Source organism: Fontibacter flavus, assembly GCF_042432905.1.
GTDB lineage: Bacteria > Bacteroidota > Bacteroidia > Cytophagales > Cyclobacteriaceae > Fontibacter > Fontibacter flavus.
Map to the genome: position 1 here is coordinate 1 of NZ_JBHLWI010000035.1, position 46581 is coordinate 46581.

Consider the following 46581-nt stretch of genomic DNA (forward strand, 5'->3'; position numbering starts at 1 on the left):
GGGGAAGGGCACAAAGCAGCTGGCGCTGGGGTGTTGATTCCTCAAAGCAATTGTTTATCAAAGAGCCCTGAAGGGGCGGGATGTAACAGCCCAGGGTGTCGGGAGGAACGACCAAAACCCTGGGTTGATTGAGGGTTGCCCGTTTCCAGAGCCTGCCTTTGCCGGTCAGGCAGGCCGGCGACGTTGTCTAAAACGGAGAATGGTCTGAATACGCCGGCGATATGGAACCGCGGATAGGATAGAAAAGATAACCACAAATTTCACGCCTGTCTGCTGCCAGGCAGGAATTACACAAATTAAGTAGATTTTAAACTGGTTAAGGATTTTGGTATTTTTTTGTCATCATAGCAGCAAGGGTAAGAAAATTAGGCGCGGAGCTTGCGAATTTTCGCGAATTCTTGTGCTACTTGAGAATAAGGGAGTCCAGCTTCTGGAGAGGGCTGGCCGTAAAGAAAATACTCAGTGGGTCCCCGAATCCCGATAATATCGGGACGGGGTAGGCCAGAGCCAGGTTGTAGGGAGGGAAAAAAAAACTTAGCTTGGTCCAAGTCTCCCTCTTGGGAGATAAATCTGAAGACTTGAACCAGAAGGGCTTCTGGAGAAGCAGGACAACTGGTTTCAATATAGGGGTCCAAGTCTCCCTCTTGGGAGATAGATCCGAAGATTTGAACCTGAAGGATTTGCAATTTCGTGATGCGATAAAGCGGATTTAGAATCCGCAAAGTTGAAAGTATATGAAAGAAGGAATTCAACTACCGTACAAATAGAGAACAAGATCCTGATACATGACCACAAGGCTTAAAGACTGTTTTCTGATTCCTTTCTTTCACCAAAATTCTGAAAAGGGGGATTTTGTATCCGCCCACAGCTTTCAGGAAATTCCATTCGAAGTGCAGCGGGTGTACTATCTCTATGATGTGAAGGCAGATAGGAAAAGTGGGCAACATGCTAATATCCAAAACCAACAGGTGATGGTAGCGGTCAAGGGGAGTTTTAAGGTCAGGTTGCATGATGGACAAGAAACCCAGACCTTCAACTTGGATCAGGCGAATGAGGGACTCTTGGTGCGGGAAGGAATCTGGAGGGAGGTTTTCGATTTTTCCAAAGATGCCATTTGCTTGGTCCTATGTTCAGAGAAGTTTGAGGAGGGGGATTATTTGAAGGATTGGGAGGTATTTATGGACTGGAAATTGAAAAACATATATCCAGCGTGATCCAAAACAGGTTTCTCCAAAATCTTTTGTATAAAAATGCTTTCAGCAGGGCAATTTTTACCCTTTATGGTCTTGTATGGAAAGAAATCAGGGTCTGCTTTCGTCAATTTTATACATTCCGGTTTCCAATCTCCAGTTTGTTCAGGACCTTGGGTATTTTTATTTCCAGTCTCAATAGACTGATGCTGGGAAGGAGCCTTAAATATTCTTTTGCATTCACAGGAGAGGATAGAATTATTGAATCCTTACTCAAGACTAAGATTACATATAACGGGTTTTATGTAGATGTAGGGGCCAATCATCCCAAATTTCTCTCGAATACATACAGCTTGTATAGAAAAGGGTGGAGGGGAATATGCATTGATGCCAATAAGGAATTAATAAAAAAATATGCATTCTTTAGGCCTAAAGACCATGCCGTCCACGCCTTGGTTTCAGATATTCCTGCGGCCAGAACATTTTATCAGGTTCAGAATGATGTTTTATCTACCACAGATTCCCGTTTTTTAAACGATTTTGAAAAAGAAGGATTAGAAATTAAGGAAGTGAAGATGCAAAGTGCCACCCTAACAGATATTTTGGATAGGTACGAAACACCCAATGACTTTGATTTATTGACTGTGGATGCAGAGGAACATGATTTGGAAATTTTGAAAGGATTGGATTGGAAGCGGTACCGCCCCAAATTGGTGGTAGTGGAAGATGAGACTTTTGATTTTCAGAATGGAGCAACAAATCCTTTGGTATTTTTTATGCGTCAAAACGGTTACAGTTTGAATGGATTTGTGTTGAAGAACTTGTACTTTTTGAATGGAGATTCATGTTAGCACTATCAGAATTTATTTTGTCAAAGGACTTGCAATACTCCATAAAACCGTATCAGTCTGATTTAAAAAAGGATTGGGATATGGTACTGGATAACAGTATCAATGGCACCTTTCTTCACCGCAGAGAATTTATAGAATACCACGGGGATAGGTTTGAGGATGCTTCTCTCGTGATTTATCATGAAGATATTCCTGTGGCTATTTTTCCTGCTGAGAAAGAGGGAAATTCTATATTTTCCCACAGGGGCTTGACTTATGCTGGATGGATTTTGATTGATGGCTTGAGTTTAAAGGATATACAGGAAGTTATTGAAAACACGCAAGCATTCTATCAACATCTGGGAATAGAGCGCTTGGAAGTCAGAATGGTGCCGGATTTTTTCGCAAAGGAATCGCAAAAAGATTTAAAGATAGCGCTTCAAAACGCCGGAGGGGAATCCGTTTTTACTGCTGTCCATCATTGTACCTCTCTTCCTTTTGGGGTAAAAGATAGGGGGAAAAAATGGGGAAGAAAAAAAGCAATAGCAAATGGGCTTGAAATAAGAGCATCTTCAGATCTGAAATCATTTTGGGAAGAGATATTAGTACCGAATCTTGAAAAACGTCATGGGGTAAAGCCAACCCATTCCCTTCAAGAGATTAAGTATTTGAAATCGATTTTTCCTGATCAAATCCTTTTTTATGCTGTTTTTTCTAGTGAAAAGATGCTTGGGGGCGCTGTAGTATTTTCAACTGATACAACGGCCCATTTACAGTATACGGCTGCTTTACCTTTAGGGAAAAAACAAAGATGTTTGGATTATCTGGTGAGTCATTTGATAGAAGAAGAATTTTCTGATAAGTCATTTTTCAATATGGGTGTTTCCCATGTTCCTGAAACAGGAAAGATCAATCAGGGATTGGTAAATTGGAAAGAAAGTTTCGGGGGGAATCCTGTAGCCGCAAATACCTTTCAGGTTATCATAGATAGGAATAATGTCAATGACCTTTAAGCATAGGCTTTTTTTAAGTATTCTTTTTGTGATTGTCAATGCCATCCTATTTTGGAAACTTGGGGTGTCGGTGGATGCGGATACAGAAAGGTTTCTGAGCTATGCAGAGGAAATCAAAGAAAGCGGTATTTTCTTTAAGCCCCATGATTTCTGGTATATTGCTTATCCCTTGTTTATCATTTTGATGACAAGTGTTCATGATTCCTTGGGTATGGTGGTGATCGGTCAGGTGGCTTTGTCTTATGTGGCTTTGATGAGTTTATATGGCAGTGGGAGGCGCTTATATGGAAATCCACAGGCCGGTTTGGTGTCAGGCCTGTTGTTTTTAGGATTCTTGATGATCTCCTTTTGGAATTTCTGGATTTACTGTGAGTCTTTGTTGATCAGTTTGAATTGCCTGTCGATTTTCTATTTGATCAAGTGGGTGAAAGGGGAAGGGAATCTTGGGAATTATATAGTAGGGACTTTGGTCATTATTGCAGCTTTCTTTACCAAGCCTACGGGGATAGCCTTACTAGCTGGAATTGGTTTGATGATCTTCTATTGGTATTGGAAGGAGTTTAGTGACAAGGCATTAAAATATGGTTTGCTGACAGTCTTTTTTATTGGATTTGTTTTATTGTTAAACCACATGCTTTCCACTTTTACCTTTGTGAGGGACTATCAAATAGGGGAGTTGATTTACAATGCGCATACCTTACCCAATCAACCCTACACAAAGTATTTAATGATATCCCTGCCCGAGGCACTTTATATACCACCCTCAGATTGGCAGCCATTGGTACAATTTATAGCCATTATTTTAGGCAATCCTTTGTATTCTTTGAAGTTGTTTGGTGCGAAGCTTTTTTACTATGTCTTTTATGTCAGGCCCTATTATTCCATTCTTCATAACCTTTTGGCTTTGGTGGTATTGATTCCTGTTTATGTTGGTTTTATTAAGGCTTTCATAAAAGATCAAATCCCTGGTTCGATCAAATTGTTAGTCTTGGGTTTTACAGGAGTCAGTGTTTTGAGTTCCACGCTTTTGACGGTAGATTGGAACAGTAGGTTTTTGGTAGCGGTTTTGCCAATTATTTTCTTGATTTCATCTGAAAGGTTAGGATTAAACCTTATAAAGTTTAAAAAATTAGTGTTGAACTTTTCCAAATAAAATAAGGAAATGCTCTTTAACTCCTTTGAATTTCTTATATTTTTTCCGGTAGTATTCCTGCTGTATTGGTGTGTGTTTCAGAAGCATTTGAAAGCACAGAATGCCTTTATTCTGGTAGCCAGTTATGTGTTTTATGGCTGGTGGGATTGGCGGTTTTTAGGATTGATTGCATTTAGTTCTTTGGTGGATTATTGGATAGGGTTAAAGCTTGGACAGGAAGAAGATGATTTCAAAAGGAAAGTCTATTTGGGCATAAGCCTGGGGGTCAATTTAGGACTTTTGGGATTCTTTAAGTATTTCAATTTCTTTATTGATTCCACGATTCAGGCTATCAATGCTTTAGGTTTTCAGGCCAATGAGTATTCCTTACAATTGATTCTTCCAGTGGGTATCAGTTTTTATACCTTTCAGACGATGAGTTATACCATCGATATTTACAGGAAACAAATGGTACCTACCAAAGATCCTGTGGCTTTCTTTGCCTATGTGAGCTTTTTCCCACAACTGGTAGCTGGACCGATTGAAAGGGCATCCAATTTATTGCCACAGTTTTTCAAACAGCGGGTATTTGATTATACCAAAGCCATGGATGGTATGCGTCAGATACTTTGGGGCTTTTTTATGAAACTGGTAATTGCGGATAATTGTGCGGTTTTTGTGGATCAGGCCTTTAAAAATCCGGAAAGCCAACCGGGCATCAATCTTTTGATAGGAGCCATTTTTTTCAGTTTTCAGATTTATGGGGATTTTGGAGGCTATTCGAATATTGCGATTGGAACAGGAAAACTGCTGGGCTTTGATTTGATGCGGAACTTTGCCTATCCATATTTCTCAAGGGATATTGCGGAGTTTTGGAGGAGGTGGCATATTTCCTTGTCCACTTGGTTTAGGGATTATGTGTATATCCCTTTAGGGGGATCCAAAGTTAGTAGGGGATTGGCGATCCGGAATATCTTTATCATCTTCCTGGTGTCAGGTTTTTGGCATGGGGCCAATTGGACATTTATCGTTTGGGGAGGCTTGAATGCTATCTATTTTCTGCCACTTTATTTGAGTAATAAAAACAGGATCAATACCGATTTGGTGGCTGAAAATTCCATGCTGCCAAGTATAAAAGAGTTTTCCCAAATCCTGACAACTTTCTTATTGACGACACTGACCTGGGTGTTTTTTAGGTCTCCAGATGTAGGTTTTGCATTGGTTTACTTGAAAGGTTTACCAATTGATTTATTTCAATTTCCCAAAATGAATGAAAGAGTTTTTTTAGTGCTTTTCTTAATTATATTGTTTGTTCTGTTGGAATGGAAAGGCAGGAAATATGAGTTTGCTATTCAAAAGATTGCCTTTTCAAAACATAGGTTATTAAGGTATGGCCTTTATTACTCTATAACTATGATGATATTTTTATTTGCTAGAAGAGGTCAAGAATTTATCTATTTCCAATTCTGATGATTAAAAAGTTTTTATTTAAAGTTCTTATTTTTTTTGGTTTTATATCAGTATCTATAACTGTTGTTTTTCTCTTAGAAAACGGAACTGCAGACCCTTTTTATCAAAGATTAATTACAGGACAGAAGAAATCCTTAATAATTGGAACATCTAAGGCGGCTCAGGGAATTGTGCCTTCTGTCCTAAATCAAAAACTGGGACTGGAAAAAGAAGATGAGATATTCAATTTTTCTTTCACAATTGTCCATTCTCCTTTTGGAAAAGTATATAATGAACGAATTTTTCAAAAATTAAAGCCTAATTCCAAAGATGGGATTTTTATTATAACAGTAGATCCTTGGAGTCTTTCTGCAGATTGCAAGGATATAGAAAATGAAAGTAACTATATTGAAAATAGACTGTTTTTAGGTAAAATCTCAAAGGTTAATTCAATATATATTCATTGGGAGTATATTCTTTCCCATTATATAAATTCATATTATGAAATTATCCTAAGATATTTCATGAATAACTCGATGAAAGTCCATCCTGATGGATGGTTGGAAGTTAATTTAAAACAAGGTGATATAGGATATGAAAATAGAGTTAAAAGTAGAGAGAAAGAATATATTGAAAGAGTCAAAAATCAATGCTTTTCAAAGGAGAGGTTTAAAAGTTTTGAAAATTTAATTGTTACACTTAAGGAACGTGGAAATGTATATTTAGTTAGGTTACCAGTGGATCCAAAATTAATAGGTTTTGATAAACAAGTATTACCAGATTTTGACACTAAAATATCTTCTATTGTAAAAAAGTATGGAATCCAATACTTGGATTACAGTGATAAAACAGATTTATTTAGTTACACGGATGGCGAACATATCCAAAAAAAATCAGCAAAGATTATTTCAGGGGAAATAGCCAATTTAATTCTAGATAATTCTTATTAAGAGAATTCCTTTATGGATATATCAGTAGTTATTCCAGTTTTCAATAGAGAAAAAGAAATTATAAAATGCCTGGAATCTATTCTTCAACAATCGATGCCAGTTTCTGAAATTCTTGTTATTGATGATGGGTCAACGGACAGGACGCTTCATGCCATAAATTCTTTTCAGGACAACCGAATTAAGCTTTTTCATTCTGGAGCAAATAGAGGACCTTCTTATGCAAGAAATATAGGTATAAATAGCGCTAATTCAGATTGGATAGCATTTTTAGATTCCGATGATGAATGGGGAAAAGATAGAGTCAGGAACCTTAATCAGTTTTTAAAAGAAAATGAAGTAGACTGTGTTTATAGTGGGGCAAATATTAATGACGGATCAAATTTTAGATATCGGAATTCTCGTGACTTACTTGAAAAAGAATCAATTTTTGATTTTGTCATTGCGCAAGATGCTTTTATCCCGACGCCATCTTTAGTTTTAAGAAGTTGGATTGCAAAGGCTGTTAAGTTTGATGAGAAATTGGATAGGCATGAAGATTTTGATTTCATAGTAAGAGCTAATGCCTATTCAAAATGGAAATATTTTGAATCTGATGATGTTATAATAAATTGGATGAATAGAGGGAATAAAAGAGTTGATTTTACAGGTTGTGTGAATTTCTATTTAAAAAATAAGAAATTAAGTACAGACAAGGCTGCAAGAATTGGATATTTAAAATCCATTTCTGAAATGTCAGTAAAAAACAATCCACAATTAAGTGTGCTTGAATTGTTTGAAAATGAGCTTATTTCGGAGTGTGTTAAGCTTAATAAAAGAGAGTTTTTACTTTTTAGATTTCCGCATATTTTTCATGCAATATGGAGATTGAAAAATAGAATTAAATTAATTAGAGAGTAAGTGTTGAACAAAGAAAATTTGACAATCATTGAACCCTCCAAAGGCTGGAAAGTCGTTGACTTTGATGAACTCTGGAGGTACAAAGACTTACTTTACTTCCTAACAGTAAGAGGAATTAAAGCGAGATATGCCCAATCCATCTTGGGAGTAGGCTGGGCCATCATTCAGCCTTTATTCACGACACTAGTTTTTACGGTTGTATTCGGTGGATTAGCCAAAGTTGATTCGGATGGCATGCCTTATATTTTGTTTTCTTACCTAGCCCTATGGCCATGGAATTATTTCTCAGGCACTTTATCAGAATCAGCCAATAGCCTCGTCGCCAATGCAGGGTTGATTACCAAAGTATATTTCCCCAGATTAATCTTACCTCTAGCGGCTATTTTCTCTAAGCTCTTAGACTTCATCATCTCCTTTGTCGTGCTGCTGATCCTACTGAGCTATTTCAAAGTAGTACCTGGCTTGGGTATCATCTTTCTACCCTTGCTGCTGATCCAACTCTTGATGACCTCCTTGGGCATAGGTATGATCCTTTCTGCCATGGCAGTGCAGTATAGAGATGTCAAATACGCACTTACCTTTATCATTCAACTACTCCTGTATGGAGCACCAGTAGTCTACAGCACCACCGCAGTACCAGCACAATATCAGTTCCTCTACTCCCTTAACCCCATGGTCGGAGTGATCGAAGGCATACGAGCCATGTTCCTCAACCGCCCCATGCCCTGGGACTGGATCTGGCCTGGATCAATAGTAGCCATAATCTTCTTTGTTTTCGGTTTGTTTTATTTTCGAAAAATGGAAAAAGTGTTTGCTGACGTTGCATAACCCCCCTTCATGGAGGCAGGGGGGTGCTGATGTCGCTTAACCCCTCCTGGCCTCCCCTAAAGGGGAGGAGTAAATTTACCTCCCCCAACCCCTTCCCGAAATAATCGGGACTGGCTCTAAAGGAGGGGAGATGCCCTAATAAAATTAGTGTCTCTTAATTTTGTCAAGCATTAATGTCAAGCAAATTCAATCATAACGCTTCACCTGAAATATTCCGAAGAGCGAAGGAGTTAAGAGAGCGTATGACAATCGCGGAGCAGGTATTATGGGAAAGATTGAGAGCGGGAAGATTAAATAGCTTAAATTTTAGAAGACAGCATCCAATATCAAAATATATTGTTGACTTCTATTGCCATCAATATAAATTAGTCATTGAACTTGATGGAGATGTTCACGAAGAAAAAGATCAGAAAAAAAGAGATTTAGGCAGAGAAGAAGAACTCAAAAATCTAGGTCTCCACATCATCCGATTTTCTAATGAATCAGTTTTACACGAAACAAATGAAGTCCTTTTCAAAATTCTTGATAAGATTTCAGAACTAAAAAAACTAACTACTAACCTTTAAATGAATTATAAACCATTATACACTGGGGGTAAGTCCCCCTTCAGGGGGATTTAGGGGGTATGTCCAACACCATCATAAAAGTCGAAAACCTCTCCAAACGCTACCGAATCGGTCTGCAAGAAAAGAAAGCAGATACCTTTGCCCAGCAGCTATGGACCAACCTCAAGGCTCCGATTGAGAACTTCAAGCGGATTAAAAGCCTTGGAAAATTCGAAGAGGAAAACGACTCCGTACACTGGGCACTCAAAGATGTCAGCTTCGAGGTCAAGCAGGGAGAAGTACTGGGGATCATCGGTAAGAATGGAGCTGGTAAATCCACCTTGCTCAAGATCCTATCTAAGATCACAGAACCCACTTCAGGTCGAATAGAAATGAATGGCAGGGTAGCAGCCCTCCTGGAAGTAGGTACTGGTTTTCATCCAGAACTTACTGGTCGAGAAAACATCTATATGAACGGGACAATCCTTGGAATGACCAAAAGGGAAATAGACCGAAAATTGGATGAAATTATTGAATTCTCTGGGGTAGAAAAATTTGTAGATACGCCAATTAAGTTTTATTCATCTGGTATGAAAGTGCGGTTAGGTTTTTCTGTCGCTGCCCATTTGGATCCTGAAATTTTAATTATTGATGAAGTGTTGGCAGTAGGAGATTTTGAGTTTCAAAAAAAGTGTTTAGGAAAAATGGAAGATGTAAGTCAAAAAGAGGGAAGAACAGTATTATTTGTGAGTCACAATATGGCTTCAGTAAAAAGGCTTTGTACTAAAGGAATTGTCTTAGATCATGGTAAATTTGGCTTCAGTAGCGATGCAGAGAATGCGGTTAATTTTTATCTGACCAATGCTTCAACTCAAAAAGATACTTCAATAGCTGATAGAGAGGATCGTATCGGAAACGGAGTTGTAAAAGTTATCGGTATTGATTTAATCGATAAGAACAACGAAATTCTTGAACAAGTTATTTCTGGTGATTGGTTGAAAATAAGGTTGAATTTGGATTCTAATCTTGGAGTTATTGACTACTCGAAATTGTTTGTAGGTGTAGCTTTTCGAGATCAGGATGAAACTAGGGTAATCTCTTTTTTTAGTGATGAAATGGGAACTGACTTTAAAAATATTGGGGATAAAAACCACATCGATTTAGTTATTCCTCAATTAAATATTAGAGGAGGAATATACAATATAGGATTTCAGCTGAGTTTGGGTTCTACTGGAATTGAGGATTTTATTGATGCCATTGAAAAAGCTAGAGATATTGATGTTTTGCCCGGTGATTTTTGGAAATCGGGTAAATTGAATAGAATTGGCAACTATGCTTTAATTAATGGTTATTACCTATTAAATAATGATGAATAAACCTTCTTTTTACCATAATAATAGAGGAATACACAATTGGGTAGTATATGAGGTTATGGATGAATTTATAACCAAGTATTCAAACAATTATAAAGACATTTTGTATGAATTAGGCTGTGGAACAAAACCTTATGAAGTTTACTTTAAACAATTTTGTGAAGCTTATATTGGCGTTGATTGGTTTGAAACATTACATTTAAAAGCAGAGATAATTGCAGATTTAAATAAATCTTTTCCAATTGAAGATAGTGCAGCTGATACTTTAGTGTCATTTTCAGTCATGGAACATTTGTGTGAACCTCAGATTTTTTTAAATGAGTCATATAGAATTTTAAAAAATGGAGGAGTTTTCATTTTGCAGGTTCCTTTTATGTGGCATGTTCATGAAGAACCTTTTGATTTTTATCGGTATACCAAATATGGCCTAAAATACATGTTTGAAAAAGCAGGTTATACAAATATAGAAATCGAAGCTTCAACCGGTTTTTTGGTAAACTGGGTTTTAAAATTAAATTACCAACTGATTAGAGTGCTTCAAGGCAATTCTGTAAAAAAGAAACTTCAAAGAACTATTTTAAGACCATTTATAAAAAATAATCAAAAGTTTGCTTTGTTTCTTGACAAAAGATGGCCAAAAACAGATAAAGAAACTCAAGGATATTGGGTTGTAGCTAAAAAATGAAAACCTGTTTAAATTTAGAAACCTGAATTGTCAAGTAATATTAGAGAAATGAAGTTAGGTTTATTTTTAATGACAAAAAAAGGTTTTCTGATCCTGGAAAATCTTTTAGACAAGAATTATCGAGATAAAATTTCCTTTGTATGCATAGGTAGGGATGTAGCTGTGCTGGATGATTATTCTTGCCAAATAGAATCATTATGTAAAAAATATTCAATTCATTTTTTCTTCAATAGAGAGTTGCTTGAAAATGAAATATCTTCTGATTACAATATTGCTATTTCTTGGCGTTGGATTTTAAAAGTTCACAATTTAATTGTTTTTCACGATTCACTTTTGCCAAAGTATAGAGGTTTTGCACCCCTTGTAAATATGTTAATTAATGGAGAAAATACTTTAGGAGCAACGGCACTTTTTGCTAATGAGGAATATGATAAAGGTGATATTATATTCCAAGAAAAAAAGGAAATCCAGTATCCTATAAAAATTTCTGATGCGATTGATTTAATTTGTGAGCTTTACCTAAATCTTTCAATAATGGTTATTGAGGCAATTCAAAATAATAACTTGGTTGGATATAAACAGATTGAGGAAGAAGCCACTTATTCATTATGGTTAGATGAAGATGATTATTTTATCGACTGGAACTGGCCTGCTGAAAAAATAAAAAGAAAAATTGATGCATGCGGTTTTCCCTTTCTTGGAGCAAAAACCTATGTAGGCAATCAAGTGGTCATTATTCAGGAGGCTTCAGTTGTTAATGATGTCAACATAGAACACAGAACTGTTGGCAAAACAATTTTTTTAGAGGATAATTATCCTATTATAGTTTGTGGGTTAGGGTTACTCAAAATAACTCAAGCCAAGTATGAAGACAATAACCAGTCATTTTTTCCAATAAAAAAATTCAGAATAAAATTTGGTAAATGATACCATTTAATAAACCTTTTTTAACAGGAAAAGAAACGCTTTACATAGAGCAAGCTGTTCATTCAGGAAAAATTTCTGGTAATGGTGGTTTTACTCAAAAATGTCAATCTTTTTTTGAAGAGAAGTATGGGTTCAAAAAAGCCCTGCTGACAACTTCCTGTACAGATGCACTTGAAATGTGTGCATTGTTGATTGACTGTAGCTATAATGATGAGATTATTGTGCCATCATACACTTTTGTATCTTCTGCATTAGCCTTTGCTCGTCAAGGTGCTCAAATTGTATTTGCCGATTCGGAAGAGTTTCATCCAAATGTTGATGTTAAAAAAATTGAAGCATTAATAACTAATAGAACGAAGGCAATAGTGGTAGTGCATTATGCTGGGGTGGCAGTTGATATGGATGAGATAATGCAATTAGCTCAAAAATTTAATTTGATAGTAATTGAAGATGCTGCGCAAGCTATTGATTCTTACTATAAAGGCAAAGCACTTGGTAGTATCGGACATTTAGCCGCATTTTCATTTCATGAAACCAAAAATATCATAGCGGGAGAAGGTGGATTGTTAGCTATCAATGATGATAAATATATTTCCCGTTCTGAAATAATATGGGAAAAAGGAACAAATCGTGCCGCACATTTTAGAGGTGAAATTGATAAATATAGTTGGGTAGATACCGGTTCATCTTTTTTACCATCAGAAATTACAGCTGCTTTTTTATGGGCACAACTGGAAAACTTAGAGACTATTCAAAATAAAAGAAAAGCAATTTGGGATTATTATTTTAATGGACTAAAATCTTTGCATGAATCAGGTAAATTAAAATTACCTCAAGTACCTGATTATGCATCAAATAATGCACATATGTTTTATTTGATATGCGACTCGTTAGCTACTCGCTCTTCATTGATTGAATATTTGAAAGAGACCAATATTCATGCTGTTTTTCATTATTTAAGTTTAAATAAAAGTGAGTTTTTTTTGAAAAACAATAAAGAAGAATCCTTACCTAACGCCGATCATTTTACAGATACTTTAGTACGATTACCACTTTATTTTGGATTGGGTATTACTGAACAAAAGAAAATAATTAAAACTATACTGGATTTTTATGCCTAATGAATTACGAATCATTCATGTTTGTGAGGATGAGAAGTTTATCAATTCAGCTATAGAACAATTTGAATATTGTTTTCCAGGAATTAATTCTTTTTATGTCCTGCCAATCTCAAAAGATGGAAAATTTATACATGTAAAATCTAAAAGTTTTGTAGTCAAAATTTCTAATGAAGAGCTTTTGACAATTAGTTTAAATCTAAAAACTAAATATATTGTTATTTTACACAGTTTAACACCTCGGTTCTTTGATTTTGTATTGCATCTTCCAAAATCAATAATTGTGATATGGTTTTGTTTCGGTTTTGAAGTTTATTCAGATCAAAACTATTTTAAAAGTAAGAATTTATTAGATCGTATCACTTTTCAAAAATTTCCAGGTAAAGATCCTTCTATAAAACAAAAGTTAAAAGAACAAATTCGACCGTTTTATCGCTTGATTAAGCCTAGTTTGCCATTTTCATATAAAGAAATTAAGCACAAAGTATTTAAAAGAGTTAATTTCTTTTGTTGTCCATTTTTAGAAGAATATCAATCAATTTGTAAATTAATAGGAATAACAAAGCCTTTTTTTAATTTTTGGTATTATCCAATTGAGCTAATTGCAGATATTGATAGGTCAATAAAATTCCCAAAAACTAATTTGATGGTTGGAAATTCAGGTTTTAAATCTTTAAATCATTTAGACGTTTTTTATAAAATCAATAACTATCCTTTAGCAAATATGGATATTATTGTTCCTTTAAATTATGGAGAACCTAAATATATCCAAGAAGTTCTTTTGGTCGGAGAAAATGATTTTTCAGACAAATTTAAACCACTATTGGATTTTATGACTTTGAAAGACTACAATAAGATTTTAGAATCAGTTGGAGTGGCTATTTTAAATAATAGACGTCAACAAGCGGTTGGAAATTCAATTGCTTTATTATGGTTTGGAGCCAAATTGTTTTTAAGCAATAAAAACCCTTTTTATAGCTATCTCAAACGTATTGGGATTTATGTGTTTTGTTACGAAACAGAATTGACTGCAAAAAATTGTACAGAGTTTTTATCATTGGATGAGATCGAGCATAATAGAAAAACATTATTTAAAGAACTGAATAAAGTACATCTCTCGAATTTGTTAAAGGAACAGATTTTAAAATTAAATGCATAATCCTCTTGTTTCCATTCTTATACCTAACTACAACAAAGCCTTATACCTAAGGGAAACTTTGGATTCAGTACTTGCCCAAACTTATACCAATTGGGAATGCATTATAGTAGATGATCACAGTACTGATAATTCTTGGGAGATTCTTGAGAAGTATGCTCAAAAAGATTCTAGATTTAAAATTTTTAAGAGACCCGAAAATAGAAAAAAAGGAGGGAATGCAGCAAGGAATTATGCTTTTGAAAAGTCTGAAGGGGAATTTATCAATTGGTTGGATTCTGATGATTTATTATTAAAAAATACAATTGAGGAAAAATTAAATTTATTAATAAGTAATTTAATTTTAGATTTTGTTATTGGTAATATAAGGAAATTAAATTCTAGTTCAAAAAACCTAGAAATTGTTCCAAAAATTAGACTAGATGACAAAAATATTGATCCTGTATTTGGTACAATCAATGGTACTTTTTGGGTTCAAACAAGTTTACCCTTATTCAAAAGATCATTTTTAGAAAAATTTAATTTTTTGTTCAATGAAGAAATTTTAATTGGTCAAGAATCTGAATTTTTTACAAGAGTATTTCTTAAAAAACCATTTTTTGAGCATATTCCAAATGCTTTACACTTATGGAGGATAACTGAATCTTCCAAAACAGGGATTGTACGAAAATCCTCTTTTAGGAGAAAATATCTACTAAATTATTTGGCATTGAAAATGATTTATATAAATATAAAAAAAACAAGAGGGATTAATAAACATGAAAGGCTATTCTTCAGAAATGCTTTTAATGATAAACTCCTATTTTTACCTATTTGGTCAAAGAATTTTTGGGATTTATTTTTTTTTGGAACAAAGCATAATCTATTTAAAGGGAGATTTCAAGGAGCAAAAATCCTTGGTATTAAGGTTCTAAAATCTGTCAAGTTAATTTGATACCTAAGATTATCCATTATTGTTGGTTTGGTCCCAGTCAGCTTTCTGACTTAGAGAAGGCTTGTATGGAAAGTTGGATGAATGTTTTGCCTGATTACACCATCAAACGCTGGGATGAGCATTTATTTGATGTCAACAGCTTTGAATTTACGAGAGAAGCTTACAGGCTTGGTAAATATGCATTTGTTTCTGATGTCTGCCGTCTTCATGCCCTTTATGAAGAAGGCGGGATTTACTTGGATACGGATATGATGGTTATAAAAGAGTTCTCCCCTTTGTTAGATGATCCATTTTTTATTGGTGAAGAAAAAGAAGGGCTTATAAGCGCTGGAATAATAGGATGTGAACTGGGAAATCACATAGTCAAAAATTTGCTTGAAGGTTACATGGAGTTATTCTTTGATTTCAAAAATCCTTTAGATATCCCAAGATATCTTACATCTATCTTAAAAAGAAATGAAATAAAGATTTATCCAAAGGATTATTTTTATTCTCTTCCATTTAAGAATCGTGGAGAGAACTTCAAACGGTATACTAATTCAAATTCATTTGCAGTTCATCTCTGGAATTATAGTTGGAAAGATGAATGGGCACATCTCCATGAAAAGGAATTTAAGATCGCTTTGAAAAAGTATTTCCAAAGGGTATTTACTTCTCCCAAAACAGTGTGGAAAGATTCCTTTCTGGTGGATTTTCTGAAATATTTTCTAGCCTCCAAGTTTGGTCTTATTTATCGCATATATAAAAACCAATCCTGAAATGATGCGTTTGGCAGATAACCTATCAACCTATTCTCAGTATTTTTCAAATCTTGAGGGAAGATTGATTGTGCTTTCCACCTATTTTTCTTCCAAACAGGATCCGGTCAGGGGAGGATATCAGGATTCGGACAACTTTGAGTATATCAAAAACTGGTACAATTCTATTCAAAAGCATGACCTCAAAGCAGTGGTTTTTTACGACAGGCTTTCCGAGGGTTTTATTCAAACATACCAAACCGAAAAAATCAGATTTGTCCGATGTCAGTTGGGGGGGATGTCACTGAATGATGAAAGGTTTTTTATTTTTCGAGAATTTATATCTAAACTTCCAGATAATTGTTTTGTTTTGACTACGGATATCAATGATGTGGTGATCAATAAAAATCCATTGCCGCTGATGCAAGCAAAGCAAGAAAAGCTTTTTGTGGGAAGGGGTAACAGAAAGGTATGGAAAAACGGCATTTGGACTTTGACTGCGCTTTGGCAATTCCATCAAAATTTTAACAAGGTGATTCCTGTCAGTTTTCTGGACTATCCTGTTTTTAACCCTGGGACTATTGGTGGAAAAAAAGAAAATTTGCTGGAACTTTTTACAAGAATGACCCAAGTGTTTGAGGTCTTGGGAGATGCCCAAAATTATGATATGCCAGTTTTCAATTATGTTTTGAGAGAGAATTATTACTCGACTTCAGGTTTTTGGGATGGAAAAGTCCCGTTTAGCTGGTTTTGGAACTATTGTTATTATGGATATAGACTTCAGCGAAAATTGGAGTCCGAGTATCGCAAGGAAAAGTACGATTTGGCTTCCCATCAGGAGTCAGTGGTCGAAAATGAAAAAATATATGCGGGTTTTCCCTTTGTCAGCATGTTTACCTGGTTTGAAAATCCTTCGGAGGCTTGTTTGATTCATAAGTAAGATTAAAAAAATCAAGAAAATATTTTTTACTCAACTTATATTTAAATTTTCTATACTGGAAATAAGACAGTCTCAGATAATTGAATATAAATTATATACTATTTTAGTTTTCAACCTATTTAATGGGATTTATGAAAATTGCATTTTTGCTCGAATCTTTCCCCAATATTTCAGAAACATGGTTGATAAATCAGATTCTTGATTTAAAAAGAAGAGGGTTTCAAGTTTCTATATACTCACTTTATAGATCAAAAAGTGAACTTATTCATGAAGATGTAGTAAGATCTGGGCTATTAGATAAAACGTGGTATTTCTTTATACCAAAAGAAAGTAACAAATTAAAAGTACTCAGGGAATTATTGGTATTTATATTTAAAAATTCAGGGAATTTCACATTCAGAAAACTTAATTTTGGAATAAAAGCTTTAGCTTCTAGAAAGATAGAAAAGTTATTTTTCTTGAATTATTTGTTTCAAAAAGAATTAGATGAATCTGAAATTGTGCATGCGCATTATGGAGATCAGGGAATTATTGCTTGTAAAATGTCAAAAGCTGGATTTTTAAAAAAGTCTAAGATTGTAATTTCTTTTCATGGACATGATATATTTCCATATCGACTTGAGTATTTCAAAATAAATTACAAAATATTTAATGAATTTTCTAATCATTTAATTGTAAACTCTAAATATAGTTTTTCGTTATTAAAAGCTATAGATGATTTTAAAAATGTTTCCATTCTTCCTGTAGGCTTAAATACTTCCAAATTTAAACCGGTGGCAACATTTGATTCGAAGGTTGTTAGGTTGGTTTTTGTCGGAAGGCTAATTTATTTAAAAGGAGCAGATTTTGCTCTTGATATTATGAATAAATTAAGGGCCGAGGTGGAAGGAATTAAATTGGTTATAATTGGGGATGGTGAATTAAAAGAGACGATTATACAAAAAATCAAAAACCTGAAATTAGAAAATTATGTAGAATTATTAGGTTCATTAACTCAACAAGAAGTTATAGCCCAATTAACGAGATCAGATATTTTTTTATATCCTGCAAGAAATGACCCATTTTTTAAGGGTAGTGAAACTCAAGGACTGGTAATTCAAGAGGCACAATCAATGGGATTACCTGTTGTTTGTTCAGATGTAGGCGGAATAAAATATGGTTTAAAGGATGGTATTACAGGATTTCTTGTAAATGAATATGATTTGGATGGATTTGTTGAAAAATTAAAATTTTTAGTGAAAAATCCTTTGATTCGAAGAGAAATGGGGGATTTAGGAAGGAAATATATAGTTGAAAATTTTGATTCAAAGGTATTAGGTGAAAAGTTAATTGGAATATATAAAAATGTATTAAATGACAATTGAAAAAAAGGAACCATATTTTTCGGTTATTATTCCGGTTTATCAAGATACTGAAAGACTTCTTCAGTGTCTTGATCGTTTCAATGGTTACTTATCAATGAATTTTAATTTTGAAGTTATTGTGGTCAATAATGATCCTGAAATAAGTGATTTAAAAATAAATCCAAATCAATTCACATTTGATCTTCTTTTTACAAATGAAGTAACTCATGGCTCTTATGCAGCAAGAAATAAGGGACTTAAAATGGCACGAGGAACTGTGGTGGGATTTACAGACTCTGATTGTTTGCCTGGTAAAGATTGGTTACATAATGCATATGCTCACTTTTCAATTGATAAAACAAAGAGCATAGGAATATTAACTGGTCCTGTTGCATTATTTTTTAAAGACCCGTTAAAATTATCACCAGCTGAGCTGTATGAAAAGTTTACAGCATTTAAGACACAACAGTACGCCCAAGAAGGTTTTGCTATTACTGCTAATTGGTTTTCTTATAAGTCTGTTATCCAAGAGTTTGGAGGATTTAATTCGATTATAAAATCAAATGGGGATTCAGAACTTTCTGGGAAAATCAGTCAAAAATATAAGCTTATTTTTTCAGAAAATTTGATTGTACATCATCCTGCCAGATATTTTACAAGTGATATGGTTTACAAATATCAAAGAATAATAGGTGGGACATATATCAGGAGATTTAAAGGGAGAAATTTTTATTTTTTTTTACATGTTGCTCAGTTTTCATTTAGAAGATATAGGTTCTTTATTAAAAAGCTTTTCACAATTCCTTTATCACAATCTTTAGATATTTTAAAAGTCTGTAATGCAGTTAATCTAGGTGTTTTTAGAGAGTATTTTTCGTTAATACAATCAGAAAAAACAAAAAGATAGAATAGACTTAAGTAGGTTCAATATACAGTGAGAATTTTATATTTATTAAATAATATTGAAAGTGTAGGAGGTATTTCTACAATTACTATTAAAAAGATTGAGTGGTTTATTAAAGTTAAGGGTTATTCTATTGTTGTTTTTGTTAAAAGTCACCACTCTGATTATGAAGAAAAGTTTAATGGAAAACTGAAGATATATAATTTTGGATCGGTCTATGATGGTCTTAGTGGTTTCAAAAAAATATGGTATGTTTTAAAATTCAAACGTTTTGTAAAAGGTCTAATAAAGAAACATAATATTCAAATATGTGTAAGCACCCTTACTAGTTTAGATTTTTTTACACTGGTTTCAATATATAGAAAAGTTCCTAAAGTGTTGGAAATCCATTCAACCTCAAAAATTATCATTCAAAAGTCATATTATATAAAAAAACATTTTTACAAATTATATGACAAGGTGGTTCTTTTAAATAATCTTGAAAAAAGTAATTATGGATTAAAAAATGTGACAATTATCCCTAATTTCATAGACCCTGGAAATAATTATAATAAGAAAGAAAAAAAGAAAATTATCATTTCCGGAGGGAGAAATGATGTTTTAAAACAATGGAATCATCAAATAAAAGCTTGGAATTTAATTTATAATAAAACGTCTGATTGGGAATATCATTTATATATTGATGCAAATGAAGAGGATCTAAATTTTTTCAAATCGGTAGTTGAAAAAAACTGTAATTCAATCAAAATTAATCAAGCGATTCCTGATTTTAGAGACAAGATAATGGAAGCATCAATTTTAGTTTTATCATCAAAATTAGAATGTTTTCCATTAAATATATTAGAGGCATTTGCAGAAAAAACAGCTGTAATAAGTTATAAAACATATTCTGGTCCCTTAACATTGATCGAGCATTTAAAGACAGGTGTTTTAGTTGATCAAGATGATGTGAAAAAACTTTCTGAAGCTATTGAATTTCTAATTAATAATGAGGAAATGAGGAATGAGATTTCTGAAAATGCCAAGGAATTCTCTACAAATTTTGCCCCTGATAAAATTATGAACAATTGGTTAAGCCTGTTTGAATCTTTAATACATGAAAATTCTTAGGGTAGTATCAGAGCTTGATTTTGGAGGTGTTGAACAGGTTTTAGCGAATTCTCTGCCGCGATTGGTGAAAATGAAAGGACTTAAAGTATCTGTTGTAGTTCTTGGAAAAGGGGGAAGGATTTCGCGGTCTATGGAAGCTCAGGGAATTCAAATTGAAATATTAAATCATAATCCTAGGATACCAAATTTAAAATCAATTTATAGACTCATAAAAATTATTAGAAGATTAAAGCCGGATGTTTTGCATTGTCAAGGTGGAGAAGCAAATTTTCATGGACTAATCGCAGCAAGATTGGCGGATGTTCCTGTTCGGATTGGAGAGGAAATAGGTTTTCCGAATCATCATTCTTATTGGAAGTATATTTTCAAACTGGTTTATAAAAACGCGACGAAAGTGATTTCTATTTCTCAGGCGGTAAAAGAAAGGATAGTGGAATTAGGGGAAGTGGAGGCAGAGAAGGTGGAGGTGGTGTATAATCCTGTTGAAATAAAGGGGAAGTCAATAGATTTCTCGCTCCGTGCCTCCACTCCCCGCCACGGCGGGCAGGAAAATGACAAAGGGAAGGCTATTCTTTTTAGTGAGCCTGATTTGCATGGAAACCAGATTGAAGGAGAAAAGCCATTTGTGTTTGTAACGACATGTAGGTTGGTGCCGGTGAAGAATTTGGATAGGTTGATTAATGCTTTGGCAAGGTTATGCAATGAATTTTCTGAAAAATCTATAGAATTATGGATTGTGGGAGATGGGCCATTAAGGGAGACACTTGAAAATCAGAGTAAGGAATTAGGGGTTTCAGATAAAGTGAAGTTTTGGGGATTTCAGGAGAATGTTTTTCTTTTTTTAAAAAAAGCAGATGTTTTTGTGTTGCCATCTTTGAGTGAAGGATCTTCAGTTTCTTTGGTTGAAGCAATGTTGTCTGGATTGCCTTCAATAGTAACCAAAGTGGGAGGAGCTATTGAAATATTGGGCTCGAGTAAGTCAGGTGTATATATTGACCCATTGAATATTGAGTCAATAGTTAGTGCTATGGTGGATTTAATTAGTTTACCTTTGCAAGAAAGAGATGGTATGGGCAAAAGTGCAATAACCGAAGCAAGAAGGTTTCTTCCAGAAAATTATGAAAAATTACTTATAAATATTTATAATGGATGAAAATCCGAGTACTTCATTGCATTGAAACAATTGCTTCTGGTGGAGTAGAACAAGTAAGGTTAACTCTTATTAAAGGGTTGGATAAGGGGAAGTTTGAACATAAAATTGTTTGTACTTGGGCTGGGGGATATGTGGCTGATTCTTTAGAGAAAGAAGGAGTTGAATTAATTCCGATAGGAGTTTTTAAATCAATTCTTGATATAAGAAAATATGGGGAAGTTTTAAGAATTATCAAGGAGTTTAAGCCCCATATAATTCACGGAGCTATTTTTGAAGGAATGGCAATGGCTGCCATAAGTGGTAATCTTGGTAAAGTCCCTGTTATTATTTTGGAAGAAACATCTGATCCTGTTTATCGTAGCCAAAAAGCGATTTGGCTTCAAAGGTTCTTAGTGAAACTTTCAGATAAAATTATTGGTATTTCTCCAAATGTTTGCAATTTCTTAATCAAGAAAGCCAAAATTCACCCAAATAAAGTTCACCTTATAAATAATGGAGTTTCAATTCCAAGTGTTGATTTTGACCAAAATCAGATTGAAGCGTTAAAATCGAAATTGAAAATAAGTTCAGGCGATTTTATTATTGGAGCAGTAGGAAGGGTGTTAGATGTTGTGAAAAGATTCTCTGATATTTTGAAAGCTCTTCAAAAAATTGATAACCCTAAAGTAAAATTTCTTTTGGTTGGAGATGGCCAAGACTTAAATCAACTTAAAAATCTTGCCATTGATTTGGGAGTTGAAAAACAATTTTTGACTGTTGGTTATCAGTCTAAAACAACATACTATTACTTAATAATGGATGTGTTTTGTGTACCTTCAGCAAATGAGGGATTTGGGCTTGTAGCAGTAGAGGCAATGTTTTTTAGATTACCGGTAATTGGTACAAAGGTCGGTGGTTTACAGGATATTGTAGTAGATAATCAGACAGGATTTTTAATTCCTCCAAATTCTCCCCAAGAAATTGCCGAAAAAATTCAATATCTAATCGATTTTCCTGAAACAAGTAAAAGCATGGGAGAAAATGGTTATGAGCGTGCGATGGAACATTATACTGCTGATCGATATTGCAGGAAAGTTGAGGATTTGTATCTTGAATTGTTAAAGAAAAAAGGAATTATAGAGTAAAATGGAATTTATAGTTGTGAAGATTCTTAAGTTTAAACCTAATTCCAAATCCTTTTGACTTTTTCCTTTTTACTTTTGCCTTATTTAATATGATAGATGTAATTATTATAGTGGCACTTTTAATTGCTTTGGTCAACTCGAACTCGATTATGGCTAAGAAATTTAGCTTGCCCTATAAGTATGAATTGCATTTACATTATTTGCTGTTTTATCATCTGTTTTTTAGCCTATTCTTCACTTGGTATATTTTGAATTTTGGAGGAGATTCCAAGGGGTACTGGGGAATGGTAATGGAGCAAGTCTTAATTAAGGGTGAAATTACTTGGTTTAGTTATTTTGGCACAAGTACAACTTTTATTCTTTGGCTGTGCTATATGCCGAGTAAAATTTTAGGGTTAAGTTACCTTACTGGAAACATTTTATTTGGCTTTCTAGGATTTATTGGAATTAGGTATTTATTTGTTTTAGTTGCTACAAAATTTCCCGTCAATCATTATGTACTTAATTTGCCATTATTTCCTTTGATTTTTTATATACCTAATTTGCATTTTTGGTCATCAGGTGTTGGTAAAGATTCAATTTCTTTTTGGGCAATAGCTTGGTTTTTATTTGCAATTCAGGAATATAAATCGAGATGGTGGCAAGCTGGAATTGCTTTATTTTTTGCATATTATACTAGGCCTCATATTGGTCAGGCACTGATAGGTGCTATTGCCATAGCTTTGGTTTTAGGATCTGAAATCAAAATCAGTTATAAAATATTTTTAGGCGCTTTGGCTTTGATCGGTACTTCCTACTTGAGTTCTACAACTCTTGATTTTTTGGAAATCAGTGATTTTTCTTTAGATGAAATGACTGGAAAGGCTGAAAAAACAGCATTTCTTTTGAAATCTGGAAATGTTAAGTCTGGGGTTGATATTTCTTCTTATCCTTGGCCACTAAGAATTTTTACATATATGTTTAGACCTCTATTCCTAGATGCTCATAATGTAATGGCATTACTTAGTTCCTTTGAAAATGCATTGTATTTGTATTTAAGTTTTTTTATTTACAGAAATTGGACACCTGAAGCATTACGGGACATGCCGGTATTTTTAAAAACAGGGATTATCATGTTTATTCCGATTACTTTGGCCTTTGCTAACAGCTTAGGTAATTTGGGGGTTATTATGCGTATGAAAAACATGACCATGATTTATTTCCTGCTCTTTTGCTTCTTCTTGATTGCCTACAATAAAAAATTGAGGTATCAGAAGTTGCAGGAGAAGTTGAAGTACTACAAACAAAGGGAGGAGGTTATTTCCAAAAAGCGTGAAATGGAATTGAAGAAGGGATAGGGGGCTTTGGAAATGTAGAATGATAAGTGGGACTAATATTAAGAGCCAAGGCAAAAGTAAAAAGGCAAAAGTTTGGGCAATGAAGAGTGAGGAATTATGAATGAGGGATTTTTGTAAGGTATATTATTCGATGTTGTCTAGTTGTCAGGTTGTCGAGTTGGTTTAGGATACCAAGGTTATTGAATTGAATTAAATTGTAAGTGGGTTATAGTTTGAAGAAGAAAATACTTTTTTTACCAAAATATCCCCGGATGGGGGCGTCGAGCAGGGTGAGGACTTATCAGTTTTTGCCCTTATGGGAAGCAGGGGGATACCAGGTAAAGGTATCCTCTTTTTTTAATGAGGTTTACCTGAAATCCCTCTATGCCCATATCAGACCAGGTGTGGGAAATGTGATTGGATGTTACCTGAGGAGATTGGGGATTTTACTATCAATCTGGAAATATGATGTGCTGATTATTGAAAAGGAATTGTTTCCTTATCTGCCTGCCTATGCGGAGTTTTTATTGAAGCTTTTTGGGAAGAAGTATATCGTGGATTATGATGATGCGGTGTTTCATAATTATGACCAGAGCAAGAATAAGCTGGTGAGGTCTTGGATGGGAGATAAAATTGATCTGGTAATGGGATATGCCACCATGGTCTGGGCGGGGAATGGGTATTTGAGGGAACGTGCGATTCAAGCGGGAGCGAAAAGGGTTGTGGAGATGGCTACGGTTATTGACGCGCATAAGTATATGAATGTAGAATTAGGGAGGACCCAGCGTGAAGAAAATGTCCGGGGGACTCCCGATAGCTATCGGGATAGCAGGGGCCAGGTTGCAGGGCGGGATATTCCAGAAAGTGAAAACAATCAAGATAAAAAAGTTTGGGTGGGGTGGATAGGGAGTCCGAGTACGATGAAGTATTTGAGGGGATTATTGCCTGTGTTGGAGCGGTTAGGGGAGGAAGTGGAGTTTGGACTTTTAATTGTGAATGGAGAATTGAGAATTAAGAATGAGGAACTGGGTTCCAAGGTTGACATAAAGCATATCGTCTGGACGGAGGAGGGAGAAGTGGAGGCGATCAGGAAGATGGATATTGGAATTATGCCTCTTCCGGATGATCAATGGGAGCGGGGGAAATGTGCTTACAAATTGATCCAATATATGGCATGTGGCCTGCCTGTGGTGGCTTCACCTGTGGGGATGAATCAGGAAGTGGTGAGGCATGGGGAGAATGGGTTTCTGGCGGGTACTGAGGAGGAGTGGATTCAGGCATTGAAAACCTTGATCCTGGATGCATCGCTGAGGAAAAGGATGGGAGAGAAGGGATTGGAATTGGTGAAGGAGCGGTTTACGGTGGAGGGGAATTTTGGGGTGATGAGGAGGGAAGTGGAGAGTTTGTTGGAAGTGGGAAGTCGAAAGGCGGATTTCGAAAGTTTGAACCATTAAGAAGTTGAGCGATTTAAGGGGTTCATTAAGAGGGGGATTAAGAGCCAAGTCAAAAGGCAAAAGGAAAAAGGGGGAGGGGGTAATGAAGAATGAGGAATTAAAAATGAAGAATGAGTTATTGTTGTTGTCATGGTTGTCGAGTTGTCAGGTTGGAGCTTTAAGGGTTGGGGAGATTGTTGCTTTTTAGATAGGGGGTTTTTTAAACCACGAAGGTCAATGAGGACACAAAGAAAAGGGTAAAATATCTCAAAGGGGTGGTTATTGAAAAGGGCTTCTCCTTGTCACCTCGACGGTAGGAGAGGTCTTTAATGTGGAATTGGGAATGATAAATGGGAACATAAGAGCCAAGAGGACCGAACGTTAAGAAATCAGCCCTTTGGCTGATTTTAGTGAGGGGCCAGGATGCAGGGTGGGTAAAAAGGCAAAAGTTTGAACTTTTCTAAAGTTCCGGATGACGGTTTTGATATGAGAAAGATTTCTGAGCAAAGTGAATAGGCCTGAAGGGCCGGGATATTAGAGGGATGGTTGGAGGCCATCCCGGATACGCCGGCGATACGGAACCGCGGATAGGATAGAAATGATAACCACTCCTGCCTGCTGCAGGCAGGAATTACACTAATTACACAAATTTTTAAATTCTATATTTTGGCTGATTGAGGATTTTGATGTGATTTTCAGATCAATGCAACAAAAGAAAATGAATTAGGCGCGAGGCTTTGGATTGACGCGAATTCTTGTTCCGAATGAGATTACAATAGTCCAGCTTCTGGAGAAGCAGGATAACAAGCGACAAGGAGGACTTCCTGGCTCTAATTACCCTTAAATTAATTGATGCTGATTGCTTTTTTGGTTTCATTTTGACAACTGAAGGTTGTGCTGCTGGTACAACGGATATTGCTATTGTAACGGATAGCCCCTCTACTTTTAGGAGAGGGGTTGGGGTGAGGTAAGGAAGAGGAAGGATCTTTAATTCAACAAAGTCCAGCTTCTGGAGAAGCAGGACAACTGGTTACAATAGAGGGGTCCAAGTCTCTCTCATGGGAAATAAACCTGAAGAACCTTGAATCAAGATATTCCGGACAATACTGACTCCTCCTAAAAAAAAATCCCGCGAAACCATCGCGGGATTTTTTTATTTAACTATTCCTCATCGGGGTCATGGGGAAGGGTAATCTGACTGATGGCGGTGATGACGGCTCCGGCTGTCATGAGGTAGCCCGCTCCTGTGATCAGGAAGGTAGGTAAGACCACCGGGGCAGTCATGATGGCTGCACCGACTCCTGTTACCACCAGGCCGATGTTTCTGAGTTTTTTGAAAAAGGGAGGGGTTGGGCCCGTCACCCTTTTCTTGATTTCATCGATTGTATTCATAGTTTTCGAATTGTTTTAACTGATTTTTTTAATGAGGTTTGATACCTCTTTTTTGATCTGTCCCTGCTCGGCTTTCAGCCAAATGCAGAGTTCTCTCAGGTTCATCTGGTCTTTTTTCAAGTCCCTGATGTCCTGCACCAATAGCTTTAAGAAATAGGCTATTACCGATAGGAGAACAGAAGAAAGCCCTCCCAAGATCAGACCGATAAAACCTTCTGTGATGACCATGGCTTTATGTTGTGTCTTTTGATTGGTTTTTCCTCTATTTCCAGCACTATTTCCTCTCCCTGTTCCAGCCAATTTTCGATACTGTCCAAGAGTTTGAGAAAGGCCAGTTTGGAGAATCTGCCTGTTTCCCTAAAGGTACTGACAGGGGAGATGCACATATTCCTGTAGCCATGACCTTGGAAAAGCGGGAAGATTCTTCCTTTGATGGCCCTGCCCTCACAATGAAGTACAGGATACCAGCCTTTTGCCTCACTGTAAGTCAGTTGGAGGCTATAGGTTCCTTCCGGCAGACAGGGACAGTTGGCGATCTTAGCGGCAGGAGGTTCCAGGGTTCTGCACAGGGCTTTATGGTCCCTGTACAGTATTCCCCTGGTTTCCTTTTTTCCATACCGCCTTTGCAGTATGAGCTTCATGGATTAGGTGTTTTCGGTCATGATGATGGCAGCAGCATTGTGGATACCGTTATTGATATTGTAATGCTGACCATTGACCAGTTGTGCGAACTCCACTCCCATGAAATAGGCCTTATGCTGTTCTCCAAGTACATCCTTCTGAATGGATAGATCAATCTGTCCACTGGCGGAGTTTACTGGAAGTTCCTCAGTTGAGCTCATCTCCAGAGATCTCTCTCCGGTTGCGATATTCACAGATACTCCTGCGATGAATATCCTGAAGTGTGTTGATCCTTCGGGAACGATCAGGAAGTCTGCCGGCAGGAATGAAGGGATGCTGACACCCCATTCAGTGGCGGTGTTGACCTGGGCATATTCGGCACGAAGGGTGCTGGACAGTCCGGCTCTTCCATTGAGTTCGAAGCCTTGGAGCATGTTCCAATCGCCTTCGCTTACCTTTCTGTCGCCTCGGGAGTTGACCGGGTCTGACTTGAGGATTCTCATCATGAGGGTAACCATTCTCTGGTAGATTTTAGGATCTGCGATTTTGAGCGTGGCGGGCCTGATGGTATCGAGGAAGAGTTTGGTAGTCCGGGTATTTTCGGTAAACTCTCTGATATTTTCCCTGGTACGTGCGAATCTTGGATCCGACATGATTCTTGATCTACTTACTCCGCCTTTTTCTCTAGCGAAGTAGCCGTCTTTGGTTTTGTAGAAGGATAGTGCTCCGACTTTACCGTTAAGGGTTATGATACTGGTTTGTTTTGCCATAATTTTACTTGTTTTAAGTGAAACATGGTCAAATTTGGGAAGGGTGGAGGAGAAGGGAAAATGAGTTTGCGGATCCTGCGGATTTTGCGGAAAAGGGGGGTTTTTGAATGTAGAATGGAGAGTTATGAATTAAGAATGAGGGGGAAAAGTTGTCATTGTTGTCATTGTTGTCGGGTTGTCGGGTTGTCGGGTTGGAGCTTTGGTAAGTATGGGAGATCGGGTTTGTGGGAGGTTATTTAAGAGCCAAGGAAAAAGGGTTTGGAATGTTGAGTTAAGAAGGATTGAAGAGCCAAGGCAAAAGTAAAAAGGAAAAAGAGTTTGGAATGTTGAGTTAAGAAGGATTGAAGAGCCAAGGAAAAAGTAAAAAGGCAAAAGGGTTGAGAATGTTGAATTAAGAAGGATTGAAGAGCCAAGGAAAAAGTAAAAAGGAAAAAGAGTTTGGAATGTTGAGTTAAGAAGGATTGAAGAGCCAAGGAAAAAGTAAAAAACTTGTCCCGAAGAATTTCGGGAGGCAAAAGGGTTGAGAATGTTGAATTAAGAAGGATTGAAGAGCCAAGGCAAAAGTAAAAAGGCAAAAGGGTTGAGAATGTTGAGTTAAGAAGGATTGAAGAGCCAAGGCAAAAGTAAAAAACTTGTCCCGAAGAATTTCGGGAGGCAAAAGTTTGAACTTTTCTAAAGTTCCGGATGACGGTTTTGTTATGAGAAAGATTTCTAAGCAAGTTGAATAGGCCTGAAGGGCCGGGATATCAGAGGGATGGTTGGAGGCCATTAATTGAGAATGTTGAATTAAGAATGAAAAATGAAGAATGGAAATATAAGAGCCAAGGCAAAAGTAAAAAGGCAAAAGGGTTTGGAATGTTGAATTAAGAAGGATTGAAGAGCCAAGGCAAAAGTAAAAAGGAAAAAGGGTTTGGAATGTTGAGTTAAGAAGGATTGAAGAGCCAAGGCAAAAGTAAAAAACTTGTCCCGAAGAATTTCGGGAGGCAAAAGTTTGAACTTTTCTAAAGTTCCGGATGACGGTTTTGTTATGGGAAAGTTTTTTGAGCTAGTTGAATAGGCCTGAAGGGCCGGGATATCAGAGGGATGGTTGGAGGCCATTAATTGAGAATGTAGAGTGATGAATGAAAAATGAAGAATGGAAATATAAGAGCCAAGGCAAAAGTAAAAAGTAAAAAGGGTTGAGAATGTTGAGTTAAGAATGATTGAAGAGCCAAGTAAAAAGTAAAAAGGCAAAAGTTTGAACTTTTCTAAAGTTCCGGATGACGGTTTTGTTATAGGAAAGATTTCTGAGCAAGTTGAATAGGCCTGAAGGGCCGGGATATCAGAGGGATGGTTGGAGGCCATCCCGGATACGCCGGCGGAATGGAACCGCGGATAGGATAAAAAGGATAACCACAAATTACACAAATTTTTAAATTCTACATTTTGGCTGCTGGGGGATTTTGATGTGATTTTCTGATCAATGCATCACAAGAAAATGAATTAGGCGCAGGGCTTGCGAATTTTCGCGAATTCTTGTGCTGATAGGGATTACATTTTTGGAGAAGAAAATGGATTTTTGGTCGATTAAATAGGCCTGAAGGGCCGGGATATCAGAGGGATGGTTGGAGGCCATCCCGGATACGCCGGCGGTATGGAACCGCGGATAGGATAAAAAGGATAACCACAAATTACACAAATTACACAAATTTTAAAATCTAGATTTTAGCTGTTGGGGGATTTTGATGTAATTCCCTGATCAATGCATCACTAAAAATGAATTAGGCGCAGAGCTTGCGAATTTTCACGAATTCTTGTGCTGATAGGGATTACATTTTTGGAGAAGAAAATGGATTTTTGAGTCGATTAAATAGGCCTGAAGGGCCGGGATATCAGAGGGATGGTTGGAGGCCATCCCGGATACGCCGGCGGTATGGAACCGCGGATAGGATAGAAAAGATAACCACAAATTTCACGCCTGTCTGCTGCCAGGCAGGAATTACACAAATTTTTAAATTCTATATTTTGGCTGCTGGTGGATTTTGATGTTATTTCCTGATCAATGCATCACTAGAAATGAATTAGGCGCGAGGCTTTGAATTGACGCGAATTCTTGTGCTGGTTGAGATTTAAGGGAGTCCAGCTTCTGGAGAGGACCGAACGTTAAGAATCAGTCCAGTGGACTGATTTAGTGAGGGGCCAGGTTGTAGGGAGGGAGTAAGGTCCAAGTCTCCCTCTAGGTAGATAAATCTGTAGACATTGAACCAAGGTGGGATTTTGAACCAAGGTGGACTAAGGTGGGAATTGGATTTTGGGAAGGGGAAATTGATTTCTTGGAAAAATGCAATGGTTTCTAGGAATTTGTCGTTTTAACGGAGTATCTACGGGGAATGTATACCGTATCTATAGGGGAGGTATAGGGTTGGATAGGGTCTGGAAAGGCTAAATTTAGGTATTTTGTTGTATTATTTTGAAATAAATATGGTTTTTTTGATATCGGTATTTTGTCTTTAAAATTTGGTTAGAGGTAGTTTTCAATGTCATCAATGGGGATGCCGGAGAATTCTGAAAATTCTTTGATGGTCACAAACTGATGGGATTGTTTTTTGAAGTGCATACGGATTTTCTGCAGCAGGTCCTGGGAATATCTCTCTGACCTGTCTGTCATTCTTTGAATATCTTTGGCATATATGACGCACCTCTTCCTGTACATGATATGAGTTCCAAAAAAGACAAACCTTTATTGATCAATTTGATTTCCGAAATGAGGAATGGACTGTCGGGTGGCGGATGTTGGATGCCCGATGACTGATGTTGGATGTCCGATGACGGATGTCTGATGTCCGATGCCCGAGGACTGATGTTGGGTGTCAGATGACTGATGTTGGTTGACAGATGTCGGGTGACCGAAGTCCGATGTTTTTTCGGGTAAATTTTACATAGGAATATGATTGATAGTTAATGATGAAAAGTATCTTTTACATACCATGCCACCCCTCCAGAAATTTGGTATTTGATTTTTTTGATGGGTGTTAATAGCACCTGATTTTCTGGTAGGTGATTTTCCAGGTATTCCCTGTCCAGTTTGAGGAACTGTTCCAAGGTTTGGTCATGGATGGACAAAATATGTCCTTTGGCTTTTTCTTCATCCCAGCCTTTAAGATGGCATAAAAGGAACACCCAATTATGTGGGTCATTGAGGTTCATTTTCTTATCGTGGATTAAAAGGTCATTAGCTGTAAAAATCAATTTTGAAGCCAATTGTATATACTCCTGTAGCCTTGGCCAAGATTTGAGAATGTTTGGCTGACTTTCTTCCATGGTCAATTGGATCAGGTGTAAGGAGAGTTTTGCACCAGAGGCGTAAGGCCTATACATTAGGTATTGTTCCAATGATGGAATTAAATCGTTATCTCTATTGAATGCTTCCCAAATGCATGATTTGAAGTAGATGGCCAATTCTGATTTTAATTGGTTGATGGTATGGGAAGAAGCAATTGATTTCAAGTTATTCCATAAATAATTCATTGAATTCTTTAAAGTAGTTGGTAATTCCTCCTCATTTTTTGAAGGTTTGTTATAACCGAGTTTGAGGAAATGGTTGAGTGCTGCGAACCAAAATGCCGATTTTTTTCCATTGGGTAATTTTTCGGAATAGTTGTCCAGCATCAATAAAAGGACAAATAATTTAGAGATCCAGTTGACCGTATCAATTTTGGCTTCGGGATATAAACGACAGACTAGAAGGTGTAATTTCAATTTCTGGAATTTGTCTTTTTCCCGTTTGTTGGTCAGTAGTTTCATTTTGCTGATCCAATAGCTATTTAGGAGGGCAATGTTTTCATGGTATGGATGTAATTTAGATTTAAAGGGGTAATTGAGTATTTCATTGTTGAGTGATTTGATGGCAATGCTTTTTTTGTTCTGGTAAATTTTCTGGTAGTACCTTTCGATGGTTTTTGGGTTGACACCTAGTAATTCACTTAATTGTTTTCGGGTCAATACGTTCATGGTTTCAGCGAAATTTTCTTTCAAAAAGGGGATCGCATCTTTATAGTGTAATTCTGTGATTTTAGTCCAAAATTCTTTTTCAGAGAATGAGTTTTCTTTTAGTTTGATGGATAATGATTTGAATTCAGGCAATTCATCAAATATGACGCTTTCCTGGTGGTATGAAATAGAGAAAGTCATGGTTTCTTCCAGTGCGATCAACCTGTATTTGCTGATTGATTTTTGGTAGTAACATTCAGCATCAAAAGCTACCTGTCCTTTACAAAAGGGTCTGATGATTTTTTGGCCATCAAAAAGACCGAGGGTACCCATGATGATGAAGTGGGCTGAATCTTCTGTAAGGTTAGCCTCTCTGATCACTTCATTTTTTTTGAAAGTGTTCAAAGATGTAAAAGGAAATAGCTGTTGATACTGCCCTAATGGAATTTCATTAATACTGTCCAAAATAGCCTTTAAGGTGCGTAGGTATTCATTACTTTTTCTCATAATAATTACACATTTAGTCGTACAGTTTAACAATTGGAAAAAAGCAATCCTTATCGGTCCAAAAACACCGAAAATTTTATTCTAAGAGTGTTCTAAAATGTGTTGTTCAAAAAGGGTCTGTTGTAACGAAACACTTAAATCTATAAAAGGAAAAACAAATAAGTCAATAGTTTGAAGTAAAAATTTCCAATTTATGGTAAAAAAAGCGACATATTTTGTCTTGAAATGGTTAAAAAACAGAGGGGCTGTGATTTTTTTTGCTGATTATTCGGGTCAGAGACTCTCTGCTCATGCCGATAAATCTGGCAATGAATTCATATTTTGTTTGGATGATCATATGGGGTAAATATTGTTCCAGGTAATCCACTTTTTCTGCATTTTTGAGGGTGTTGATAAGGGCCAAGTGTTGGATGCGTTCGAGTTCAATTTGTTGAAGGTGATTGATGAAACTTTTCCATTGTGTGGGAAAATTCTGCATACTGGATTTGAAAGGGTGAAAGGGTATAGCCAATAGTTCCAATGCCGTAATAGCTTGCCAGGTCAGGTCTTGGAATTTTGTATCTGGGTCGGGGTCGAAATCGCAAAAGAAGTTGCATTGACCTATTAGTCTCATCCAGGATTTTGCGTGGTGTGAATTGACATAGGCAATGGCTTGACCTTTATTGATAAAATAGATCATCTCTTTATTGGAGGGCATTTTGATGGTTTCGTTTTTCTTAAAATTTAGGGGGATAGCGTAGTCTAGCATAGATCTGCAAAGGGGATCCATGGGGAGTTTGTTTTCTAGCATGTAGAGTCTTAGTTGGATTTTTCTTTTGTATGGGATCATGATGATGGTATTTTATATTTATTAAAAAGGTCATTAATCAAATTCATCTTAAATGAAAGTTAGATGACTGATGATCGATGACGTATCCTCCGTAAAATGTTGTTAACCGGGGCAGATCAGTCAATTGATGCTTCTATGATGATAAAGATGAAATTGAATAATAACTCCAGGAAAACCTGTCTTAGTAACCTACTATTTTTTAACTGCTATAAATTTCAATTCGTCTGTTTATTTTGATTGCAAATTTTCTTTAGTCACTTTTTGTCTTAATACAAAAAGTAACCAAAAAAATCAAGACGACGGAAACCTATCAGCGCACAAGGCCGGAGCCGGCCCGGTCCGTCGTCACTCCTCCGCTCCTCTTCTAATAAGTGTACATTTCAATGTAATAAGTGTGTTATTTTTTATCTAAGTTTCATAAGGCTATGAATGTCACTTCTAAATGGATGTGAATTCACCTTTTGTTAATTGATATATATAAATATAATTTATCTACTAAGATAAAGATGATAAATATGTATATAGACAAAGTGAAATATCTCCTTCAATTTTTTTAATTTTCTCCTATGTATAAAGATGAAATTGAGAAATATCTCTAAGAAAATATAAAGTGGTGAAAGTATGGGGTTTATAATTGGGTTTTATGACGTTTGATTAAGAATTAGCGACATTTTTTGTTTCCAAGCTTAATTTTTTTTCAAAAAGCGGTATTACAATCACGAATTTCTTTTAGGTGATTCCGGTCACATGGGATTTTTTGAATGCGGGTGATCCTGTCTAATTTGGTGATAATGAAAGGGGTATTAAATCGCACACAGGAAGTTGAAAATATGAGAAAGGAATCTCTGAAAGTGGAGTTGATCAGTCTGTTGCTTGCATTGTTGTTTGTTTACACAGGATTAAGCAAGTTGATCGACTGGTATGGCACGAAGAATTCGCTTTTCAATCAGGTATTTCCTGAATGGATGGCAGAGGCGATTTTATATGGACTTCCTCCATTGGAGGTATCGGTAGCGGTTATGTTGCTGGTGGGTAAATGGCGGACGTGGGGATTGTGGCTATCTGTGGTATTAATGGGGCTTTTTACGGCTTACATTGGTCTGGTTCTTACAGGAATATTTGGTAGGATTCCCTGTAGTTGTGGTGGGGTATTGGATAGTTTGGGTTGGTGGGAGCATTTGGGGTTTAATGTGGTGGTATTGGGAATGGCGGTGTGGGGAGTTTGGGTGAAGAAGCGAGAGATGAGAAGCGAGAGACTAGAAGCGAGAGACTAGATGCGAGAGATTAGATACGAGAAATTAGACGAAAGACACAAGACGCAAAACGCAAGACTAAAGACATAAGAAAGATAAATCTTCCAGAGGCTTTACCAGGTAAAAAATCAGGGAGTGAGGGGACAAAATATCCGGCCGTTCCTCTCCAAAGGTCAATAGGTCAGGATCGAAACGACCGGAATTACTTTAACTAAATTAAACAATCAAAATTATGAAAAACTCAATTAAAACCCTGCTACGTGCAGGTGTATTTGCACTGGCTGCTGTATTTGCGTTTGCTTTTACCAGACCAGTTGAAGGTGTTCTAAAAGCGCAAGTGGCTCCTGACCAATGGGAGGAAATTGATGAGAATGCACTGTATGATTGCACAGGCACTTCAAGTATCTGTACTGCAAGGTTCGATGAACTGGACAATATCATCATGGATACTGAGAGACCTGGTGTTTATAATCCACTTTAATCAATTTTCCAATTAAAGGACAGGGCCATTGGCCCTGTCACTTTTATATTATCTTGGATTCTGTAAAATCCCGCTTAGCTGCAATTCTTCTTCTGGAATTGGAAATGCATAACGTGGATCATTAGGCGGAAGATTGAAAACCCCGTCAGGAGTTGTTCTGGTTAGAAATATCTCTTCTCCAGGTAAAAGGTTTAGTCTTTTGAGATCTCCCCACCTAATTCCTCTGAATAAAAGCTGCTTTCTTCTTTCCAAAAGTACCAGGTTTAAAACATCTTCGGTATAGTCTGTACCATAGGGTTCAAATGTTCCCGAGACAAATCTTTTTTCAAGCATCATGTTCAACGAGGCTAATGCATCATCCCGCTGTCCCAATCTTGCATGGCATTCTGCTTTGTTCAGGTAAATTTCATCTGTCGCAAGTCCTGAAAATAACCTGACCAAAAATGAATATTGGCCCCTAAATGCAAAATGATCTCCTCTTGGATAGAAAAACAGCTGTCTCCTGAGATCATTTTCATGATATGTTTCCACAAGCTCTGGGACAACGGCTGCTCCGTCAGAAAAATAATAATAAGTGTAGAAAAGGAGTTCACTGTAAAAGATCACCTCCTCAAACTCATTTACAAATGGTCTTGCAGGAGCGGGATTAACATTATTATAATCCAGAATATCATTTTTTATTTCCAGTGTTAGATCTGCATACTCCAATGACTTTTCGAAGTTTCCCATGTATAAATGGACCCTTGAAAGCATTGCCCTTGATGCTGCCCTTGTTGGCCTGGTAATATGGGGAGAAGTATCGGGCAATAATTTCTCAGATTCCTCAAGATCATTCAAAATCATCATAAATGTATCCTTAAGATTACTCCTTTGAACCGGATCAGTAATATTTGGTGTGGTTCTAAGGGGCAATCCCAGTTCATTAGCAGCAGAACTATCCAGATAACCGGGACAGAACTGTTTTGAAAGGGAAAAATAAGCATAAGCTCTGAAGAACAATGCCGCTCCTTTCAGAGTGTTAAACTCTGAAGAAGATTTTTCACTTTCCGGAAGGTTATCCAGTTCACTAAGAACTGTATTGACAAAGAAAATCTGCCGGAAAGGCTGGTTCCAGTCCAGTGCAGATGGGGTTTCAAAAATTTCCGAATTCCAGGTATAGGTGTTTTTTTGTTCTAAACTCAGTGCATTATATAGAAATGGAAGAATGATGACATCATCTGAACTTCCTTCGATATGAGCACCTTCCTGATTCATTACCTGAGTACTGTTGTCTAGGATTGCCCATAAGTCATTAATACTACGCGGTACGATCAGTGCCTGATCCGGTTTTTCACTGAGGAACTCCTCACATCCTGTGAGAAACAAAAGTGAAATTGCTAACTTAAATATATATTTTGTTTTCATGAATTTTCAATTAGTGGTTTGTTTCAGAAGTCAATCCTAATTCCTGCTGTAAATGATCTTAAAGGTTTCATTGTCCTAAAATCTGGATCAAGTGGATCATCAGAAGCTTTCCAAAGGATACCGATATTGTTGAGATACGAATAGATCTCCAGTTTTTGGAAAGGAAGTTTTCTTTTTTCTGATCTGTTCCATGTATAGGAAACATTTATATCCTGGAACCTGATATGGTCCCCTTTCTCCACCAAAGCTTCTGAATAGGTATAGAAGTTATCCCTTTGGGGATTCCTTGCTCCTGGAATCGAAGGCACCTGTGTGATACGCTCATCTCCAGGTTGCTGCCATCTTAGGGCATAGTCCCCATGAGCCTGCAGACCCGTCAAGACCTGCTCATATAGCACAGATTGTCTCCTGTAGTAATAACCGAACCTGTAGGAAATATTCATGGAAACACTTAACCCACCATATGAGATGGTATTTCTCCATGCGCCGAAAGTAACTGGCCTTGACGGACCGTTATAAATCAATGATGAGGGAGTATTGTTGTTGATCAGGGCACTGTAATTGGCACTTGGCTCACCGTCAAGTATCCCTAAAGGATTTCCGTTATCCGGATCAAGCCCCGCCCAGGGAAGACTGTAAACAGCGAAAAGAGGTCTTCCCTTCTGAGGTGTGATGACAACCGAACTCCCTGCACCGGCCCCTTGGGACAGGTAACTGAATGCCGGAGATTCAATTTCGTAATCAGTTACAATTTCATTCACGTGGGAATAAAACATATCTGTTCTCCATCTAAATTTTCTGTTATATACCCAACTCCCAAGTTGCAGGTCCAGACCTTTGGTAAGTGTACTGGCAAAATTTCCTCTAAAATTCGGATAACCGGTACTTGGCGCAAAAGGCCGTACACCAATAAGGTCAAGACCTTCTTTTCTGTACCATTCAACCGAACCTGACAAAATCCCGTCTTTGGTTTCAAAATCCGTAGCCAAGTTCAATATTCGTATTCTTTCCCAACGAAGATCGGGATTAGGTGCAGAAACAATTACAGCCTCTCTGAGTCCGGTAAACCTTGCGGTTCCAAATACCCGGGCAGTGGTCAGTGCTGACACATTTTTATCTACATTGCCGTTTTCCCCATAAGTTGCCCTCAGCTTCAGGTATGGCAGAAATCCTGAACGGTAAAACCCTTCCTCATTCACTATCCAGCCCAGGCCTGCTGACCATAAAGGCACCCATTTCTGATTGGTGGCAACGCCAAACAGATTTGATGCGTCCCTTCTGGCACTTGCGGAAAGGATGTATCTGTTTTTGAATGTATAGGCAGCATTTGCAAATACCGAAAGGAAATTATCCACCTGTCCTGTTGTGGAGGACCCGAATGGTATCTGGTTTCTGGTAGCATTATTCTGGAACTGGGGAAAAAGACTGACGAAGTCAACAGGGTTGTTGGCTCCTGTTTCTTTGTCATAACCGTAAAATCTTGTCCCGTAACGCAGACTTTGAAGGGTTTTGATTTCATAACCTCCCAATGCTGTAAGTTCATGTCTGTTATCCCACTTTTTGGAGTAATTCAGCTGTAACCTCAGATTATGACTGTTAGACGACCTGTCGGAGTGGTCAAGTATACCTCCCATTGGTACGGGGTATGAAAGATCTCCATTTGCGGAAACCTGGGTAAACCTATTGATGAGATCTCTGGCCCTGTAACTCTGCTGGGGAGCAAAATCATTGGTCTGGCTGCTGTTTGACCAATACTGATAAAGCAGGGCAGCCTTAAAATTATCATTAATGTTATAACTGATGTCGGTATTCAGTCTGATGTCATTAGAAACAGTCCTGTTGTCTAAAAGCTCAATCTCGGATAATGGAATAAGATCCCATGGAAGCAGTCCAATTGATTCTGCCGTCCTTTTAAAAGGCTCTCTGAAATTATTGGTCAGAGGAAGTCGGTTCCCGTTTTCGTCCATCAGTCGGCCATAAGGATAAGGCCTTAGGGAAGCAGTGGTCATACTGAAGGCATTTGGACCTGGGTTATTGGAAACTCTGTTTGTTCTTGTGAAATATATACCTGTCCCGATCTGGATTTTATCCTTTGCCAATCTGAAAGTCTGTCCTGCATTCAGCGTCCATCTGTTAAACTCATTGCCAACAAGCTCTTCAAGGTTTTTGTCAAATCCGGCAGAAAGAAAATAATTCTGTTTACCTGATCCTCCCCTGATATTGAGGGCATGTTGCTGAAAGACACTTTCTCTATAAAGATGATCCCTGATATCATTCCTGATGTCCTGGTTTCTGAGGTTTTCCAATCGCTGCTGGGCCTCAGTTTCACTTATAAGACCATCCCTTTGCATGATCAGGATTTCAATTGCCGGGGTAAGAGGCGCCCTTGAGGGTGAGTTTTCCAAAGACCTGTAAAATCCCTGCCCGAAAAGTCTTATTTCATTATCCAGAAAGTCAGAGGGCCCCATTAATGGAACATAAAACGGATCCGGTCTCTGGATGACATTGATATTGGTATTTAAGGATACTTTCATCTCCTTGCCGAAATCCCCTCTTTTGGTATTGATAACAATAACTCCGTTTCCTGCCCTTGCTCCCCAGATAGATGCCGCGGCTGCATCCCTGAGCACAGTGATACTTTCGACATCATTTGGGTTAATGTTTTCTATGGGCCCGTCATATGGGAAATTATCTATGATCACCAGAGGCTGGGCATTGGAAAAAATTGTACTTCTGCCCCTGATGCTGATCCTGTCCGCTGCTGTACCTGACCTGTTAAAGATCAGCCCTGGAGTAATATCTTCTAGTCTCTCAAGGATATTCGTGGAAATCCTTCTGTTCAGAAGTTCATTATCAACCTGGACAAATGATCCCGTGGCCCTTTCTTTGGGCAGTTTCTCGAAACCTGTCGAGACCACTTGCACTTCTGAAAGATCCATATCACTTTTTCCCAGATAAATTTCCAACGTATCCTCCAGAGGCAGGTTGACCGTTAGCAGTTGGGTTTCAAATCCTATATAACTTATTTTAAGTTTATACTCTCCCTTTGGGAGGTTGAATGAAAAACTTCCGTCATTTCCGGTTACGGCGCCGAAGGTCGTTCCGCTAACTACAATGGTAGCCCCCGGCAAAGGAGACTTATCCTCATCGACAAAGACTTTCCCCGATAATACCGGATTGTCTGGCTGCTGCGCTCCGATGATTCCCGAAACCATCATGAGGAGCGATAATAGTAAGATTTTTTTCATACATTTTTTGGGTTTATTAGTAGAATTGGTTAGTTCAATCCTCCTTTTCAAGGAGTTTTTCAAGCATCTCTGTAAGCTCATCCGCAGACCTGTTGAGTCCGGAAACGGCAGCAATGTTTCCGTTTGGATCAAGAAGCATCTGGCTTGGAAATCCGATCAGGTTATAATAGGAAAAGAAAGGATGGTACACCCCTTGGTCCATGGCAAGGAGGTTCAGGATATGATGATCTGAATAGTTTCCGCTCTTAACTGCAGATTCCCAGATCGCTTTGGTCCTGTCTGCTGAAATTGCCACAAAGAGGAGTTTATCACTATCTCCAAAATGACCTGCAACATGTTGTACAACATTCTTAAAGTAAGATGAAGAAGCATTGCAGCCGTCAAAATAGGTGTAAACAAACAGGTAATATCCTTTCAGATCCTTGATATCTGTTCTCTTCCCGTTTTCATCTGTAAACTCAAAATATCTGACCTGTTTGCCTTTTTCAGTTTTACCGAGAAGCTCTTCAGTCAGCTCAAGGGATGCTCTGTGGTTGATGGACTTGTTCATTTCCCTCAGTTCACTGTCAGTCTTAATTCCCCTTCTGTATTCCAGAAAAAGCATAGACGCCAACAGCTGGTCCTTTATATCCCCCTCGAAATTCTGAAGGATCATTGCCTTCTGGTCACCTAGATGTGTGTAGGGTGCAGAAATTTTGACAAGCTCAGAAATCGTGGAAAGAAAGGGGTGAAAATTCCCGTTACCAAGTAGTTCCCCTTCCCTTAACAGATCCGGGATCAGCACATCTTGGATATATACCAGGATTTTGTTCAGACTTTCCCCATCATTTAATTTCACTGAATACCCGAGCAGCGAACCAAGGTTTTTGGCATATACTGTGAACCGGCTGTCCAAAAATTTATTCCTGATGGAAAGTTTTATGGACTCATCAACTTTAGTATCCTGATCCAGCAACCTGATGAAAGGATCAAGATCCTTTTGGTCCTGTATTTTGGATATCAGATTTTCCAGCATAATAGGAGGGTCAATCTTATTGATATTGACTTTCCTGCCAAATCTGTTATTTTGATCAAGAAGAAATTGTTCATAGGTATTCCCGTTTCTGAACATTGATTCAATATTGTAGGAACTGATATTGACAGGATTACTGAAATAGATCTCGCTCTGTAACCTCTGAAGGCGGTACTGTAGGTTGAAATGGTCCGCAGCTGGTCCATTGAAGACCAAGTGGCCTGAATACTCATCAAACATCAGTTGAATACTGTCCCCGGGAAATACAAGGAAATCATCGATGAGTTTTTTGTAACCTATGGAAAGTGTAATTCTTCCAGGATGGGCTGAATCTGCTGACCAGCTGAATGTCCTGCTTCCATAAGTGCCATCAATTAAGCTACCTATTTCCGGTTCAATAAAATCATGACCCGGAGCAGGCGCACCGATCAGTACATTCATCGGGTTCTCCACATATTGGACAGTGACCTGGTTTACAGGTTCCAAGGTCCTGATCTGGGCGAATATTAAAACAGGTTTTTGATCCGGTACTTCAATTGCGGCAAAGGCTCTCAGACAGGAGGTTACCAGCAAAACGGTAATAAAACATCTTGTAATTGCTATTATTGGGATTTTCATGAATAGATTTTTGGTGAATTTGTATCTGATAAAGAAGGAAGCCGGGAAAGGAAGGCCATCATAGATATCGGCCAATGAAAGTCCAGCCAATCCCGGCCACGGGCCATAAAGTGCCAAAAGGAACTAAAAGCACTTTCGCCCGGTCCCTCGCCGCTGTAGTACCGTCACCTTCTGTGCATCCGTTAGCTACATTTGGGTCTATTGCTTCGTTTTACCTTTATGAGAAAAGACACGGCGGGGATCCTGTGTGGGTGACAGGCAACTTTCAGCTGTCGTCAAATAGCAATCCTATGATTGCAGTGGTTGAAAGTAAATTCATCTTCGTTATGGTTATGGTTTTTAATCACTTACCCCAGTTCAATTCAGGGTCGCTCACGCTTCATTCATCACTTATCATTCATCACTCTAAACTCATCACTCTACATTCCAAAAGGGCAAAGTCTTTCCAGGCCACCGAAAAGGCAGCTAATGATCAAAATGAAATGAGCATTAAGTACAACTTACCCATCCTCTGCAGCGGACAGGTAGAAAGGAAATGGCGAAATGAGTCTTCAAAAACAGAGACCAGAGCCAGGTTCCTTACCGGTAAACTACACCATCAAACAGGGGATTTGATGATATTCTTCTGAAGTTCAAATAGGGTTAAGGTCCGAGAAAAAAGTGGATACAGATGGGCTTGCCTTTCCTTCAGAAGAAGAATGGGGACCTCTTTACCTAAAGAAAAACAAACGTGTACCTGTTCCATAGCACTAAATATTTATATGGAACGTCAAAGCAGGTGATTTCTCTTTTAAAAAAAAAGAGGCGTGGGTCTCACCTACTGTCTTAGAGGCACTGGTATACCTGAGGAACAAGTAAGCAAGGAGCCCACGCCAAAGGCGTGAGCATTCTCGCTTAATTACCCCGTTCCTCTTGAAATTACCAGTTTCCTAAGACGAGACGCTTAAGCGCAAATGCTAAAACTATACATTCGCAAATATGTCAATTATTTCTTTTTATGACATATGTAAAATTATAAATAAAAACACAACACGACAAATTTGTCCTAATATTTTTTTCGTTTTTTCTCAATTTTTACTTTGTGGGTCATTACATTAATAAAGAGTTTTTAAAACTGGTTGGAAATAGGATTGATTCTATCCGAAAATCGAAAGGTTTAACTCATGAAGTTCTTGCTGAAAGAATGGGGTTAAATGATGTTAGACAAATTGGTAGGGTTATCAATGCCGAAACTAATTTTAGTACAAGTGAGATATATAGATTTTCTCAAGCGTTAGGTGTTCATCCAAAAGAATTATTTGAATTTGAACTTAATCAAATTGATGTATCTCATTTGTCTAATAGTGATTAACAATATTTTGGAATCAGTTATTTCTAATTTTATTATGTAATTCATTAATTTCCTCCTCAGTCGGATTAATTATCTCTCTTACTACTGGATTGTCAAAGTAGTTCAAGTAACAGGGAGGGAAGTCTTCTTTTTTAAAATCCCTACCTAATCTTTTACGAAAGCATTCCAGGCATAACATTCCTCGGCCAACTCCAAATTCTTTCCAGAGTTCATCTGTCACAGAATAGAAATTCACCTTTCCTTTCCTGGTATTAACACCACAGTCTTTGCAAGTATAATCCCATTTCATAAGGCTAAAAATTTGAATGAGTCACCTAAATTCGTAAATTTTAGGTTGAATGAATGAAATTAAATTTTAACAGATGATCCCAATATATAAGGCTAGAAAACTTCTTAAGGTTATTGAACCCCAATTTGGGCATACCCAACCCTGGGTTGTCCTCTGTGAAGGAGTGAATGGTTTGGCAGAATTTGTTGTAAAGGTTTTTACTGAAAATCATCTTTCAACTTTCCCTCGGGTTCATGGTGAATTTGCCGGGAGTTGGTTAGCGAGTGAATTTGACCTATTGACTCCATCCGTTGGTTGGATAGAATTGGAAGAACATTTTTTAAGAACCTTACCACCCTCATCTGCATTACAAATTGATTTTGATGATGATCGACTAAAGTTTGGGTCTAAAGTCTTAAATCCGTTCCAGCATTTTCCCGTAGGATTAAAGGCCAAAGATTTTAAAAAATTGATACCGATAAGTAGGTTATTTGCATTTGATAATTTAATCCGGAATTCAGATAGAGGCACTTTTAAACCCAACTTATTACTTACCGATTCAGAGGCCTATTTAATTGATCATGAATTTTCCTTAGATATTAATGAAGATACCATTCAAGATCTAAAAGATTCTAATTGGGAGGGAAAGTTTTCTAGCTCTCACATTACTTATCCTTATCTTTGTACCGGTAGTAAAACCGATAAAGCAGGTTGCTTTGACGATTTCAATGAGTACCTTAGGGCCTTAAATTTAAATGAATTCAGGGAATTGTTACTTGAGGTGGAGGGTCAGGGATACAATGCTGAAATTGATTTGTTCATGGAATATTTTATATTTATAAAAAGAAATCCAACTATCTTTACTAACCTTTTAAAGGGGTTAATACTATGACTGTTAATCTGTTTTATTCTGTTTTAAAATACCGGCATGGTTTGGTTCTTGGAGAATCCTTGAATGCAGGTATTCTTTTTTATGATCTTTATTCCGATAAATTTAGTTTCGAATCAGGTGATCTCAAAAGGATTTCAAGTAGTTATCCAGGCCTTAAAGCGAAAAAATTAAGCAAGTATACTGAGGTTTTAAAGGAGAACATCAAGAAATCAAACCAATCCAACATATTTAAATTTGAAATTGATAAGTTACAAGAATTTATATCTAAGGAGATATTGTATTCTGATGCTGCTGGATTGTCATTTGATCCAATTGAGACTGTCCCGGTCCTAAAAAACAATGATATTGAAAAAACAATCAAGTACCTGAAACAACTTTTTCTAATTGATCTCAATGCTCCAATTGGTCCGAAAAGAAAAAGAAATGAAGAATATATTATTTCAGAAGTATTCCAATTATTAAAAAAGAAATCCCCTGAAATTTTAAATAAGGTAGAGAGAAGTCATAAGATCCAAACCCCATTGATAGAATTTATTTTTGATTTTTTTTGGAAGAGTGATTCAAATCATTTTACCAAGGCATTATCATTTGACCTTGAAAGCCATATCAATATTCAAAATAAGGCCTTACAGATTTATGGTGCACTGGAACAGATTGAGGTTACCTTCAAAAATCAATTCGGTCCTTTCGAGATTGACTTTCTGGTAGCAAAGCCTAGCGATAAAAATCAGTTCAAGGAATTTGATAAAGCCATTAAGATCATTGAAAGTTCTAGAATCTCCTCAAATTTTTCATTCGAGGATGAGTGGTATCGTTATGTAGATTTGATCATTGAAACTGCAGACGAGATTGACCATATCAAACAATAATAAATTGAAAGCTATTTTTTTCATTCGGTTTTCATAAAGAAATAGTTGGAAATATTCTTTCCTGAATGCACTGTCCAATCATTTTAGAAAGATTCCCTGCAACAGCCCCTCCTTACAATTTAGTCCCTGGCTAACCCACTCTACTCCTTGGCTTCCCGAACCGCATTATTCTTGGCGCAGGTTGTTTCTAAAATGATTCACTGGATCATTATTTAACGCTTCGCTCTATTGGACTGATTCTTAAGGTCTGGTCCTACCACTGTATTTACATGTATAATCCCATTTCATAAGGCTAAAAGTTTGAATAAGTCACCTAAAATCGTAAATTTTAGGTTGAATTGTAATAATAAACGTAAAAAATACCCTGTGTAGGGGATTTTTTAGTCGGGGGGGATTGGGTAGGTTTGGGAGAATGATTTTAGCTACATCTAAAGAGTTGAAAATATTCTCAGAAGTAAGATCTCCTTTTGATGATTTATAAAAAAACTTTAGTTTTAAATAAATAGTGTAATTATAGTAATAAGCCGTCAATTCTTGATGGCTTGGTGGTATAAATACGTTGTAATAAGTAAGTTATAGGGCATTTTAAATACCGACATAAAAGACATTGGATGAAAAAGAATATTGCATTAAATCTACTAAAAGAGATTCAACCTAAAATTGACAAGCATAGACAATTGATAAATCCTGTTGTTAAGACCGATGCATTATTTCATTTAATAGACAATGACCCAAAATCAGACTTTTACTTCAAAATCTATCCTTCAAAAGAAGCAACAAAATACATAAGTGAATTTAAACCCAAACATTCACAGACAACTGAAAAGTATAGAAGTGAACAAACAATTGAAGCTGTAAGTAAACAGTTCGATGCTTGGATAAATATTTTAGATGAATACAACAAAATTCATTCAATTTATGACGACCCAATTACAGAAGCATATCAAAAGGAATTTGAAACCCAATTTGAATTAGTAGACGAAGATGCAGAGTATGCCTCCTTCGACCTTGACAAACAACTTTTCATTGATAGCTATTTAGACAACGCCATTTTAAAGCTAGAGTCAGAAATAACAGAAGGCAATAAAGGTGAAATAGAAGACTTAATAGCAGAAGCAAACTCTTTAAAAACAGAGCAAACACAACTTACTAAGAAACAAGTAATAAAAAGACTTTCAAAAATTTGGGCGAAAGCAAGAAAATACGGACTTAATTTGTTGAAAGAGATATATGTTGAAGCACGAAAAGAACTAATTAAACATTTAATAAAAGGAATGATAGAAAGTTAAATAATAATGAAACTACCGATTGAACATAGAATAGGTAAAGCAAGTAAGTTTTCCAAAGCAGAAATTGACAGGTTTAAGAAAATTGTAATTGACGCAGGTGAAGTATCGGAAAATACATTTGACGGATTGCTGAAAAAAGAACCAATACTTCTTTTCATCCCTGACACAGAGAACATCAAGGCAGTTGGTGCATTGAAAGTACCTAATGATAGTTATAAGAAAAAAGTATTTACAAATTCTATAAGCAATGAAAAATCGAACACTTTTTCATTTGAATTAGGATGGATTGTTAGTTTAATTCCAGGGAATGGAAAGAAGTTAGTGGAAATATTATCTAAGGTTACTGACAATATTTATGCAACAGTTAGGGAAGAAAACAATGCAATGAAGCATATTCTTGAAAAATATGACTTTGAAAAAAGTGGACAGAGCTACAAATCTGATAGGGATAATTATGACATTGAACTATACATTAAAAAAAAGAAAAACGCCCTATAACAGGCGTTTGGCTCAATGGCGGGTGACGTGGTTAATTGAACATTCTACCTCCCATCAACTTTTGTGGTGTAATGACAGTTTTGTGCGCCGAAATCCGCCACTGCGCCAAGGTGTGCTGTGAATGGCCAACAATCGTAGGTTGGCCAATGCTGTATAAAAGATGATGGTAGGTCCATCAGTATCGGCTTTCAAGAGCAGGTACTAAACCGCCCCTCGGTGCTTG

The 46581-nt window shown here is 36.9% G+C and carries 43 protein-coding genes; 32 read left to right on the forward strand and 11 right to left on the reverse strand.

Annotated features, from left to right (window positions below; translation table 11 throughout):
- Nucleotides 1-785 precede the first annotated feature (785 nt).
- The 24 genes from ACFFIP_RS12350 to ACFFIP_RS12465 all read left to right on the forward strand — a co-directional run bounded on the left by ACFFIP_RS12350 (nt 786) and on the right by ACFFIP_RS12465 (nt 25108).
- The gene (locus ACFFIP_RS12350; protein ID WP_382387962.1) at nt 786-1214 is read left to right on the forward strand and encodes a sugar 3,4-ketoisomerase; all 429 of its coding nucleotides are present in this window, start codon (nt 786-788) and stop codon (nt 1212-1214) included.
- On the forward strand, nt 1211-2041 hold the full coding sequence (locus ACFFIP_RS12355; RefSeq protein WP_382387963.1) for an FkbM family methyltransferase: 831 nt from the start codon (nt 1211-1213) through the stop codon (nt 2039-2041). Before ACFFIP_RS12350 ends, ACFFIP_RS12355 begins: the two co-directional genes overlap by 4 nt.
- Nucleotides 2035-3033 carry a GNAT family N-acetyltransferase gene (locus ACFFIP_RS12360; RefSeq protein WP_382387964.1) on the forward strand — a complete coding sequence of 333 codons (999 nt, stop codon included), beginning with the start codon at nt 2035-2037 and terminating at the stop codon, nt 3031-3033. The genes ACFFIP_RS12355 and ACFFIP_RS12360 overlap by 7 nt, the downstream gene beginning before the upstream one ends.
- On the forward strand, nt 3023-4186 hold the full coding sequence (locus ACFFIP_RS12365; RefSeq protein ID WP_382387965.1) for a glycosyltransferase family 39 protein: 1164 nt from the start codon (nt 3023-3025) through the stop codon (nt 4184-4186). The genes ACFFIP_RS12360 and ACFFIP_RS12365 overlap by 11 nt, the downstream gene beginning before the upstream one ends.
- A gap of 9 nt (nt 4187-4195) precedes the next feature.
- Nucleotides 4196-5635 (forward strand): MBOAT family O-acyltransferase, encoded by a 1440-nt coding sequence (locus ACFFIP_RS12370; RefSeq protein WP_382387966.1) that lies wholly within the window; start codon nt 4196-4198, stop codon nt 5633-5635.
- Nucleotides 5635-6564 (forward strand): D-alanyl-lipoteichoic acid biosynthesis protein DltD, encoded by a 930-nt coding sequence (locus ACFFIP_RS12375; RefSeq protein WP_382387967.1) that lies wholly within the window; start codon nt 5635-5637, stop codon nt 6562-6564. Before ACFFIP_RS12370 ends, ACFFIP_RS12375 begins: the two co-directional genes overlap by 1 nt.
- 12 nt (nt 6565-6576) lie before the next feature.
- Entirely contained in the window at nt 6577-7461 is an 885-nt protein-coding gene (locus tag ACFFIP_RS12380) for a glycosyltransferase family 2 protein (RefSeq protein ID WP_382387968.1), read from the forward strand.
- Nucleotides 7462-8289 (forward strand): ABC transporter permease, encoded by an 828-nt coding sequence (locus ACFFIP_RS12385; protein WP_382387969.1) that lies wholly within the window; start codon nt 7462-7464, stop codon nt 8287-8289.
- Nucleotides 8290-8462: 173 nt separating this feature from the next.
- A complete protein-coding gene (locus ACFFIP_RS12390) occupies nt 8463-8855 on the forward strand; it encodes an endonuclease domain-containing protein (RefSeq protein WP_382387970.1) in 393 nt (130 codons plus the stop codon).
- Between the two features lie 59 nt (nt 8856-8914).
- Nucleotides 8915-10210, forward strand: a complete 1296-nt coding sequence (locus ACFFIP_RS12395) for an ABC transporter ATP-binding protein (protein ID WP_382387971.1) — start codon at nt 8915-8917, stop codon at nt 10208-10210.
- Nucleotides 10200-10892, forward strand: coding sequence for a class I SAM-dependent methyltransferase (locus ACFFIP_RS12400; protein ID WP_382387972.1), 693 nt, complete (start codon nt 10200-10202; stop codon nt 10890-10892). Before ACFFIP_RS12395 ends, ACFFIP_RS12400 begins: the two co-directional genes overlap by 11 nt.
- A 48-nt stretch (nt 10893-10940) precedes the next feature.
- The gene (locus ACFFIP_RS12405; RefSeq protein WP_382387973.1) at nt 10941-11819 is read left to right on the forward strand and encodes a methionyl-tRNA formyltransferase; all 879 of its coding nucleotides are present in this window, start codon (nt 10941-10943) and stop codon (nt 11817-11819) included.
- Nucleotides 11816-12940 (forward strand): dTDP-4-amino-4,6-dideoxygalactose transaminase, encoded by a 1125-nt coding sequence (gene rffA / locus ACFFIP_RS12410; protein ID WP_382387974.1) that lies wholly within the window; start codon nt 11816-11818, stop codon nt 12938-12940. The genes ACFFIP_RS12405 and rffA overlap by 4 nt, the downstream gene beginning before the upstream one ends.
- Nucleotides 12933-14096 carry a TDP-N-acetylfucosamine:lipid II N-acetylfucosaminyltransferase family protein gene (locus ACFFIP_RS12415; RefSeq protein ID WP_382387975.1) on the forward strand — a complete coding sequence of 388 codons (1164 nt, stop codon included), beginning with the start codon at nt 12933-12935 and terminating at the stop codon, nt 14094-14096. Before rffA ends, ACFFIP_RS12415 begins: the two co-directional genes overlap by 8 nt.
- Complete coding sequence (locus ACFFIP_RS12420; protein WP_382387976.1) at nt 14089-15027, forward strand: glycosyltransferase family 2 protein; 939 nt, start codon at nt 14089-14091, stop codon at nt 15025-15027. The genes ACFFIP_RS12415 and ACFFIP_RS12420 overlap by 8 nt, the downstream gene beginning before the upstream one ends.
- A complete protein-coding gene (locus ACFFIP_RS12425) occupies nt 15024-15785 on the forward strand; it encodes a glycosyltransferase (protein ID WP_382387977.1) in 762 nt (253 codons plus the stop codon). The genes ACFFIP_RS12420 and ACFFIP_RS12425 overlap by 4 nt, the downstream gene beginning before the upstream one ends.
- Nucleotide 15786: 1 nt before the next feature.
- Nucleotides 15787-16704, forward strand: coding sequence for a hypothetical protein (locus ACFFIP_RS12430; RefSeq protein ID WP_382387978.1), 918 nt, complete (start codon nt 15787-15789; stop codon nt 16702-16704).
- 131 nt (nt 16705-16835) lie between these two features.
- Entirely contained in the window at nt 16836-18068 is a 1233-nt protein-coding gene (locus ACFFIP_RS12435) for a glycosyltransferase family 4 protein (protein ID WP_382387979.1), read from the forward strand.
- Entirely contained in the window at nt 18058-18954 is an 897-nt protein-coding gene (locus ACFFIP_RS12440; protein WP_382387980.1) for a glycosyltransferase family 2 protein, read from the forward strand. Before ACFFIP_RS12435 ends, ACFFIP_RS12440 begins: the two co-directional genes overlap by 11 nt.
- Before the next feature lie 27 nt (nt 18955-18981).
- On the forward strand, nt 18982-20061 hold the full coding sequence (locus ACFFIP_RS12445; RefSeq protein WP_382387981.1) for a glycosyltransferase: 1080 nt from the start codon (nt 18982-18984) through the stop codon (nt 20059-20061).
- A complete protein-coding gene (locus tag ACFFIP_RS12450) occupies nt 20048-21214 on the forward strand; it encodes a glycosyltransferase (protein ID WP_382387982.1) in 1167 nt (388 codons plus the stop codon). The genes ACFFIP_RS12445 and ACFFIP_RS12450 overlap by 14 nt, the downstream gene beginning before the upstream one ends.
- Nucleotides 21211-22338 (forward strand): glycosyltransferase, encoded by a 1128-nt coding sequence (locus ACFFIP_RS12455; protein WP_382387983.1) that lies wholly within the window; start codon nt 21211-21213, stop codon nt 22336-22338. The genes ACFFIP_RS12450 and ACFFIP_RS12455 overlap by 4 nt, the downstream gene beginning before the upstream one ends.
- Nucleotides 22339-22487: 149 nt before the next feature.
- Nucleotides 22488-23675 carry a hypothetical protein gene (locus tag ACFFIP_RS12460; RefSeq protein WP_382387984.1) on the forward strand — a complete coding sequence of 396 codons (1188 nt, stop codon included), beginning with the start codon at nt 22488-22490 and terminating at the stop codon, nt 23673-23675.
- 251 nt (nt 23676-23926) lie between these two features.
- Entirely contained in the window at nt 23927-25108 is a 1182-nt protein-coding gene (locus ACFFIP_RS12465) for a glycosyltransferase family 4 protein (RefSeq protein WP_382387985.1), read from the forward strand.
- Between the two features lie 1140 nt (nt 25109-26248).
- On the opposite strand, the gene ACFFIP_RS12470 is transcribed toward ACFFIP_RS12465, so the two are convergent.
- The 7 genes from ACFFIP_RS12470 to ACFFIP_RS12500 all read right to left on the reverse strand — a co-directional run bounded on the left by ACFFIP_RS12470 (nt 26249) and on the right by ACFFIP_RS12500 (nt 33175).
- A complete protein-coding gene (locus ACFFIP_RS12470; protein ID WP_382387986.1) occupies nt 26249-26479 on the reverse strand; it encodes a hypothetical protein in 231 nt (76 codons plus the stop codon).
- Nucleotides 26480-26494: 15 nt separating this feature from the next.
- Nucleotides 26495-26707: a hypothetical protein gene (locus ACFFIP_RS12475; RefSeq protein WP_382387987.1), complete on the reverse strand. Its 213-nt coding sequence runs from the start codon at nt 26705-26707 to the stop codon at nt 26495-26497.
- Nucleotides 26677-27120, reverse strand: a complete 444-nt coding sequence (locus ACFFIP_RS12480) for a DUF5675 family protein (RefSeq protein ID WP_382387988.1) — start codon at nt 27118-27120, stop codon at nt 26677-26679. The genes ACFFIP_RS12475 and ACFFIP_RS12480 overlap by 31 nt, the downstream gene beginning before the upstream one ends.
- A gap of 3 nt (nt 27121-27123) precedes the next feature.
- Entirely contained in the window at nt 27124-27870 is a 747-nt protein-coding gene (locus ACFFIP_RS12485; RefSeq protein ID WP_382387989.1) for a hypothetical protein, read from the reverse strand.
- Between the two features lie 2500 nt (nt 27871-30370).
- Nucleotides 30371-30562 carry a hypothetical protein gene (locus ACFFIP_RS12490; RefSeq protein WP_382387990.1) on the reverse strand — a complete coding sequence of 64 codons (192 nt, stop codon included), beginning with the start codon at nt 30560-30562 and terminating at the stop codon, nt 30371-30373.
- Between the two features lie 245 nt (nt 30563-30807).
- Entirely contained in the window at nt 30808-32346 is a 1539-nt protein-coding gene (locus tag ACFFIP_RS12495) for a terpene synthase family protein (RefSeq protein ID WP_382387991.1), read from the reverse strand.
- 229 nt (nt 32347-32575) lie between these two features.
- Entirely contained in the window at nt 32576-33175 is a 600-nt protein-coding gene (locus ACFFIP_RS12500) for a Crp/Fnr family transcriptional regulator (RefSeq protein WP_382387992.1), read from the reverse strand.
- An 830-nt stretch (nt 33176-34005) separates the two neighbouring features.
- Here ACFFIP_RS12500 and ACFFIP_RS12505 point away from each other — a divergent pair.
- Together ACFFIP_RS12505 and ACFFIP_RS12510 are read left to right on the forward strand one after the other, a co-directional pair.
- Nucleotides 34006-34449 carry a MauE/DoxX family redox-associated membrane protein gene (locus ACFFIP_RS12505; protein ID WP_382387993.1) on the forward strand — a complete coding sequence of 148 codons (444 nt, stop codon included), beginning with the start codon at nt 34006-34008 and terminating at the stop codon, nt 34447-34449.
- Nucleotides 34450-34660: 211 nt separating this feature from the next.
- Nucleotides 34661-34909, forward strand: coding sequence for a DUF6520 family protein (locus tag ACFFIP_RS12510; RefSeq protein ID WP_382387994.1), 249 nt, complete (start codon nt 34661-34663; stop codon nt 34907-34909).
- A 48-nt stretch (nt 34910-34957) separates the two neighbouring features.
- Here the strand turns inward: ACFFIP_RS12510 and ACFFIP_RS12515 are convergent, their stop codons facing one another.
- The 3 genes from ACFFIP_RS12515 to ACFFIP_RS12525 are packed head-to-tail and all read right to left on the reverse strand — an operon-like array spanning nt 34958 to nt 41191.
- Complete coding sequence (locus ACFFIP_RS12515; RefSeq protein WP_382387995.1) at nt 34958-36313, reverse strand: RagB/SusD family nutrient uptake outer membrane protein; 1356 nt, start codon at nt 36311-36313, stop codon at nt 34958-34960.
- 23 nt (nt 36314-36336) lie between these two features.
- On the reverse strand, nt 36337-39561 hold the full coding sequence (locus ACFFIP_RS12520) for a SusC/RagA family TonB-linked outer membrane protein (protein WP_382387996.1): 3225 nt from the start codon (nt 39559-39561) through the stop codon (nt 36337-36339).
- A 34-nt stretch (nt 39562-39595) separates the two neighbouring features.
- On the reverse strand, nt 39596-41191 hold the full coding sequence (locus ACFFIP_RS12525; protein ID WP_382387997.1) for a TlpA family protein disulfide reductase: 1596 nt from the start codon (nt 41189-41191) through the stop codon (nt 39596-39598).
- Nucleotides 41192-41265: 74 nt separating this feature from the next.
- Here ACFFIP_RS12525 and ACFFIP_RS12530 point away from each other — a divergent pair, with 74 nt between their 5' ends.
- Together ACFFIP_RS12530 and ACFFIP_RS12535 are read left to right on the forward strand one after the other, a co-directional pair.
- A complete protein-coding gene (locus ACFFIP_RS12530; RefSeq protein WP_382387998.1) occupies nt 41266-41820 on the forward strand; it encodes a hypothetical protein in 555 nt (184 codons plus the stop codon).
- Between the two features lie 452 nt (nt 41821-42272).
- Nucleotides 42273-42542 carry a helix-turn-helix domain-containing protein gene (locus ACFFIP_RS12535; protein ID WP_382387999.1) on the forward strand — a complete coding sequence of 90 codons (270 nt, stop codon included), beginning with the start codon at nt 42273-42275 and terminating at the stop codon, nt 42540-42542.
- A 13-nt stretch (nt 42543-42555) separates the two neighbouring features.
- Here ACFFIP_RS12535 and ACFFIP_RS12540 read toward each other — a convergent pair whose 3' ends face one another.
- Nucleotides 42556-42831, reverse strand: a complete 276-nt coding sequence (locus ACFFIP_RS12540; protein ID WP_382388000.1) for a hypothetical protein — start codon at nt 42829-42831, stop codon at nt 42556-42558.
- A gap of 73 nt (nt 42832-42904) precedes the next feature.
- On the opposite strand from ACFFIP_RS12540, the gene ACFFIP_RS12545 reads away from it, so the two are divergent.
- From ACFFIP_RS12545 to ACFFIP_RS12560, 4 genes are all read left to right on the forward strand, one after another.
- On the forward strand, nt 42905-43702 hold the full coding sequence (locus ACFFIP_RS12545) for a HipA family kinase (RefSeq protein ID WP_382388001.1): 798 nt from the start codon (nt 42905-42907) through the stop codon (nt 43700-43702).
- Entirely contained in the window at nt 43699-44571 is an 873-nt protein-coding gene (locus ACFFIP_RS12550) for a hypothetical protein (RefSeq protein ID WP_382388002.1), read from the forward strand. Before ACFFIP_RS12545 ends, ACFFIP_RS12550 begins: the two co-directional genes overlap by 4 nt.
- 611 nt (nt 44572-45182) lie before the next feature.
- Complete coding sequence (locus ACFFIP_RS12555; RefSeq protein WP_382388003.1) at nt 45183-45860, forward strand: hypothetical protein; 678 nt, start codon at nt 45183-45185, stop codon at nt 45858-45860.
- A 6-nt stretch (nt 45861-45866) separates the two neighbouring features.
- Nucleotides 45867-46358 (forward strand): hypothetical protein, encoded by a 492-nt coding sequence (locus ACFFIP_RS12560; protein WP_382388004.1) that lies wholly within the window; start codon nt 45867-45869, stop codon nt 46356-46358.
- Nucleotides 46359-46581 lie beyond the last annotated feature (223 nt).

What these genes read in the sequence shown, in the direction of transcription:
- ACFFIP_RS12460 (WP_382387984.1), top strand. Translation starts at nt 22,488, where the DNA reads ATGGCTAAGAAATTTAGCTTGCCCTATAAGTATGAATTGCATTTACAT.
- ACFFIP_RS12500 (WP_382387992.1), bottom strand. Translation starts at nt 33,175, where the DNA reads ATGATCCCATACAAAAGAAAAATCCAACTAAGACTCTACATGCTAGAA.
- ACFFIP_RS12465 (WP_382387985.1), top strand. Translation starts at nt 23,927, where the DNA reads ATGGGGGCGTCGAGCAGGGTGAGGACTTATCAGTTTTTGCCCTTATGG.
- ACFFIP_RS12365 (WP_382387965.1), top strand. Translation starts at nt 3,023, where the DNA reads ATGACCTTTAAGCATAGGCTTTTTTTAAGTATTCTTTTTGTGATTGTC.
- ACFFIP_RS12455 (WP_382387983.1), top strand. Translation starts at nt 21,211, where the DNA reads ATGAAAATCCGAGTACTTCATTGCATTGAAACAATTGCTTCTGGTGGA.
- ACFFIP_RS12545 (WP_382388001.1), top strand. Translation starts at nt 42,905, where the DNA reads ATGATCCCAATATATAAGGCTAGAAAACTTCTTAAGGTTATTGAACCC.
- ACFFIP_RS12360 (WP_382387964.1), top strand. Translation starts at nt 2,035, where the DNA reads ATGTTAGCACTATCAGAATTTATTTTGTCAAAGGACTTGCAATACTCC.
- ACFFIP_RS12435 (WP_382387979.1), top strand. Translation starts at nt 16,836, where the DNA reads ATGAAAATTGCATTTTTGCTCGAATCTTTCCCCAATATTTCAGAAACA.
- rffA (WP_382387974.1), top strand. Translation starts at nt 11,816, where the DNA reads ATGATACCATTTAATAAACCTTTTTTAACAGGAAAAGAAACGCTTTAC.
- ACFFIP_RS12540 (WP_382388000.1), bottom strand. Translation starts at nt 42,831, where the DNA reads ATGAAATGGGATTATACTTGCAAAGACTGTGGTGTTAATACCAGGAAA.
- ACFFIP_RS12515 (WP_382387995.1), bottom strand. Translation starts at nt 36,313, where the DNA reads ATGAAAACAAAATATATATTTAAGTTAGCAATTTCACTTTTGTTTCTC.
- ACFFIP_RS12390 (WP_382387970.1), top strand. Translation starts at nt 8,463, where the DNA reads ATGTCAAGCAAATTCAATCATAACGCTTCACCTGAAATATTCCGAAGA.
- ACFFIP_RS12440 (WP_382387980.1), top strand. Translation starts at nt 18,058, where the DNA reads ATGACAATTGAAAAAAAGGAACCATATTTTTCGGTTATTATTCCGGTT.
- ACFFIP_RS12375 (WP_382387967.1), top strand. Translation starts at nt 5,635, where the DNA reads ATGATTAAAAAGTTTTTATTTAAAGTTCTTATTTTTTTTGGTTTTATA.
- ACFFIP_RS12395 (WP_382387971.1), top strand. Translation starts at nt 8,915, where the DNA reads ATGTCCAACACCATCATAAAAGTCGAAAACCTCTCCAAACGCTACCGA.
- ACFFIP_RS12405 (WP_382387973.1), top strand. Translation starts at nt 10,941, where the DNA reads ATGAAGTTAGGTTTATTTTTAATGACAAAAAAAGGTTTTCTGATCCTG.
- ACFFIP_RS12525 (WP_382387997.1), bottom strand. Translation starts at nt 41,191, where the DNA reads ATGAAAATCCCAATAATAGCAATTACAAGATGTTTTATTACCGTTTTG.
- ACFFIP_RS12485 (WP_382387989.1), bottom strand. Translation starts at nt 27,870, where the DNA reads ATGGCAAAACAAACCAGTATCATAACCCTTAACGGTAAAGTCGGAGCA.
- ACFFIP_RS12350 (WP_382387962.1), top strand. Translation starts at nt 786, where the DNA reads ATGACCACAAGGCTTAAAGACTGTTTTCTGATTCCTTTCTTTCACCAA.
- ACFFIP_RS12470 (WP_382387986.1), bottom strand. Translation starts at nt 26,479, where the DNA reads ATGAATACAATCGATGAAATCAAGAAAAGGGTGACGGGCCCAACCCCT.
- ACFFIP_RS12420 (WP_382387976.1), top strand. Translation starts at nt 14,089, where the DNA reads ATGCATAATCCTCTTGTTTCCATTCTTATACCTAACTACAACAAAGCC.
- ACFFIP_RS12430 (WP_382387978.1), top strand. Translation starts at nt 15,787, where the DNA reads ATGATGCGTTTGGCAGATAACCTATCAACCTATTCTCAGTATTTTTCA.
- ACFFIP_RS12505 (WP_382387993.1), top strand. Translation starts at nt 34,006, where the DNA reads ATGAGAAAGGAATCTCTGAAAGTGGAGTTGATCAGTCTGTTGCTTGCA.
- ACFFIP_RS12480 (WP_382387988.1), bottom strand. Translation starts at nt 27,120, where the DNA reads ATGAAGCTCATACTGCAAAGGCGGTATGGAAAAAAGGAAACCAGGGGA.
- ACFFIP_RS12550 (WP_382388002.1), top strand. Translation starts at nt 43,699, where the DNA reads ATGACTGTTAATCTGTTTTATTCTGTTTTAAAATACCGGCATGGTTTG.
- ACFFIP_RS12400 (WP_382387972.1), top strand. Translation starts at nt 10,200, where the DNA reads ATGATGAATAAACCTTCTTTTTACCATAATAATAGAGGAATACACAAT.
- ACFFIP_RS12490 (WP_382387990.1), bottom strand. Translation starts at nt 30,562, where the DNA reads ATGTACAGGAAGAGGTGCGTCATATATGCCAAAGATATTCAAAGAATG.
- ACFFIP_RS12450 (WP_382387982.1), top strand. Translation starts at nt 20,048, where the DNA reads ATGAAAATTCTTAGGGTAGTATCAGAGCTTGATTTTGGAGGTGTTGAA.
- ACFFIP_RS12555 (WP_382388003.1), top strand. Translation starts at nt 45,183, where the DNA reads ATGAAAAAGAATATTGCATTAAATCTACTAAAAGAGATTCAACCTAAA.
- ACFFIP_RS12560 (WP_382388004.1), top strand. Translation starts at nt 45,867, where the DNA reads ATGAAACTACCGATTGAACATAGAATAGGTAAAGCAAGTAAGTTTTCC.
- ACFFIP_RS12475 (WP_382387987.1), bottom strand. Translation starts at nt 26,707, where the DNA reads ATGGTCATCACAGAAGGTTTTATCGGTCTGATCTTGGGAGGGCTTTCT.
- ACFFIP_RS12495 (WP_382387991.1), bottom strand. Translation starts at nt 32,346, where the DNA reads ATGAGAAAAAGTAATGAATACCTACGCACCTTAAAGGCTATTTTGGAC.
- ACFFIP_RS12530 (WP_382387998.1), top strand. Translation starts at nt 41,266, where the DNA reads ATGAAAGTCCAGCCAATCCCGGCCACGGGCCATAAAGTGCCAAAAGGA.
- ACFFIP_RS12520 (WP_382387996.1), bottom strand. Translation starts at nt 39,561, where the DNA reads ATGAAAAAAATCTTACTATTATCGCTCCTCATGATGGTTTCGGGAATC.
- ACFFIP_RS12415 (WP_382387975.1), top strand. Translation starts at nt 12,933, where the DNA reads ATGCCTAATGAATTACGAATCATTCATGTTTGTGAGGATGAGAAGTTT.
- ACFFIP_RS12370 (WP_382387966.1), top strand. Translation starts at nt 4,196, where the DNA reads ATGCTCTTTAACTCCTTTGAATTTCTTATATTTTTTCCGGTAGTATTC.
- ACFFIP_RS12380 (WP_382387968.1), top strand. Translation starts at nt 6,577, where the DNA reads ATGGATATATCAGTAGTTATTCCAGTTTTCAATAGAGAAAAAGAAATT.
- ACFFIP_RS12510 (WP_382387994.1), top strand. Translation starts at nt 34,661, where the DNA reads ATGAAAAACTCAATTAAAACCCTGCTACGTGCAGGTGTATTTGCACTG.